Here is a 54,310-nt window from a genome sequence, read left to right on the forward strand (position 1 = left end):
GCGCAGCTCGTCCGCGATGGCGCGCACGTCGGCCTCGCCCTTCTTCACCAGGCGGGCCAGGTCCCGGACCTGTTCGGGCGAGGTGACGACCTTCAGGCCGCTGGCGACCAGGTAGCCGTAGGCGACGGCGGAGGCGAACATGGCGTTGGAGTGCTCCAACGCCGGTACGTGCAGCAGAAGCTGGAGAAGGGCGGCGGCGCGGGCGTGCGGGTCGCTGTACACGGGCACGCCGAAGATCTCGGCGTCGTGCCTGCCGACGGCGGCGACGAGCGCTCCCCAGTCGGTGACCTGGGGGTCGCCGGGCGTCTGGTGCTCGGCCACCATGAGCAGCCAGGAGAGGTCGACCGTGAGGCTCATGCGGTGCGGTCGCGCTCCGTCCCGAACTCCTCGGCGAACACGGCCTCGTACTGCTTCATGAAGTCGGCCGCCGCCTCGACGAAGGCGCGTCCCGACTCCCCCGCGTCCTGCTGGACGAGTTCCTCGATGTAGCGGTTGACGCTCATGCCGCGCTGCTGCGCCCGCCGACGCGCGGTGTCGGCGGTGTTCTCGTCCACCCGTACGTTCAGCTGAGTCTTGGCCACACGACCACGCTAGCGCCGACGCGCTAGCACCGTCCAGATGAAACCGTCCGGAGGAAGGCGCGGACCCTAGGCGCAGGAGGGGCAGAGTCCCCGGTAGGTGACGTCCGCCGCGGCCACCGCGAAGCCGAACCGCTCCCCCACCGGGAGATCGGCCAGGGGGTCCCCGGTCGGGTGGACGTCGCGGATGGTGCCGCAGCGCGAGCACACCAGGTGCTGGTGCGGATGGCGCGCGTTCGGGTCGTACCGCTTGGCACGGCCGTCGGTGGAGACCTCGGCGACCTCGCCGAGGGAGACCAGCTCGCCGAGCGTGTTGTAGACCGTCGCCCGGGAGATCTCGGGCAGCCGCTCCGCCGCGCGGACGTGCACCTCGTCGGCCGTGAGGTGCACGTGGTCACCGTCGAGGACCTCGGCGACGACGCGCCGCTGGGAGGTCATGCGCCAGCCACGTCCTCGCAGCCGCTCCAGCAGGTCGCTCATTCGGTTCACCCATTCAGCTCGGACTTCGGCGGGACACGCGACGTTCACCCAGGGGCGCCAGCATTCCGAGGGGGTAGAGGATTGGCGCGCTTCTTGACTTGGACTCTGTCTATCGTAGGATCGATTCCGGCAATAGCCAAGGCACAACATGGCTCCGGACGGGCGACACGACCGCTCCCCCGGGCCGCCCCGGCTGAGCACCGCGATCCGCCCCGTCCGGAAGGATTCCCATGTCCGAGAACCACGATGCAGTCGTCACCGACGCGAAAGCGGAGGGCGCGGGTGGCTGCCCGGTCGCGCACACCGCGCGCGCCGCGCACCCCACGCAGGGCGGCGGAAACCGCCAGTGGTGGCCGGAGCGGCTCAATCTGAAGATCCTCGCCAAGAACCCCGCCGTGGCGAACCCGCTCGGCGAGGAGTTCGACTATGCCGAGGCCTTCAAGGCCCTCGACCTGGCGGCCGTGAAGCAGGACATCGCGGAGGTGCTCACCACCTCCCAGGACTGGTGGCCGGCCGACTTCGGCCACTACGGCCCGCTCATGATCCGTATGGCCTGGCACAGCGCCGGTACGTACCGCATCAGCGACGGCCGCGGTGGCGGTGGCACCGGTCAGCAGCGCTTCGCGCCGCTCAACAGCTGGCCGGACAACGGCAACCTCGACAAGGCCCGCCGCCTGCTGTGGCCGGTCAAGCAGAAGTACGGCCAGTCCATCTCCTGGGCCGACCTCATGATCCTCACCGGCAACGTCGCCCTGGAGACGATGGGCTTCGAGACCTTCGGCTTCGCAGGCGGCCGCGCCGACGTGTGGGAGCCCGACGAGGACGTGTACTGGGGCCCCGAGACCACCTGGCTCGGCGACGAGCGCTACACCGGTGACCGCGAGCTGGAGAGCCCGCTCGGCGCGGTCCAGATGGGCCTCATCTACGTCAACCCCGAGGGCCCCAACGGCAACCCGGACCCGATCGCCGCGGCCCGTGACATCCGCGAGACGTTCCGCCGCATGGCGATGAACGACGAGGAGACCGTCGCCCTCATCGCCGGTGGCCACACCTTCGGCAAGGCCCACGGCGCCGGCCCGGCGGACAACGTCGGCGACGACCCCGAGGCCGCGCCGCTGGAGGCCCAGGGCCTCGGCTGGGCGAACACGTACGGCACCGGCAAGGGCGCCGACGCGATCACCAGTGGCCTCGAGGTCACCTGGACCACCACTCCCGCGCAGTGGGGCCACGACTTCTTCAAGCACCTCTTCGAGTACGAGTACGAGCTCTCGAAGAGCCCGGCCGGCGCTCACCAGTGGGTGGCGAAGAACGCCGAGGCGATCATCCCCGACGCCCACGACGCGTCGAAGAAGCACCTCCCGACGATGCTCACCACGGACCTGTCGCTCCGCTTCGACCCGGTCTACGAGCAGATCTCGCGGCGCTTCTACGAGAACCCGGCGGAGTTCACGGACGCCTTCGCCCGCGCCTGGTTCAAGCTGACCCACCGTGACCTGGGCCCGGTCGCACGCTACCTCGGCGCCGAGGTCCCGTCCGAGACGCTGCTCTGGCAGGACCCGCTGCCGGCGCGCGAGGGCGAGCTGATCGACGCCGCCGACATCGCCTCCCTCAAGGAGCAGGTCCTCGGCTCGGACCTCACGGTCACCCAGCTGGTCTCCGCCGCCTGGGCCGCCGCCTCCTCCTTCCGCGGCAGCGACAAGCGGGGCGGCGCCAACGGCGCCCGCATCCGTCTGGAGCCGCAGCGCAACTGGGAGGTCAACAACCCGGACGAGCTGGCGCAGGTGCTGCGCACGCTCGAGGGCATCCAGTCGTCCTTCAACTCCGCGGGTGGCAAGCAGGTCTCGCTGGCCGACCTGATCGTGCTCGCGGGCTCCGCTGCCGTCGAGAAGGCGGCCAAGGACGGCGGCTTCGACGTCGAGGTGCCGTTCACGCCGGGCCGCGTCGACGCCGTGCAGGAGCAGACGGACGTCGAGTCGTTCGCCGCGCTCGAGCCGACCGCCGACGGCTTCCGCAACTACGCCGGCAAGGGCAACCGTCTGCCGGCCGAGTACCTGCTGGTCGACAAGGCCAACCTGCTGACCCTCAGCGCGCCCGAGATGACGGTCCTCGTCGGTGGTCTGCGCGTCCTGGGCGCCAACACGGGCCAGTCCAAGCACGGTGTCCTCACCGACCGGCCGGGCACGCTCACCAACGACTTCTTCCGCAACCTGCTCGACCTGGGCACGGCGTGGAAGTCGACGTCCTCGGCGCAGGACGAGTTCGAGGGCCGCGACCTCGCCACGGGCGAGGTCAAGTGGACCGGTACCCGTGCCGACCTCGTCTTCGGCTCGAACTCCGAGCTGCGCGCGCTCGCCGAGGTCTACGCGAGCGCCGACGCCGAGGCGAAGTTCGTGAACGACTTCGTCGCGGCGTGGACCAAGGTCATGGAGCTGGACCGCTTCGACCTCGTCTGACGAGAGCCGCGGAGCCCGGCCAGGGCCCGGCGCCCCGTGACAACGGGACGCCGGGCCTGCGGCCCCCGTACCAACGTCCAGGCCTGCCCCCTCGGGCGGGCCTGGACTGCTCTGCGCCCGCGTCCCGCTCCGCGCCCGCATCGCGAAACACGGTCGACGGACGGCCGGAGCCGGTGGTGGGATGCGCACCATGACCGAACCGCACATCCGGACCGCCCTGCCGGCCGACCTGGACGCCGTCCTCGCCTTCTGGAAGATCGCCGCCGAGGGCACCAGCATCAGCGACGACCGGGACGGGATCGAGCGGCTCGTCGCCCGCGACCCCGAGGCGCTGCTCCTCGCCGAGCGGGACGGCGAGCTCGCCGGCACGGTGATCGCCGGCTTCGACGGCTGGCGCTGCCACCTCTACCGGCTCGCCGTACACCCGGACCACCGCCGCAGGGGCGTGGGCGGCGCGCTGCTCGCCGCCGCCGAGGAGCGTTTCATACGGCTGGGTGGCCGACGCGCCGACGCGATGGTGCTCGACCGCAACGAGCTCGGGCGGCACGCCTGGCGGGCGGCGGCGTACGGCCCCGAGGAGCAGTGGACCCGCTGGGTGAAGCCGCTGCCGGCCGCCCCTCCCCGGTGAAGACGGTTTTGCCCGTCCTTTACCATGGGTACCTCTCTTCCCCGCACGATCGAAAGGTGTGAGCGTCCGCCCATGGGCGAGCCTCCCAGTACCAAGCGAGCGATACCTCTGTCCGTGACTGATCATGGAACGGAGGTGAACCGATGATCGAAGTGCTTCTGCTCGTGGTGGCGCTCCTGCTCTCGCTGGCGTGCGGCGCCTTCGTGGCGGCCGAGTTCTCGCTCACCACGGTCGAACGCTCCGAGCTCGAGAAGGCCGTCGAGCGGGGGGAACGGGGTGCGTCCAGCGCCCTCAAGGCCGTCAAGTCGCTCACCTTCCAGCTCTCCGGTGCCCAGCTCGGCATCACCGTCACCAACCTGATCGTCGGCATGCTGGCCGAGCCGTCGGTCGCCAAGCTGATCCGCGGACCGGTCGAGGCCCTCGGCCTCTCCCCCTCCGTCGCCTCCTCCGTCGCCCTGGTCCTCGGCACCGCCCTGTCGACCATCGTCCTGATGGTGGTCGGCGAGCTGGTCCCCAAGAACTGGGCGATCTCGTCGCCGCTGGCGATCGCGAAGCGGGTGGCGACCCCCATGCGGGTCTTCACCGCCGCCTTCAAGCCGCTGATCAGCCATCTCAACAACACCGCGAACCGCATCCTGCGGCGGCTCGGCATGGAGCCGACCGAGGAGCTGGGCTCCGCGCGTTCACCGCAGGAGCTGGTGGCGCTGGCCCGCCACTCGGCGAAGGCGGGCGCTCTGGAGGCGGACACCGCGGAGCTGTTCGTACGGACCCTCAACCTGGCCGAACTGACCGCGGAGAACGTGATGACCCCGCGCGTGCAGGTCACGGCGCTCGAAGTACAGGCCACCGCGGAGGACGTCGCCAACGCGACCCGTGCGACAGGCCTGTCCCGTTTCCCCGTCTACCGCGGCACCCTCGACTCCGTCGTCGGCATCGCCCACATCAAGGACGTCCTGGCCATACCGGCCGACGAGCGGCGCCGCCGGCGCATCGGGGACATGCTGCGCCAGCCGCTGCTGGTCCCGGAGACGCTGACCGTCGACCGGCTCCTCGACCGGCTCTCCGGCAAGCAGACCATGGCCGTCGTCATCGACGAGTACGGCGGCACGGCCGGTGTCGCCACGCTGGAGGACATCGTCGAGGAGGTCGTCGGCGAGGTGCGCGACGAGCACGACCCGCACGAGACCCCCGACCTGGCGCGGGCCGGTGTCGACGCGGACGGGCGCGAGCTCTGGTCCGCCGACGGCGCCGCCCGTACCGACCAGCTGGAGGCGATCGGCCTGCGCGTGCCGGACGGACCGTACGAGACGCTGGCGGGCGTCATCGCCAGCGAGCTGGGCCGGATCCCGTCGGTCGGCGACCGGGTGGAGCTGGCCGGCTGGCTGCTGGACGTGGTGGACGCCTCCGGGCGCCGTGCCGCGCGGGTGCTGATGCACGTGCCGCCCCTCGAAGAGTCCGGCACGACCCGGGAGGCGGGCCGATGACCGCGATCCAGTTGCTGATCGGCGCGCTGACCCTGGTCGTGAACGCCTTCTTCGTCGGCGCGGAGTTCGCCCTGATCTCCGTACGCCGCAGCCAGATCGAGCCCGAGGCCGAGGCGGGCAACCGGCGGGCGCGCAGCGTCATCTGGGGTCTGGAGCACGTCTCGGCGCTGCTCGCCGCGGCGCAGCTCGGCATCACGCTGTGCACCCTGGTGCTCGGCATCGTCGCCGAGCCGGCCATCGCGCACCTGCTCGAACCGGTCTTCGACGCGGTCGGCGTCCCGCACGGTCTGGTGCACCCGATCTCGTTCGTGATCGCGCTCGCCGTGGCGACGTACCTGCACATGCTGCTGGGCGAGATGGTCCCCAAGAACATCGCCCTCGCCGAGCCGGCCCGCTCGGCGCTGCTGCTCGGCCCGCCGCTGGTCGCGCTCGCGCGAGCGCTGCGGCCGGTGATCTTCGCGATCAACGCCTTCGCCAACGCGCTGCTGAAGCTGCTGCGGGTGGAGGTCAAGGACGAGGTCTCGGCCACGTTCTCGGACGACGAGCTGGCGCGGATGGTGACCGACGCGGGTGTCGCCGGCCTGCTCGACGACCGCGCGGCGGAACGGCTGCACGACGCCCTGGAGCTGGGGCGCAGGCCGGTCCGGGATGTCGTCATGCCGGTGGAGAAGGTCGTGTACGCGGCGGTCGGGACGACGCCCGAGCAGCTGGAGTCCCTCTCCGCCGACTCGGGCTTCTCCCGCTTCCCGGTGGTCGACGCGGGGAAGCGGATCCTGGGCTACCTCCATGTGAAGGACGCCCTGGACGTGACGCCGAGGGATCTCCCCTTCCCGGTCTCGGCGATGCGGCCGATCGCCCGGGTCCGGGCGGCGACGCCGATGGACGACGTCCTGACGGCGATGCGCCGCAGCCGTACACACCTGGCGGCGGTCCTGGACGAGGACGGCAAGCTGGCCGGCCTGGTCACGATGGAGGACGTACTGCGGGAGCTGGTCGGCCGGCCGACGACTCCGTAGGACATCGCTCGGTAAGGACATCGGGAACAGGAGCCCCGGGGTGCGTCGCGCACCCCGGGGCTCCGTCCTACCTCCGGAGGAACGCGCGCATACCGCACGGTATGATCGCTCACGCCATGGAGATGAATGCCACCTACACAAGTCTGGTCGCTGTCGGGGACAGCTTCACCGAGGGCATGTCGGACCGACTGCCCGACGGGTCGTACCGGGGGTGGGCCGACCTCCTCGCGGCGCGCCTCGCCGCCCGCACCCCCGACTTCCGCTACGCGAACCTCGCCGTACGCGGCAAGCTCATCGGCCAGATCGTCGAGGAGCAGGTGGACCTGGCCGCCGCGATGAAGGCGGACGTGGTGACCCTCGTCGGTGGCCTGAACGACACCCTGCGGCCCAAGGTCGACATGGGGCGCGTACGGGGGCTCCTGACCGAGGCCGTGGAGAAGCTGGCGCCGTCCTGCGGGCAGCTGGTCCTGATGCGCAGCCCGGGCCGCAACGGGCCCGTGATGGAGCGTTTCCGGCCCCGAATGGAGGAGCTCTTCGGGTACGTCGACGAGCTCGCCGCCCGCCATGGCGCCCTGGTGGTCGACCTCTACGGGGCACCCGCGCTCGGCGACCCGCGCATGTGGGACGTCGACCGGCTCCATCTCACCGACGAGGGGCACCGGAGGGTGGCCGAGGCCGTGTGGCAGGCCCTCGGCCTGGCCGCCGAGGACGACTGGCGGACGCCGCTGCCGCCGACCCTGCCCCCGGGCTGGATGACCCGCCGCCTCGGGGACGCCCGCTTCGCGCGCGAATACCTCGGCCCGTGGATAGGCCGCCGTCTGACCGGCCGCTCCTCGGGCGACGGCCGCCCGGCGAAGCGGCCGGAACTGCTCCCGTACGAGTCGAACGCGGCGCCCGGGCGGAACACGACGAGCGCGGCGAGCGAGCCGGACAGGCCGCTCGGGACTCCGCAGGCCTAGGGCGTGTTGCGAAAGTAGCGCCGTCCGCCCGAAGGGCGGGCCCCGCGGCGTCTGGTGCGTGCGATCGCAAGGCGGAGGGTCGTCCTCGTACCGGGTGTACTCGGACGATCCCGACAACGCAGCGAGCGTGCGTGCCAGGCGTCGCGGGGCAGGCGGGACTTTCGCAACACGCCCTAGGGCCCGGCACCCGGCACCCGGCACCCGGCACCCGGCACCCGGCGGAAGCCGACCGGGCCCGGGTTCAGGAGCTGATGGAGACGGTGCCGAGCGGCTGGGCGGTGGGCCGGCGCGAGCCGCCGGGAGGTTCGACGGTGATGCCGACGGCCACCGCGTCGCCGACAGGTCCTTCGAGGACACGTGCCGAGCGATCGCCGACGCCTGGCAGCAGGCCGGCCGCGCGCAGATCGCCCGTCGGCTCGGCGTACCGGAGTCCGTAGACCTTGCCTCAGGTCAGCCGTTCGCGCCGGGACGCCGCCGCTCCTGGCGGGTGCGGGCGGCGAGGCCGATGACGCGCGTGCGCAGCCCGGGTGGCAGGGGGGCGGTCTCGACGGCGGCGAGCCGGGCCGTGGTCGCCTCGAACCCGGCGACGTCCCTGCGGCACTCCTCGCAGCCGGCCAGATGGTTCAGGAAGGCCGCCTCCTCCGCCGGCGTGAGCGCGTGCAGGACGTAGGCCGCGGCATCGAGGTGGGGATCTTCCTGCCGTGTCATGAGCCGGCCTCCAGACATCGGCGGAGCTGCTCGAGGCCGGTGCGCATGCGGGACTTCACCGTGCCTTCCGGCGCCGACGACGATCGGGCGACCCCGATGTACGTCAGGCCCTGGTAGTAGGCGATGGGGGTGCCGACCGGGTGAGACCGGGCGCGGCGCCCGTGGCCTCACGGTGGTGCGTCCCGCGCGGCGGCGGTGTCGGGGGCCAGGGCCAACGTGACGTGCACGGTCTTGCCGCCGAGGCGCGGCACGACCGTGATCCGGCCGCCCAGACCGCGCATGAGCTCCAGGCCGAAGCCGCCCCGGTGGTCCCCACCCTCCCGGCGGCTCAGATCCGGGATCTCCTCGCTGTGGTCGGTCACGGCGAGGTCCAGGGAGGCGCCGTGGGCCGTCAGGGTGAGCACACACGGTCCGTCGGTGTGACGGACGGCGTTGGTGACCAGCTCGGACACGATCACGATCACGTCCGGCGTACGGGCGGCGCGGCCCAGGGACTCCAGCCATCGAGCCGTGATGCGACGGGCGGCGGCCGGACTGTGCAGGTCGCGGGGGAGAGCCGCGACGTGGCGTGTCGTGGTCGGTGGTGGCGCGATGGTGGTCATGCCCGCTCACTCCCTCGGGGCGCGAGGCCTCTGCACAGGGGATTCGTAGCCGCGCCGATCGCGGATGTGCGGCGCCGCCCCGTCCCCCGGAGGTTTCTTCGTGCTGCCGTCATCCGCCGGCTTGCCGGCGCCGACGGGCCGTGCGGCGGCCCGGTCCTCACCGTGCGCGCCCGTGACGGCCGTCTCGTAGCAAGAGACGAAGACGGCGGTGGCGCTGGCCTGCAGAAACCGCCAGTAGAATCTGTCCACTGTTATACGGACAAAGAAGTTCTCGCAGGTCAGGCGGTGATTGTGAGAGACCTAGAGAGATCATCTCTCACAATCTCTCACACCAGGGCTTTCTGATCCCCGCCATGGAACACGTCCAGCGCCTCAGCGGCGGACCTCATGTCCTCCGCCTCGATGGACACGTACTTGCGCTTCGTGAAGGCCGCGTTCGTGTGGCCGGCCCACGCGGCGAGGATGACATCGGGGACCCCGGACAGGGCAAGGGCCTTCAGGACCGCATGCCGAGCGTCGTACAGCCGCACGCGCCGGAGACCCAAGGAGGCCATCAGGGTGTAGGCGTGCTCTCGCAGCTGCCGTGTGTTCTTGGGGACCCCCAGCTCGTCGACGACGACGTACCCGGAGTGCGTGTACGCCTCGCCTGCAGCCAGCTGCTCCGCTGCCTGCTGGGCACGGAGCCGGCGCAGCGCCTCCCATGGCGCGCGAGGAAGCGGGAGGGACCTCTCGCCCGAAGCCGTCTTCGTGTCCTTCTCGATGACCTGATGGTTACCCACCATCGTCCGCGTGACGGTGATGGACAGAATGCCGGCGTCAAGGTCGATGTCTGTCCAGCGCTGACCGCACACCTCGGCGGGCCGCAAGCCCATCAGGGAGAGGAGCAGCGGCGCGAAGAGTCTGTCGTCGACGATGCCGCGGATGAACGTCTGCACCTCGGTCACAGTCCACGGCTCGACCCTGGTGCGCTCCCGCTTGTCGGTCTTCCTGTCTGCCAGTGAGACCCGAACGTACTGGGCGGGGTTGACGGGGATGAGCTTGCGCACCACGGCCCGACCAAGCGCTTCCCTGAGGCGAGTCAGGATGCCCTCGACCGTCGACACGGCGAGGCGTGTGCCGGCCTCTCCGCCCCTCCTGCGTCCGGTCGTCACGACGTCGTCGATGAAGTCCTGCAGTTGCGTCTCCGTGAGTTCCTGAAGGCGCACGTGCCCGATGCGGTCGACGACATGGACCAGAGCTAGCCGGTACGTCCGGATCGTCGTCTCCTCGACGTCCCGCCGCTTGTACTCAAGCCACTGCTCCAGCCACTCCCCCAGCGTCATCTTGCTGGGGACGATCAGAGTCCCAGCCGCACGCTGGGCGAGGATCCGGTCCCGTTCGGCACCGCATTCCTTCTTCGTGTCCCGCGTGATCGTGAGCTGCAGACGCTTGCCAGTCTCGTCATAGCCCGCGTCCACCACCACCCGATAGCGCACCTTGCCGTCCCGCAGCGTGATGCGCTTCGGCTCAGCCATCGTCGCGTTCCATCAGGTGCTCGAACGCGTCCGCGTCGAGGCGCTGCAGCTCGCGGATGTCCAGGCCGTGCTCCTGGAGCAGGCTGTACGCCTTGCGGATCTCCTCGACCTGCTGCCGGCCGCGCTCGCCTCGAGGACGGAGGACGATGCCATGCTCGTCGCGACGACCAGGCGGTCGGCTGTACAGCCGGTACTCGTAGGACCTAGTGCTCGGATCTCCCTCGGCCCACTGCAGGGGGCGCTTCCCGTCCGCCCAGTCCCACGCCACGTCGGCCTGAACGACTCCGGCGCCTGTGACCTCGACGGTCTCGTCGGGGTCATCGCTCAGCGGAAGTAGCAGCGCGGACGGACTGACGCCGAACACCGCAGCAAAGGCGACGAGTTCATCAGCCGTCACGTGCCGTTCCGCCTTCTCCATCCGGGTGATGCCGGACGGGGAAATCGTCCGCCCCCTCGCCTCCAGGGCGGCGGATAGCTGGCGAGTGCTGTACGAACGGGTCTGCCTCAGGCGGACCAGGTTCTCGGCGACGACCCGCCCTGTCGGTCCTGTCTCGACGGCACGTCGGCCGTACTGCTGATCGCTCATGGGCAACAGCCTATGCAGCGGCAGGCCATTTGCGTATCGGCTCGTTTGGGTTACCATCTCGTTCATGCGGTGCATCATAGCTTCATGTGTTGCACGTAAGCAACGGATAGCGCTAAGGAGACGCAATGCCCGACAGGGAAGAACTCCTGACCTCAGCGCAGGTCTGCGAGCTGTACCCGACCCTCTTCCGAAACGCACAGACGCTGGCGGAGCTCCGCTGGCGCGGCACAGGGCCCGACTACATCAAGACCGCCAAGGGGCGCGCTGGCCGCGTCTTCTACCGGCGCAGCGACATCGAGCAGTGGCTCACCGACCACACCGTTCGGCAGGTGGCCGCATGACCACGTCCCAGCCCACCCTCGCCGAAGTCCGTAAGTGGCCAGCAACGGTCAGCGTGCCGACGGCCGCGACCGCCATCGGCTGCAGCAGGGGTCACCTGCTGCAGAGCATCAAGCGCGGCACGTCCCCCGTGAAGACGATCACGCTCGGGGCGCGCTACGTCGTCATCACCGCCGACCTCGTCCGGCTGCTGTCGGGCGAGCCGCTCGTCGACACCACGAAGACGGAGGTCGCATGAGCCAGAACGCCGAGAAGGGGCCGCTGCTGACGGCCCCTTCTCAGGAAGACTCCGCGGTGAGCGGAACGTCTGCGCCCACTGTGCCACAGGAAGCGCCGAGCTTCGACCCTGGCGACATCGTCGGCCTGTGGTCCGATGCCCGCGCCCTGTACATGGCCGGCGTCTACCCGAAGTACGCCAGCCCCGCATGGCTCGCCCTCGACCCGGACGACCCCAAGCGGTTCGCCGCCGTCCTCGACGCGGCCGAGATGTGGCGCCGGTACGGCGACGAGGAAGCGCTGCTCCAGTGGTTCCGCGACGTCTCGGCGCCCCGCCCGCCGCTGTGGGCCAGGCGCACCCAGGAAGAACTCGCCGAGATGGCCAAGCCCAAGGAACCCCACCAGCTGCAGGCCACACCCGGCTGGCCCCCCATCCGCATCCCCGGCGGCAACGGCCGCTACCTCACCTACGCCCACCTGGAGGCCGCATGAGCGAGCCCATCGTGCGGCCCGCCGAGCCGCCGAAGCTGCGCGTCGTGCCACTGCCGCGGGGAAGTCACCGCGGCCACCTACGCATGGCAGAGCGCTTCGTCGACGACCACGCCAACAGCCTGCGCCACGTCCACGGCATCGGCTGGCACCAGTGGGACGGCGCCCGCTGGAAAGACGACGAAGAGCGCGTCGACATCGAGGCCGCCATCGCCACCACCAAGAACGCACTCGCCGACTGCCTCGACATGCCCAAGAGCGAAGCCCGAGACGAGCTGTACGCCGACGTCCGCAAATCCGAAAGCGCTGCGGGCATCGAGGGAATGCTGAAGCTGGCATCCGCGCTCAAGCCCATCTCGGTCGCCTCGCGCCAGCTCGACGCCGACGCCTACCTGTTCAACACCCCCGCCGGAACCGTCGACCTGCGCGAGGGGACCATCAGCGAGAACGACCGTGCCGACCTCATCACCAAGGTGGCCGGCGGCCCGATCGGCGACGAACTGAACGCCGAGTGGGAAAAGTTCCTCGAGCGCATCCTTCCCGACCCCGAGGTCCGGGCGTTCGTACAGCGGCTCTTCGGCTACGCGATGCTCGGCAAACAGACCGAGCACGTCATGCCGATCTTCACCGGCACGGGCGCCAACGGCAAGGGCACCTTGCGCGACGCCACGATGGCCGCCTTCGGGGACTACGCCATCGAGGTCGACCCCTCGCTCCTCATGCAGTCCAAGCACGAGAAGCACGGGGCGTTCAAGATGCGCCTGCGTGGCGCCCGGCTGGCCTTCTGCTCCGAGACGGAGAAGGGGCGCAAGTTCGCGGAAGCCACCATGAAGCGGCTCGTCGGTGGCGACCCCATCGAGGCGAACTACATGCACAAGAACCCCATCACGTTCGACCCCACCCACACGCTGATCATGCTGACCAACCACCTGCCTGCGGTCAGCGGCGACGACCCGGCGGTATGGCGGCGACTCCTTGTCGTCCCGTTCGACGTCGTCATCCCCGAGAGCGAGCGGGACGGCACGCTGCCTGCTCGGCTGAAGGCGGCGGCGCCGGCCGTTCTCGCCTGGGTGTACCAGGGGTGGCTCGACTACCAGCAGCAGGGGCTCAACCCGCCTGAGGCGGTCCGGGTGCGGACCGAGGAGTACCGCGAGGAGAGCGACGCGCTCGGCCGCTTCCTGAAGGAACGGACGATCCCGGGCCCGTACAACCACGTCCGCTCTGCCGACCTCTTCGAAGCCTGGTCCGGCTGGTGCCACGACAGCGGCATCAAGGGCGAGGACGTCGGCAACACGGTCACGTTCGCGGCCTCCATGAAGACCCGCGGCTACGAGAAGAAGCCCCGCAACTTCGGAGCCGTCTGGATGGGCCTGATGTTGGCCGGGAGCGAGGAGGACGAAAGCCCCTGACCTGCGGAAGTGGTGGGTAGTGGTGGGTCTCCCGGTTTCTCTCCATATGCGCACGCGTAGCGAGTTTCGGAAAACCCACCACAACCCACCACCCACCACCCAGTCAGCAAGATCGAGAACCCCCCACTCACCCCCTTCTGCTGCTGCCTTTCGACAGCAACCACAGACCAGGAGCCACCGAATGAGCTCGCTGAACTTCACCCGGATCATCCTCCAGTGCGACGGATGCCTGAAGCGCCACGGAGACCCCCACGGCCACAACTCAGCCCAGGAGGCCCGGATCGCGGCCTACATCGACGGCTGGCGCTTCCCCTCCACCATCCGTTCCGACGGCAGCCCGGGGACCGGCGCGTCGGACGTCTGCGCGGACTGCGCCCCGACTTGGAGGCCTCAGCGCTGGGGACAGCGCCCGGCCTCCAGCGCGCGGCTGCCCGTGAGCGACGCCCCGCGGCCGGCCGATGAGGACGGTGCGTCATGAGCGAGTCCCACGTCGAGCAGCAAGTGGCTGCCCGGATAGCCGCGGCGAAGGCAAAGACGCAGCAACAGAAGGACGAGCGGGCGGTGTTCGCCGCCAACCGCACCGCCGGGCTGAAGGCCCGCTACCGCAGGAAGGCCCCCAAGGGCCGCCGGATGGGCTTCTGCGCGGCGTGCGCGGCCCCCGTCTACCGCGGCACGTACCTGCTCTGCCCCAAGGGCTGTGGCGCCCGCCTGTGCCGCTCCACACGGCGCTGCATCAACAAGCACGACCCGCACAACTGCCCCGTCTACCAGACCGCCCACGGCATCACGGAGAACTCATGAGCACCGACATCCACCCCGACGTCCGGCAAGCCCTTCCGAACGTCCTCGCGGCCGTCACGGCCTACCTCCACACCGAACACCTCGAGGACACCCCCGGAGACCCGTTCCACAGCCTCGTGGACGACGTCGTCCACGCCGCCCCCGAAGCGACCGTGCCCATCTTCGTCGGCTTCATCGGCGCGCTCGTCCAGCAGCTTGCCAGCGCCACCGGCAGCACCGTCGAGGCCGTCTGGCAGGAACACGCCCTCCGGTTCGCCGACACCTTCACAGAAGAGGAGAACGACTCATGACAGACAACTGGAACGACGAAGAGGCCGAGCGCCGCCAGCAGGAACGCCGAGACCTGCTCGCCCCGATGCAGGCCCGCGTGGACTCCCCGGTCAGCCGCTGGTTCACCCAGGCCACGACCGCGTGGATCGAAGGCCGCGAGGCTCCGAAGCCGCCGCCGCGGACCCGCGACCCGCTCGCCCCCCGCAGCGAACGCGAGCAGCGGCTCGACGCCGGATTCATCTTCTCCGACCTGGAGGACCGCCAGGCCGAGGCGAAGGCCGAGCACGCGGCCCGCAGGCGACGCGCGGAGGAAGCCCAGCAGGGCAGTGAACGGCTCTACCGCGCGCTCCGTGACCGCCACGGCAGCGACTACGCCGACGAGTGGATGAACGGCGGTGACGCGGCATGACCCTCCAGTCCACGGCCGAGCACGAGGCCGCCCACGCGGTCGCCGCACGGTACTTCCGCGTACCTGTCCGGCAGGTGTGGATCAACCCCCAGAACCTCGCCGGCCGCACCAGCTGCGACAGGACCAATCCGCAGACAACCGCCGTCATCCTGGTCGCCGGTGACCTGTGGTGCAGGGAGTTCAGCGCCGAGCCCTACGTCGACCGCGCGTGCAGCGACCTCAGGCGCTTCGAACGGGACCACGGCTTCCACCGGCTGTGGCACGCCGAGCGTGAAGCGAGGGCCATCCTCACTCAACACCGGGCGGCGGTCCTCACGTTCGCCAGCCGCCTCATGCGCGAGCACACGGTCAGCTTCGATGAGCGTGGGCAGCTGAGCGCATGACAGACCAGGCAGGGCGTCAAGCCGGCTCCAGCGGTAAGGCAGCGAGGTCGCGGCGCGTGGCCGAAGACCTGCCTGCGCCCTGCCTCCCTCTCTCTCACCCACTGTGCCCTGCTCCCGATCGCGCACAGTCACAGGCTGCGACGAGAGCGACGCGACTCAGTGTCACGCAGCGTCGCTACCCGACCGGTATGCCGGGTGCAGGGTGCCGGCCGACCTCTCGCACATCACTCAGCGCGAATCTCAGCGTCTCCGAGCAGTCAGAACAGTGCAGGTCAGGCACAGGGAGGGGGGCTCGCAGTCATCGTGCTTTTCGAGAGAGGGGGCGACCCAACCGCCCTTCTCGCCCGGTTCCGCCTCCGTGAGTGACGCTACGTAATCACGTGACGGAAGGGCTGACTTGTTACCCAGAGTTACATCACAAGGAGTAGTCATGAAGAAGCCAGACTCGGAAGCGCTCCGCGCCAGGCGGCACCGGGCTCACAGCCGGGGCGACCACTCGCTGTGCCGTGCCGGAGTGTGCGCCTACGTCGACCCCGACACTCTCCCGAAGTACGTCATGCCTGACCCGCTCTCCGGGGAAACGGTCCTGGCCTCCGTCCTCGCGTTTATCAACGGCATTCCCCCTGGTCAGGAGGGTGGGCCGCAGATCGTCATGGCCCGGTGTGCTGTGAAGCTCGCGGTTGCCATCGACGAGGACCGCCCGGGGCTCTCCGGCCACGTCGACAAGCTCATGCACCTGATGGCCGACATTGCCGACAGCCAGGACGAGGACGGCCTGGACGAGATCCGGGCCCGCGGCTGGGAGCGGATGCGGATCCTGCAGAGCGTCGCCGAGGGACCCAAGGCCGGATAACACCGCGTGACGGCCGTTTCCGCAGGTCAGAGCGTTGCGTCACGCGTCACGGTGGGCGATGTTCCGCCAACAACACACAGTCATCATCACGAAAGGTAGTCATCATGATCGTCATCTACGCCCCGGACGGTTCCCCCGCCGAGCAGTACGACGTCCGCACCCTGAAGACGTCAGAGGTCTCGATCGTCTCGCGGACCGTCGACCTGAAGTGGCCGGAGCTGAAGGCCGGTCTCCTCGTCGACGACCCGGACGCCCTGCGCGCCATCGTGTGGGTCCTCAGGAAGCGCTCTGAGCCGTCGCTGCGGTTCGGGGACTTCGACCCCCTGGTCGAGGAGCTGTCGGCCCGCTTCGACCTCAAGGAGGTCGCCGACATGTGCGAGAAGATCGCGGCGGCGGACGGCACCGACGAGGAGATCGACGGCGCCTACGCGGAGGCCGCCCACTTCGCGGCCGACTCCGACGCGGCGGCCAAGTACATCGCGGACTTCCGCGCCCAGCTGGCGGGGGGTGAGTGATGGCCGGCGAACGCCTGACGTTCACCCTCGACGGCCGTGACAACCTGTCGCGGATCCTGAACAACGCGGGCGACTCAGCGGACCGTATGGGGCAGCGCATCGACGACGCGTCCCGTACCGGCAGCGACGCTCTGACGCGCCTCACACGGGACGCCAACGGCCGCCTGAGAGACCTGAACGGCCGGTTCGTGTCCGCAGCGGACGCGGCCCGCGGGATGGGCGGCGGGATCGGCGGCCTGTCGCCCATCATGCAGGGCGCCTCAAGGAGCGCTGCAGGCCTCTCGTCCAGCCTGGGGGGTGCCGGGGCGTCAGGCGCGGGCCTGTCGGGCGCCGGAGGGGCCGTGGCGGCCGTCATAGGCCTGTCGCTGCTGCCCGCTCTGGGCGCCCTCGTACCGATGATGGCGGGCGCCGGCCTGGCCGCGGGCACACTCGCGCTCGGCTTCAAGGGTGTCGGCGAGGCGGCGGCCCTGGCGTCGACGGACAAGAAGAAGTACCGCGAGGCGCTGAAGAAACTCAGCCCCGAAGCACGGGAGTTCACGAAGGCTCTCGTCGGCGTGAAGGGCCAGTTCGCGGCCCTCGCCCCGCAGGTCCAGAAGGCGATGCTGCCGGGCTTCACGCAGGCCCTCAAGGACGCCAAGCCCGTGGTGAGCATCCTGGGCAAGGGCATGACGGAGATGGGCCGGGGCTTCGGGAACGCGGCCCGCGGCGTCGGCCGGCTGATGAAGGACTCCGGCTTTCAGCGGGACTTCACCGCCACCCTGAAGCTGGGCAACGTGTTCGTGCGGGACCTGACGTCCTCGATGGGCCCGTTCATCAAGTCGCTGATCAGCTTCGGCGCCGCGTCCGGGCCGACCCTGAAGGCGTTCTCTGACGGGATCAGCGGCCTGCTGGCCAAGGGACTGCCCGGGATGTTCGAGGGCCTGAAGACGGGCGTTAAGGGCAGCGCCGCCTTCCTCGACGGCCTGTTCGACGGGATCAACGAACTCCTGCCCGCGATCGGCCGGTTCTCCGGTGCGGTGGCCAACGCGTTCGGGTCGCTGTTCGGCGAGCTGTTCCGCTTCCAGGGGGCATTCGGCGCAGGCTTCCTCGACGGCGCGACGAAGGCTCTGACGTTCCTCCGACCGATCCTGAAGGACGTCGGGTTCGGGTTCAAGGCGATGCACCAGTTGATGGTCATCATCGGTCCGACGATCAAGGAACTGGGCAAGGCCATCTTCACCGCGCTCATCCCCGCCGGCATCGAAGTCGACAAGATGCGCGGCCCGTTCCAGCGCCTCTCGGAGGCGATCGACCGGAACAGGGGCGCGATCCAGGAGGGCGCCCGGATCTTCGCGAACGTCGTCATCGACATGGTCAGTGCGGCATTGGAGTACCTGCCGAAGATCGTCGGCATGTTCCGCGTCATGTCGACCGGTGTCCTCGTCGCGCTCGGCGTAATCATGACCGGCGCCACCAAGCTGTTCGGCTGGATCCCGGGCGTCGGAGACAAGCTGCGGGGCGCCGAGAGGGAGTTCAACAAGTTCAAGGACACCTATGTGCGCGGCCTGCAGGACGCCGAGGACAAGACCAGGGCGTTTGCTCAGGCGACGGTTCCGCGGCTGCAGCAGAACAAGCTGAAGCTGAACATCGACAACTGGACGCAGCAGATCGCGACGGCGAAAGCCAAGCTCTCCGACAAGAACCTGCCGCCGGGGAAGACGGCGAAGCTGAAGGCGGACATCAAGGATCTCGAGGCGAAGATCGCGGAGGCCAGGCGGGAGATGGAGCGTCTCGACGGGAAGACGTCCACGACCTACGTGAAGACGGTGTTCATCACGAAGCACGGCACCGTGGGGCATCCGAAGGGGTCCGGCGGCCGTGAGCGGGCCACGGGCGGCCCGATCTCCGGTCCGGGTACGTCGATGTCGGACAGCATCCCGCTCTGGGCGTCTGACGGCGAGTACATGATCCGGGCGTCGTCGGTACAGAAGTACGGCCAGCCCCTGATGGATGCCATCAACTCCGGCCGTCTCGAATCCGTGGTGCCCCGCCCCGCGATGGCCGCGGCCACACCTGGCCGTGGCGTCTCCGGCTCCACGGCCGTGCGCTCGGCGCCGACGATCGTGAACCACTTCCACATCAACAACGCGCTCGACCCGGTCCGTGTCGGCAAGGAGATCCAGAAGGTTCTTCTGCACCTGAAGCGGACGGGCGGCACCGGCCTGGACCTGTGACCGTGTCCGGGCATGCGAAAGGGCCCCCTGGCCGTGAAGCCAGGGGGCCCTGCCGTACCCCTTTACCCGCGCTACCTTGCAGGTCAGACCCCATGACCACCCCCGCTACCGGGGTAAAGGGCTCCCGCTACTTTCGGCGCCCACGCGAAAGGGGCCGGACCCGTCGATGACAGGTCCGGCCCCAGCCGGTTGGTAGAGGGGGGACCCGCTACCCGGTGAAGGGCATCGCGCCCTCGATGTCGCGCCGCTGGTATCCGGCGCCGTTCTCGCCGCTGATCTTCACCTGCTTGCTGGTGCGCTTCACGCCGGCCAGCTCGAGTTCCTTGGCCAGCTTCTCGGCGTCCCAGTCGCCGTAGGTGTCCTCGTCCATGACGACGAGCCGCTGCAGCAGGTCGCGGGTGAACATCCGCGGCGCGTGCCGCATCGCCTCGAGGACGTCGGAGATGACGGCCGGCACCCGGTAGCCGTGCTCGGCCGCCTCCGTGGCGACATCCCCGGCCGCGTCGCCGGTGAGCTGCCCCGCTTCCTTCCGCAGCGTCCGGCCCTTGGCGCACAGGGCGTTGAACTCGGCCGTCGTCAGCAGATCGTTCTTGACCGTGGCGAACGACGCCGGTCCGGTGACCAGGACCGTCACGCCCTTGTGGTCCTCCGAGAGAACCGACGCGTCGGCACCCATCGAGGCCTTCCCCTTGCCGAGCACCATGTCGGAGGACGTCTGGTCGGTGACCTGCGTGCACGCCCGGATCGTGATGATCTCCCGCAGCTTCGTCGGCACCGACTCGGCGTCGGGACGCTGGGAGGCGTAGTTGGAGATGAACCCTGCGGCCGGCCCGCGGCGGGCGATGCGGGCCATGTCGTCGATGATGGCCTTCCGCTCCTTCTCGTCCGACACGGCGATGAAGCATTCCTGCAGCTCATCGACCGTGAAGAACACGAACGGCATGTTGTAGCGGGTGACGATCTCCGGAGTCAGCTTTCCCTCCGGGCAGATCGACGGCGGGAGTTCCCGCAGGATCGCGAACCGCCGTTCCATCTCGACGAGCAGCTCGTCGAGCATGGCCTTGAACGCCTCGATCGCGTCGTCCTCCGCACCGAGGACCAGGCGGTGAGCGACCTGACGCATCTGCATCCAGTCCTGGCCGCCCTTGAAGTCGGCGACGTAGTGCCGCACGAACGGGTCGAGCAGGCCGGCAGCCGTCATGAGTCGCTGGGTGAACGTCTTGCCGCGGCGCGGAAGTCCGCCGAAGAACATCGACTGCCACACGACGGGTACGGCGATGCGGTTGCCGCGGGCGTCGTGCCCGAACGGAATCGGATCCCAGATGGAGAAGCGTTCCATCTTCGCCAGCGGCGACTGCACTGGGTCGGCGAGGTACGGGTCATCGTCCGCGACCCACATCGACACGCGGGAGGCGTTGCCGCCCTGCGCCGCGCGGACGCGGGACATGACCACCTGGATCTCGTCTACGCCGAGCTCGGCGGCGATGGTCGTGCGCTTCGCGAGAACGTCCGCAGCAGTCTTCCCGCCACCCTTCGGCAGATCGAAGATGACCGCCCAGCCGCGGCCGTCGCGTACCGGGCCCATGACGCAGGAGACGCGGGGTCCGTCGTCGTCGCCCTTGCCGCTTTTCAGGAGGCCAGAGGCACGCAGCGCGTCGTTCAACTGCTGGGCGGACATGTCCACCTTCAGCGGGGGCGCGGCCTGGTCGAGCAGCTGCGCGTTCTCCCCGCGCCCCAGGTAGGCGAGCGGTGTCATGACGGCGCCGGCGATACCGGTCTGGAGCAGCGGAGGCGCCAGGTAGATGCCGACCGCGGCGGCGGCGACACCAGCGGCGGCCGTACCGAAGCGCCAGCGCCTGGTCTGGGTGCGTGCGGCGTGCGCGGCCTGCAGGCGGGCGGCGAGCTCGACGTCCTCGGGCTTCACCTTCACCTGCGCCTTCAGAGCCTTCACCGTGGCGCTGTGGTCCTGCGCCGAGAGCGTCGGCCACAGGCCGGCCGTGGCCCGGTAGAAGCCGCGCGAGGCCAGCCACACCGTCTTCACCGCGTACTTCGGCACCCGGATGCCGTGGAACCGCGTGTGCCACCAGCACAGCCGTCCCAACGCCACCGTGTTGGCCTTCAGCAGCGCCGGCGTCCGCGCCCACACCGGCAGTACCGGCAGGTCGGGGACGGTCAGCCAGTCGGCGAGCGGGTTGCCCTCACGGTCGACCGCCTCGACGACCGGCTCTTCCGTCACGGTTTCCGTCACGGCCGGCTGCTCGGGGACGACGGTGTACTGCGGCTTGAGCAGGTTCACCTTGACGACCGCGTGGCCGTTGACGGGCCGCTCGAGGATGTCAGTCATGCTGGTATCTCCTAGCTGCTCTGTGAGCGGACTGGGGCACGGGGCGGCCGGTTCCCTCGGCAGGTGACGGCCGCCCCGTGGCGTAGCTACTGGCGCTTGAGCTTGAGCGTCACGGGTGCGGTGGGCTGGTACCCCTTGGCCTGCAGAAACTCAACGACGGCCTGACGGGCGGCTTCCTCGCTGTGGCCGTCGACGCGACCGCCGTGCTCCCAGCGGCGGCCCTTGCCGTCGGTCGTCGAGGCCCGGTACTTCCAGCTGCTCACTTGGCCCCCTCCTGGCGCTTGCGGGCCTTGTCGAGGATCCGGTCGACCTTGGCCTCGAGGTCGCTGCGGTCGACGCTCTCGCTCGCCAGGCAGCGCTTGGCCATGCGGGCCACCAGGCCGGCCACCTGGACGTGCTCGGCGACGGTCAGCTTCGGGTAGGCGCAGTCAGGCTTCGGCACAGTCACTTCTGGCTGCCCTTCTGGTAGTCGGCCCACAGGCCGCGGAGAACGAGAACGCAGATCGTCAGAGCCACGGCCGAGATGGCGAACGCCATAACGGAGATGGCCAAGGTGACGGCGAGGAACGGGGCGGCGACACCGACCGCGATCCACTTGCCGGTGTTCGGGCTGGGCGCCGGGGCCGGCGGGTGCTGGCATCCCTGGTGCTGGGTGAGCTGCTGGGCCTGCAGGATGGCCATCACCATGGCCAGCTGCTCGGTGTTGTGCGCGGCCTCGACTGCCTCGCGGGCGGCCTTCTCGATGTCGCTCACGACGCCACCTCCGTGACCACGTCGCGGCGCAGCTCCGTCGCCTCACGCCGGGACAGGCCGAACTCTTCGCGCAGCTGGTCGATGGTCACCCCGCGCCCGCCCGACTTGACCACCTGACGGTGCAGCGTGCGGGCCTTCCTGCGCAGCTCAGCCGGTGTGACGGTGATCTGCTCGGTGACCACCTGACGGTCCTGCACAGCAGGTACAGCAGCGGGCACCTTGGCGGTAGAGAAGTCGTCCCACACCGGGGACACGGGAGGCAGTTCGATGACTGGACGCGTGACCACCTCGGCGGGCGAAACCTCGTGGATAACATCCACAAGGTCGTCCCGCTCGACGCTCACCGCAGGACTCTCCACGGTGTGGAGAGTGGTCACCTCGTCCCGCTTGGCGAGGGCCTGGTGTACCTGGCGCATGAGGGCACCGAACGCCAGGAGCGCGGCCGTGGGCGGCACGGCGGCCACCACGTAGTCCAGCAGCGGCACCTCGGCAGGGTTCCGGTCACCGGTCACACCGGCCACGTTCAGGACGATGGAGCCCAGCGAACCGACCGTCGTCAGACCGATCGCCCACGGGTCGACCTTCTTCACCAGCGCGGCCCGCAGCATCAGCAGCTCACCCGCAACGATGAACAGGTCCAGCGTCGCCGGCCACGCCCACGCCCGCTCCCGCGCCGCGCCCAGGCCGTGGCCAATGGCGACCTCGGCGAGGTGCGCGTAGGACAGCCAGAACGCTGCCCCGGTCAGAGCGATGATGACCACGCCGGCCGCGATGGCCAGAGCCCGCGTCGGGTCGGTGTTCTTCACTGCTCGCCCACCTTTCCCAGAGCAGCACGCGCCGCGAGGTGCGCGCACAGGTTGACGCCGTGCCTGTCGCCCATCCGGTTGGCGGCGAGCAGGTCGGCGAGGACCAGCTGAATCGGGGGGATGACGCGCGGCGCCTGGTCCAGCACGCGCAGCACCTTGTTCTCCGTCGGCCGCGGGATCGGCCACTTGCTGCTCATTCGGCCGCCTCCAGCACCGCGAGCCGACGAGCCAGCCCCCGCAGGTAGGCCGCGTGCTCGACGATCTCGGCCGCCGCCGCGTCCAGCTGCGTGGAGTTCAGCTCGTGCCAGTCGCCGTCGAGGAACAGGGCCGCCACCACACCGGGCCGCTCCGGGCTGAACGGCCGCTGCATCAGCGACACCGTCAGAGTCGGCGCCTCGCCGTGGCACAGCGTCGGAATCAGCGCCAGACGCTGGTCTCCCTCGTGCGTGATGTCCTCGCGGTACGCCTCGAACTTGTGCGGCTCCGTGCACCACACCGGCTCGGGCATCGTCACCGCGCCGTGGTCCGCCGTGTGGACCGTTACGATGCGCCCGCTCATCCCTGCACCTGCTTGCGGTACGCAGCGCGGACGGCGACGAGCTCGGCGTGCATGGCGCGCATGACGTCCAGCTGCCGCTGCAGCGTGTTGATGACGGTCTCGAACCCGTCCGGGTCGAGGCCCTCGATCCAGGCCCCGTCGATGAGCTCGAGGTCGATGTGCGGGAGCCGCTGCGACATCCGGCGGTCGAACGGGTCGACGTTCATCGTGGCCCGCAGGACGCTCAGGTCTTCCGGCTGGCCGCTGTCGTTGATGGGGAGGCTGACAGCCTCCGAGGTGCGGTAGCACCAGACGTCGTCGGCGCCGGCCTGGCCGCTGGCCTCGGACTCGTGGTCGTCGATGCAACCCGGCATGCAGGTGAACGTCTTCCGCTGACCCGTCTCGGTGTCGGTGAACGTCCACGTCCTCGGCGGCTTCACGAGGTCGACCTGACGGGCGGACGGCTGGGCGGGGATACCCGGCAGGAACGCCGACGGCAGGCCGTTGACAGGGCGCGCTACGGTGTTGCTCATGGTTCAACTCCCTTTGCGGAGGGGTTGCGCCTAGGCCCTGGCCGGTGTTGACGCACCTGCTGGGGCCGTTCCCGTTTTCGGGGTGGCTTGGTTCTATATAACAACATGCGGTGCAAGTTAGCAACACACGCGATGGGGGGATTCCTTCGTCTGTTGCTACTACCGGCGTCTCACATCCGTCTCACAGACGTGCCCACCTAGATCAACGTGACCGCCTCATGACCTGCGGTTTCACGCGCTCCATGCACATGTGGGTACCTCTATGAACGCCAGGTATGCTCTGTCCACGTGACTGCTGTGACTGCGAAGCCCCGAATCCCCAACGTCCTGGCCGGCCGCTACGCCTCCGCGGAGCTCGCCGTCCTCTGGTCCCCCGAGCAGAAGGTGAAGCTGGAGCGCCGGCTCTGGCTCGCCGTGCTGCGTGCTCAGAAGGACCTCGGGATCGAGGTTCCGGACGCGGCCCTCGCCGACTACGAGCGCGTGCTCGACCAGGTCGACCTCGGCTCCATCGCCGAGCGCGAGAAGGTCACCCGGCACGACGTGAAGGCCCGGATCGAGGAGTTCAACGCCCTCGCCGGTCACGAGCACGTCCACAAGGGCATGACGTCGCGCGACCTCACCGAGAACGTCGAGCAGCTGCAGATCCGCCTCTCGCTGGAGCTGATGCGAGACCGCACGGTCGCCGTCCTCGCCCGGCTCGGCAAGCTCTCCGGCGAGTACGCCGAGCTCGTCATGGCCGGACGCTCCCACAACGTCGCCGCCCAGGCCACCACCCTCGGCAAGCGTTTCGCCACGGCCGCCGACGAGCTGCTCGTCGCCTTCGGCCGCCTGGAGGAGCTGATCGCCCGCTACCCGCTGCGGGGCATCAAGGGCCCGGTCGGCACCGCGCAGGACATGCTGGACCTGCTCGGCGGCGACGCGGAGAAGCTGGCCGACCTGGAGCGGCGCATCGCCGGTCACCTCGGCTTCGCGCACGCCTTCACCTCCGTCGGCCAGGTCTACCCGCGCTCGCTCGACTACGACGTCGTCACGGGCCTCGTGCAGCTGGCCGCCGCGCCGTCCTCGGTCGCCAAGACGATCCGTCTGATGGCCGGCCACGAGCTGGTGACCGAGGGCTTCAAGCCCGGCCAGGTCGGCTCGTCCGCGATGCCGCACAAGATGAACACCCGCTCCTGCGAGCGCGTCAACGGCCTCATGGTCATCCTGCGCGGGTACGCCTCGATGACCGGCGAGCTGGCGGGCGACCAGTGGAACGAGGGCGACGTGTCGTGCTCGGTGGTCCGCCGCGTCGCGCTGCCGGACGCGTTCTTCGCCCTGGACGGCCTGCTGGAGACCTTCCTGACCGTCCTCGACGAGTTCGGGGCGTTCCCCGCGGTCGTCGCGCGCGAGCTCGACCGGTACCTGCCGTTCCTGGCGACCACCAAGGTCCTCATGGGCGCCGTCCGGGCCGGCGTCGGCCGCGAGCTCGCCCACGAGGCGATCAAGGAGAACGCCGTCGCCTCCGCACTCGCCATGCGCGAGCAGGGTGCCGAGCGCAACGAGCTCCTCGACAAGCTGGCCGCCGACGAGCGGATCCCGCTGGACCGCGCGCAGCTCGACGCCCTCATGGCGGACAAGCTGTCGTTCACCGGTGCCGCCGCCGACCAGGTCGCCGCCGTGGTCTCCCGTGTCGAGGAGATCGTCAAGCAGCACCCGGAGGCCGCCGCGTACACCCCCGGGTCGATCCTCTGACCCGGTTCACCCCGCAGGAGCTCCAGGCCGCCCGCGACCGCGTCATCCCCGACGTGGTGGCGGGCGGCCTTTCGGTCCTCTTCTGCGGGATCAACCCCGGCCTGATGTCGGCGGCGACGGGCCATCACTTCGCGCGCCCGGGCAATCGCTTCTGGCCTGTGCTCGCACGGTCCGGTTTCACGCCCCGGCTGCTGAAGCCGTCGGAGCAGGAGGAACTGCTCGCCTACGGTCTCGGCATCACGAACGTGGTGGCGCGGGCGACCGCGCGGGCCGACGAGCTGAGCGCCGAGGAGTTCCGCGAGGGCGGCCGGCTGCTGACCGAGCGGGTCGAGCTCCGGCGTCCCCGCTGGCTGGCGGTGGTCGGCATCACGGCGTACCGGACGGCGTTCGGCGAGAAGCGCGCGGTCGTCGGGGAGCAGGAGCGGACGATCGGGGAGACCCGGATCTGGGTCCTGCCCAATCCGAGCGGCCTGAACGCGCACTGGACGGTGGACTCGATGGCGGAGGAGTTCGGGCGACTGCGCGAGGCGGCGGGCGTACCGGACCGGCGGCCGGACGTCACGGCGGATCCACCTCCGTGACGCAGGCGAGGAGTCCGTGGCCGTCCTCGCCCCGGCGCGTGAGTCCGAGCACGACCCAGTGGCCGTCCACCCGCCAGAGCTGGATGTCGGGCACGGAGGCGCAGATCAGCGCCCAGGGCCCGGGTATGTCCTCGCCCGCTCCGGCGCGGGCGAGCAGGGAGTGGAGGCCGACCAGCCGAGGCGGCCCCCAGCGGGTCTCCAGGAGCAGGGCGAGGGCTTCCCGTTCGGCCTCCGCCTGCTCCTCGGTCGGATCCTCGACGGCTAACTCGGTGAGGTGGTAGCCCTCTTCGGGGAACGCGCGGGCGCGCAGCAGATCGAGGGCGGCGAGATGCTGTGCGAGCGTCATGGGTCCAGTAAACCGCCCGGCTCTGACAGCCGATGATCCGTCAGGAGCCCCGTTCGCCCCAGCAGGGTGCGGGCGGACCTCGCCGCACCCCGGTCCATTGAGTAACATCCGGCAGACATGCGCACGAGCTGGGAGGACACACGGTGGGGCGGCTGACCGGCGGGGATCCGTCGCTGCTGCGGCGGATCAATTCCGCGGTGGTACTCCATGCTCTGCGGGGCGCCGACGCGCTCACGCTCACGGACCTGACACGGATCACCGGGCTGTCCCGGCCGACCGTCGAGGGCGTCGTCGAGGGGCTCATCGTCGGTGGTCTGGTCGTCGAGGCGGCGGCCGAGGAAGGCGAGGCGAGGCGGCAGGGCCGGCCCGCCCGCAGGTTCCGCTTCCGCGCCGAGGCGGGGCATCTGCTGGGCATCGAGATCGGTCCGCACCGCGTCGCCGCGCTGCTCTCGGGTCTGGACGGCCGGATCATCGGCGCGGGGTCCCGTGACGTCTCTGAGACGGCTCCCGAGGACGAGCGCCTGGAGCGGGTGCGTACGGTCGTGGCCGACGTGCTGCGCAGGGCGGGCGTCGCACGGTCGAACCTACGGGCGGTCGGCGTCGGCACGCCCGGAATCGTCGAGGCGGACGGCACGGTGCGGCTGGGTACGGCGCTGCCCGGCTGGACGGGCCTGGCGCTCGGGGAGCGGCTGCGGCGGTCGTTCAAGTGCCCGGTCCTGGTGGAGAACGACGCCAACGCGGCCGCGGTCGCGGAGCACTGGAAGGGCGCGGCGACCGACTCCGACGACATCGTCTTCGTCCTGGCCGGGCTGAGCCCGGGCGCGGGTTCGCTGATCGGCGGGCGGCTGCACCGGGGCTACGGCGGGGCGGCGGGCGAGATCGGGGCGCTGCACCTGCTGGGCCGGGGCGTCACGCCCGAGCATCTGCTCTCCACCACGGACGAGCCGCTGCATCCGCTGGACGAGCAGGCGGTGGCCGAGGTCTTCGCGCTGGCCCGCGGGGGCGACGCCCGCGCGGAAGCGGCGGTGGAGCGCTTCACCCAGCGTCTGGTGCACGACGTGGCGGCGCTGGTCCTCGCGCTCGACCCGGAGTTGGTCGTGATCGGCGGCTGGGCGGCCGGCCTGGACGGCGTCCTGCAGCCGCTGCGCGACGAGCTGGACCGCTTCTGTCTCCGCCCCCCGCGTGTGGTGCTGTCGATGCTGGGCGAGGCGGCGGTGGGCACGGGCGCGCTGCGGCTGGCTCTCGATCACGTGGAGGAGCAGCTGTTCGCGGTGGAGGGAACGGCGACGGCCCGCCGCTGAGTGCGACGGGCCGGGGCTTCAGCCGAACTCCCGGTCGGGTCGAGGGTTCGCCGACGCTTCCGGGCTCAGGCCGAGGGTCGCCGACGCTTCCGGGCTCGGGCCGACGGTTCGCCGACGCTTCCGGGCTCGGGCCGACGGTTCGCCGACGCTTCCGGGCTCGGGCCGACGGTTCTCCCGGGTCCGTGTCAGGACGCCATCACCAGGTCGCCCGTGTCGCCGAAGGTGAGGCGGCAGGTGTCGGCGCGGTAGGTGGCCACCGAGACCGCGGCCGTGCGGCCTTCGGAGAGGTAGCGGGTCGTGACGACGAGGACCGGGGCGCCGGGGAGGCGGTCCAGCTCCTTGGCGTCGTCCGCGCGGGCCGAGCCGAGCTCGACGGCACGGTCCTGTCCGTCCAGGGCGAGACGCTGGAGTTCGCGCAGGACGACACGGGCGCGGGCGGGGCCGGCCGGGGCGTCGATCGCGGTCAGGTCGGGGACCGAGGAGGACGGGACGTACAGGAGCTCGGCCGCGACGGGCTGGCCGTGCGTGACGCGCAGCCGGCGCACGACGTGCACCTGCTCGTCGGGGGCCAGGTCCAGGAGCTTGGCGACGGACGCCGGGGCGGTGTCGCGGGCGGAGTCCACGGACTGCCAGGTCTCTTCCCCGACGCCGGGCCAGACGTGCTGCGTGGTGGAGACGTCGACGCCCACGCGCGGCGGTGCGACGGTCGTCCCGACACCGCGGCGGCGCTGCAGGCGGCCCTCCAGTTCGAGCTGCTCCAGTGCCTGCCGGAGCGTGGCCCTGGCGACGCCGAAACGCGCGGCCAGTTCACGCTCGTTGGGGAGGATCTCGCCGACCGCGAAGTCGGAGTCGAGTGCCTCGCCGATCACGGTCTTGAGGTGCCAGTACTTCGGCTCCGGAGCCGATTCCAGCTGCGTGGTCCCCACCCTGATCCTCCGCAATTCGCCGTGTCCCGCGGCGGTTTTCCGCGCCCTTGTTTATTAAAGGTTCCTGCACTAACTCTGCGACCATAAGGCGGCGCACCTACTTGGTCAAGACCAATCGTGACCCGGATGCCCCCCATTGCGGCCCTCTGGCGTAGATCGTTCACAGGACGTTCGCACCGATGTGTGCCCTGCGCAGCAAAGTGCCCCGCCTCCGGGAGGAGGCGGGGCAGAGGGGGCGCACGTGGCGGGCGTCGGCGGCGCAGCAGGTCAGCCGGGGTCGACGGCGTGCAGCTTCTCGGGGTTGCGCACGATGTAGACGCACTGGATGCGCCCGTCGCGCACCTCGATCTGGAAGACCGAGTCGGGCTTGCCGTCGGCGAGGGCCAGCAGCCCGGGCGCTCCGTTGTACTCGACGAAGCGGAACTCGAAGGCGGTCTCGGCGCCCTGGGCGACGGCGATGAGGAAGCGGCCGACCTTGTCCGCGCTGTCGATGACCCGCAGGGGTGCCTTCGCCTTGCCACCGCTGTCGCCGACGAGCCGGGCGTCCGGGGCGAGCAGGGCCAGGAGCTGTTCCAGGTCGCCGCCCGCGGCCGCGGCGAGGAAGCGCTCGGTGAGGTCGCGGCGTTCGGCCGGGTCGACGTCGTAGCGGGGCCTGCCCTCGTCGACGTGGCGGCGGGCACGGCCGGCGAGCTGGCGGACGGCGGCCTCGGAGCGGTCGAGCGCGGTGGCGATCTCCCCGTACGGGAAGCCGAACGCCTCGCGGAGGACGAAGACCGCGCGCTCCAGCGGCGAGAGGGATTCGAGGACGACGAGGACGGCGAGCGAGACGGAGTCGGCGAGCATGGCGCGCTCGGCGGTGTCGGGGACGGCCGGACCGAAGTCGGTGACGACGGGTTCGGGGAGCCAGGGCCCTACGTAGGACTCGCGTCGGGACTGCACCTGGCGGAGCCGGTCGAGGGCCAGCCGGGTGGTGATCCGTACGAGATAGGCGCGCGGTTCGCGGACGTCGTCGCGGTCCGCGGAGGACCAGCGCAGCCAGGCCTCCTGGACCACGTCCTCGGCGTCGGCGGCGCGGCCGAGCATCCGGTAGGCCACCCCGATGAGGATGGGCCGGTGCTCTTGGAAGACGTCGGTCAGCGTGTCGGTCACCACTCCCCCATCCCAGCCGACGCGCCGCGCTGTGTCCAGTTCCGTCCGCGCCCTTGAACTCGTATCTACTGAACGGTAATTCTTGCTGACAGGGTGTCTAAGTCAAGGAGCAGACGTATGTCCGCACAGATCTCGTTCACGGTCCGGACCCCGGCGGGTCCCCGCACGGCCTCGGTGGCGTACGAACGCAGGGGCGCGGGCGAGCCGCTCCTGCTGCTGCACGGCATCGGCCACCACTGGCAGGCGTGGGAGCCGGTGCTCGACATCCTGGCCGCCGAGCGGGACGTCGTGGCCGTGGACCTGCCCGGTTTCGGCGCCTCCCCCGCGCTGCCCGACGGCTGCGCGTACGACCTGTCGACCGTGGTCCCGGTCCTGGGTGCCTTCTGTGAGGCGCTCGGTGTCGAGCGGCCGCACGTCGCGGGCAACTCCCTGGGCGGGCTGCTCGCTCTCGAGCTGGGCCGGGAGAAGCTCGTGCGCTCGGTCACCGCGCTCTCCCCGGCCGGGTTCTGGTCGGAGAGCGAACGGCGGTACGCCTTCGGGACGCTGCGGGCGATGCGGGCCGCCGCGCTGTCGATGCCGGTCCCGCTGATCGAGCGGCTTTCGCGCAGCGCCGCCGGGCGGACGGCCCTCACGAGCACCATCTACGCCCGCCCGGGCCGCCGTTCACCCGAGGCGGTGGTCGCCGAGACGCTCGCGCTGCGGGAGGCCACCGGGTTCCGGCAGACCCTGGAGGCCGGCCGCACGGTGATGTTCGGCGACGACGTAGCCGCGGTACCCGTGACCGTCGCCTGGGGCACCCGCGACCGGCTGCTGCTGCGTCGGCAGGGCGTCCGTGCCAAGCAGACCGTCCCCGGAGCGAGGCTCGTCAGGCTGCCCGGCTGCGGCCACGTTCCCATGAGCGACGACCCGGCTCTCGTCGCCCGGGTGATCCTCGACGGCAGCCGCTGAGCCGTTCCGGCGGCCGAGGAGCCCCGTCCCGAGGGCCGCTCCGGCACCGACGAGGAGCCCGCCGGCGGCCTGCGGAACGCCGAAACCGCCGGTCGCCACGAGCGCCGCGGTGCCGGCCGCGGCGACCGGGATGGCGCCGGTGAAGAGGGTCGCGCGCTCCATGCCGAGCCGCTGGACGCCCATGTAGAACAGGACGAACCCGACGACCGTGGCCAGGACGGCCTGCCACAGCAGAGCACCCGTCTCCACGGCCGTCGGCATCCGCAGGAACGCACCGCCGTCCACGAGCAGTCCGAGCAGCGCCGACTCCACGGCGGCGATCCCGCACACGGCTGCCGTCAGGAGCTTCGGCCCGAGCGGACGGAGCACCGGTACGGCGAGCACGGTGAACCCCACTTCGCCCGCCAGCGCTCCTACGGAGTAAGAGAGGCCTGCCAGGTCGGTACGGCCCCACCCCTGGACGACGAAGGCCCCGGCGGCCACCAGGAACGCGCCGTGGAGGACCGGCCGGCTCGGCCTGCGCCCCTCCAGGAGGGGAACGATCACGGCCACGACGATCGGGGCACACCCCACCAGGACGCCGGGGACGGCCGGTTCGGCGGTACGTTCCGCGGCGAGGACCGCGAGGTTGAAGCCGACCATGCCGACGGCGGCGAGCACCGCGAGCCGGGACCATCCACTGGCGCCGAGGCCACGCAGCGGCGCGAGCCCGCCGCGGCCGAGCAGAGGCAGCAGCAGAAGGCAGGCGGCGCCGTAACGCAGAGCCTGGCCGCCCGCGTACGGATAGTCGCCCAGAAGGCTGTTGGCGGTGAAGGAGGCACCCACGAGGGCATAGGCGACGGTCACGAGGAGGGCTCCTCGCAGGGAGTTCGCGTTCATGCCCCCGACGCTAGAAAGCGGACCGGCCCGGTTTAAGGACCACTTTCCCCTCGCCATCGGGGACCACTTCGCGTGTCGCGGTCGACGGAGGAGGCGGCGGAGGGGCCGGCGGAGGCGGAGGCGTCAGGGGAGGCGACGCCGGAGGCGGTGGCCGCGAGGCGGGTACTCTCCACCGCGTTGCGCCGCGCCGGGGTGACCACCACGGCCACGCGACCGCCGCCCAGCCACGGAGGCGGGCGGCAGGCACGGACACCGCGATCAGGGGGACTTCTCGTATGCGGCCCACACCGGCCTGGGAACTGCTGCTCCCGGCGGCCGCCGCACCGGCCAGGCGGCGCGGCCGTGCGCTTCAGGAGGCGCTGCGGGAGGCGGTCCGCACCGGGCGGCTGACGCCCGGGACCCGGCTCCCGTCGAGCCGTGAACTGGCCGCCGATCTCGGCGTCTCACGCGGCCTGGTGACGGAGGCGTACGAGCAGCTGACCGCGGAGGGATACCTGCGCAGCGACCGGGGCGCGGGCACCTGGGTCGGGGAGGCGGTGCGCGCGGCCACGGACCGGGCGGTACGGGACGCGGCGCCGCGCCCGCCGGGCCTGCGGATCGACTTCCGTCCCGGCACCCCCGACCTCGCGCTCTTCCCCCGCGCGGCCTGGGCGTCGGCCCAGCGCTCGGTGCTGTCCGCGCTGCCCCACCGGGCGCTCGGCTACCCCGACCCGCGCGGGCTGCCGGAGCTGCGGACGGCGCTCGCGGGGATGCTGGCGCGGCGGCGCGGCGCGGTGGCCGATCCGGAGCGCCTGGTGGTGTGCTCGGGTGTCGCCCAGGCGTCGACTCTGCTCGGATTCGTGCTGCGGGCACGGGGGCTGCGGACCGTCGGGATCGAGGACCCCGGCAGTCCGGAGCACGGGCGGCTGTTCGCCTCCACCGGCCTGGACACGGTGTGGCTGCCGGTGGACGACGAGGGGCTGCTGCCCGGTCCGCTCGCCGCGTCCGGGGTGCGGGCGGTGGTGGCGACGCCCTCCCACCAGTTCCCGACCGGCATCGCCTACTCGGCGGCGCGCCGTGCCGCGCTGCTCGACTGGGCGCGATCGGTGGACGGGTACGTCCTGGAGGACGACTACGACGGGGACTTCCGCTACGACCGGGCGCCGGTGGGCGCCCTCCAGGGCCTCGATCCGGAGCGGGTCGTGTACGCCGGTTCGGTGAGCAAGTCGCTGGCCCCTGGGCTGCGGCTCGGCTGGATGCTCGTACCGCGGGAACTGCTCGCCGAGGTCGTGGAGCGCAAGCGGACGATGGACCTCGGGAACCCGGCACTGGACCAGGCGCTGCTGGCCGAGTTCGTGACGCGCGGGGCGTACGACCGGCAGCTGCGCCGCTGCCAGCGGGCGTACCGGGAGCGGCGGGACGCCCTGCTGGCGGCGCTCGCGGAGTCCTTTCCCGGCACCTCGGTGAGTGGCATCGCGGCCGGTCTGCACATCATCGCGCGCGTGCCGGAGCGATACGGCCCCACGGCCCGCTTCGTGGAGCGTGCGGCGGGGGCGGGGGTGGCGCTGCGCCCCCTGGAGGAGTACGGCACGGCCCGCCCGACGGACGGCGCGGTCCGGCTGGTCCTCGGCTACGCCCATCTGACTCCGTCCGAGATCGGCCGCGGAGTGCGCCTGGCGGCGGAGGCGTGGGACGCGGGCCGCGGGGCGGCGGAGGCCGGGGCCGGCGTCCGGACCGAGGCAGGGGCCGGCCTCCGGACCGAGGCAGGGGCCGGGGGTGCTGTCCGGAGGGCCGAGGGCGCGCCTGATCCGAACGGGCCGTGACTCCGGGGTGTTCACCCCGGGTTCGTGTCCGCGCCGCCCCTGGCCGTTAGGCATGGGGAGACGCAACACATTTGCCCCGTACCGCACTTGGAGGCGCTCCGATGACCAGCTCCGTCCCCGATGGACCGTCCCCCGCCCGACGCGGCGTGCTGCGCGGCTCGCTCGCCGCGTCGGCGGCCCTCACCCTCGGCGGGGCCGTGGGCGCAGCCCCGGCACTGGCGCTCTCGGGGCGGCCGCGGGCCGCGTGGGGGGTGCAGACCGGCGATGTGACCGCCTCCTCGGGTCTGGTCTGGTCCGTTCGGACCGGCCGGCCCGGATGATCGTGGAGACGTCGTCGAGCGAGTCCTTCCGCCGTACGCACCGCCATGTCGGGCCCCTGCTGGGGACGGGCAGCGACTTCACCGGGACGACGGCGCTGCGCGGGCTGCCCGCGGGCGAGCAGATCCATTACCGGGTCAGCCTCGCGGACCCGGACGACCCGCGCCGTACCGGCGAACCGGTCGTCGGCACGTTCCGTACGGCCCCTGCGCGGCGGCGCGACGGGGTTCGTTTCCTCTGGTCGGGCGACATCGCCGGGCAGGGCTGGGGCATCAACCCGGACATCGGCGGATTCCGCGCGTACGAGGAGATGCGCCGGCTGAACCCGGACTTCTTCCTGTGCAGCGGCGACACGATCTACGCCGACGGACCCGTCCAGCCGAGCGTGACCCTGCCCGACGGCCGGATCTGGCGGAACGTCACGACGCCGGAGAAGTCGAAGGTCGCCGAGACGCTGTCCGAGTACCGCGGCAACTTCCGCTACAACCTGCTCGACCACAACGTGCGCGCGTTCAACGCGCAGGTGCCCACGGTCGTGCAGTGGGACGACCACGAGGTCCGCAACAACTGGTACCCCGGCCAGATCCTGGACGACACCCGCTACACGGAGAAGGACGTGGACGTCCTCGCGGCCCGTGCCTCACGCGCGTTCGCCGAGTACTTCCCGGTCTCCACGCTCCACGCGCGCGGCGGCGGCGTCGAGGGCCGGATGCACCGGGTGGTGCGGTACGGCCCGCTGCTCGACGTCTTCGTCCTGGACATGCGCTCCTACCGGAACGCCAACTCCCCCGGCCGGCAGGCCGACGACACGACGGGCATCCTCGGCGCGGAGCAGCTGACCTGGCTCAAGCGGGAGCTGAGCCGCTCACGGGCGGTGTGGAAGGTGCTCGCCGCCGACATGCCGCTGGGGCTCGTCGTCCCCGACGGTGCGGCGAACATCGAGGCGGTCGCCCAGGGCGATCCGGGCGCCCCGCTCGGCCGTGAGCTGCAGATCGCGGAGCTGCTCCGGTTCGTCAAGCACCGCCGGATCACCGGCACGCTGTGGCTGACAGCGGACGTGCACCACACCTCCGCGCAGCACTACGCGCCGGAGCGCGCGGCGTTCCAGGACTTCGCGCCGTTCTGGGAGTTCGTCTCCGGGCCGCTGGTCGCGGGCGGGTTCCCGGCCAACGCGCTGGACGGCACCCTCGGGCCCGAGCGGGTCTTCGTACGGGCCCCGGAGCGGGCGAACCTGTCGCCGATGGAGTCGCCGCAGTACTTCGGCGAGGTCGACATCGACGGTGGCAGCGGGGAGTTGACGGTCCGGCTCCGCGCGGAGGGCGGGACGGTCCTGTTCAGCAAGGTCCTGCAGCCGGGACGCGTCGGGCAGTAGGAGCAGGGAGGCCGGGCCGGGGGGCGCGAGCCCGAGCAGGGAGGCCCGGCCGGGGGCGCGGCTCCGGCGGGCGGCCGCGGCACGGCTCCCGGAGGCGGGCAGCGGGGCTGATTGTCAGTGGGGGGTCCTAGCGTTTTCGTCATGACGCGATCCGTACAGGCGCTCGCCTACTCATGCCCGTCCGCCCTGCGCTCCTCCGGGGACGGTCGGCGCCTCGGCCTGGAGACCTCCGGGGGCCTCACGCCCACCGGCGCCGAGGCGCATCCTCGTTTCTTCACCGGGTTCCTGACGTCCCCGCAGATCGCCGCGCGGGGTCTGCTGGCGGTGGCGGACGTGGCGGCCGCCCGCTACCACCAGCGGATACGTCCGGGGTCGCTCGACCCGGTCGTGACGGGGAACGGCGACCGTCTGCGGTTCGAGTCCTTCTCCGGCTGCGGCGGGGTGTACGCCCGGCTCGACGTGCTGAGCGAAGGGCTCGACGGCGCCACGACGGGGCACGGCACCACCAATGTGGACGTCAACAACCCACTGCGCGAGGCGCTGTCGCGGATGACGGGAAGCGATCCGCTGCATCTGCGCGTCGGCCCGGAGGAGTTGGCGGTGACGACGCTGCGGGGCGCGGTCGTGGAGAAGAAGGTTCCGCTCCCGGACCGCTGGCTGCGTGGTTTCGCGGAGGCGCAGGTGGCCTCGGCGGGTTTCGACCTGCGGGCCGAGCTGACGGGCGCGGAGGCGGTGCGGTTCCTGCGTTCGCTGCCGCGTTCGCAGGGCGCCGGGCGGCGGGGGCCGCTCTGGGTCGTCCAGGCCGGCCGGACCCTGCGGCCCACGACCCGGCCGGTCGCGGGAGCCGTCTGTCTGCCGGGGCCCGACCGGCTGGTGGCACTGGAGCGTGTACTGCGCCACGCGACGGCGCTGCGGGTGTACGGGCCGGTGCCGGACGGTGCCGCGACGGCGAGCGCCTGGGAGGTGACGTTGCCCGGGATGCGCCTGACGCTGACCCTCTCGCCCGACGCCTCGCGGGGCTTCTCCGGAGAGGGCGGGGTCCTGGAGGCCCTGGCGACGGAGGAGGCCGCGCAGGACGCCGAGCTGATCTCGGTCCTGCTCTCCTGGGAGCCGAAGATCGACCTGGCCGAGCTGGGCGACCGGTCGGGCCTTCCCGTGGACCGGGTGCGGGCCGCGCTGACCCGGCTGGGGACCGCCGGGCGGGTGGGGTACGACGTGGCCGACGCGGCCTACTTCCACCGGGAGCTGCCGTACGACGCGGACCGCGCCGAGCGGCACAATCCCCGGCTGGTGGCGGCCCGCGCCCTGGTGACGGAGGGAGCGGTCGCCCTCGACGGAGCTCTCGCGACGGTCGCCTCGGGGGAACGGCGCTACCAGGTGAGGGAGTCGGGCGGCGCGCTGACCTGCACCTGCCAGTGGTGGGCGGACTACCGGGGCCGCCGGGGGCCGTGCAAGCACGCGCTCGCGGTGCGGATGGCCCGGCGGAGCGCCGTGGCCGGGACGGCCGGTGCCGTGGCCGGGACGGCCGGTGCCGTGGCCGGGACGGCCGGTGCCGTGGCCGGGACGACCGGTGCCGTGGCCGGGACGACCGCCGGCGCGGCGGCCGGGGTCGAGTCCTTCGGCGGTGCGCGATGAGCGAGGCGTTCGACCAGACCGCGCTGAAGGCGCGGCTGACCGCGGCACGGGAGGGACGTGCGGTGAACAAGCTGCTGACCGCGGTACGGGCGGGGCGGGTCGAGGCCGTCCCCGGACTGCTGAAGGAGCTGGACCCGGGAGACCGGAGGAAGGCCCTCGCGGAGCTCAAGGCGCTGCGGACCGAGGTCCGCGGTTGGGGCTGGCGGCGGTGGAGCGAGCAGGCGCCGGTCCAGAAGGCGCTGCGGGTCGCCGGGGCCGGATGCCACACGGGCGCGGCGGCGGCCGCCGCCTGGATCGGGGGCCGGGACCTCAACGACTGGGCCCGGGGGACGAGCCGCTTCGTCCTGGACGTGCTCGCCGACCGTGATCCGGCCTGGCTTGGCGATGTCGCACAGAGGCTCGCGGAGCGGCCGGCCGTGACGGAGAGAGACTTCCCGCTCGTGCGCGAGCTGGTGGCGCGCTCGGGCTGCGCCGTGCCGACGACGGACGGCTACGTCCTCGGCTGGACGCGCTCGATCAGCGGGCCAGGGCTCCTGGAGGAGCTCCGCGCCGACGCGCACACACCGGTGCTGGTCCCCCGCGTCCTCGACCTAGCCGAGACCCCCGACCGGCTGACCTGGTCCGTGGCTCCCGACGCCCCCACGCACTGGCCGACGGCGCTCGCTCAACTCGCCGGGGAGGGTGTGCTGGACCGCGCGTCCCTGGTGGACGGCTGCGTGGCGCGGCTGCTGCGGGGCGGCCGGCCGCGGGACCTGCGCTTCCCGCTCGCCCTGCTCCGGCTCCTGGACCCGACGCCCGAGGAGCGTCTGGGACGGAAGCCGGACTGGGCGGGGATGGCCGCGGACGCGCCGTCACCGGTCGCCGCGTTCGCGCAGGAGGTCCTGGCGGGGCTCGCGGCCGGGGGCGGACTGTCGACGGCCGAGCTGGCGGAGATGTCCGGTCAGGTGCTGTTCCGCACGGAGAAGAGGCTCGTACGGGCACAACTGACGTTGCTCACGAAGGAACTGCGGAGGGACCCGGGCGCGGCGACCGCGCTGCTGCCCGTGATCGCGGAGGCGTTCGGTCACGAGGACACGGGGATCCAGGAGCGGGCGCTGAAGCTCGTGGGACGGTACCTCACCCGGGTGGACGACCAGGTGCGGGAGGAACTCGCGGACTCCGCGGCGGTGTTGAGCCCTGTGCACCGCGAGGCGGCCGAGGAGCTGTTCGGCTCCACGGGTCTCGCCGACGACCATCCGTACGAGGAGACTCTGCCGCCCGTGCCGGGGCTGCGGCTGGTGGCTGCCCCGCCGGAGACGGTCGCCGAGCTCGTCGAGGAGCTCGTGACCGTGTCCAAGGGGCGTGGCGAGGCTCCGCCCGAGGAGGGGGAGCGCGCCCTCGCCGGACTCGTCCACCATGCGCACCGTCACCGCGAGGAGCTGAAGGCGGCCCTGGCCGTGGCCTTCGCGGACGCCTGGTGGGCGGGTGAGGAGGGGCAGTCCCCGGACCAGTTCGTGTACGGGACGTACGGCGTGGCCGTGGTGATGGCCTCGCTGATGGGCCGGGTCCGCCCGTCCCGGATCCATGACGCACGGGCCGGCCGGCCTGCCTCCTCCTGCGTCCACGGGGCCCTGGACGCGGTGGTCGACGCCCGTCTGTGGGAGGCGGCCGCCCTCGTCGGCACGGACCGGCTGCCGTTCCTGCTGGCCGCGCCGACCTGGCACACGGGGGCGATCGATCCGTCCGTGCTGGTGGAGCGGTTGCGCGCCTACCGGGACGCGGGCGTGGATCCGGCTCCGGTCGACCTCGCGCAGGCCCTGCTGCGCGTCCGTAAGGCCGATCCTTCGGCCGCCGCCGCGGCCGTCGACGCCTCGGCGTTGGGCACCCGGGCCGGGGAGCGGCTCGCGGACTGGCTCCGCGCGGACGCCTCCCTCGCACCCGGTCTGCGGTTCCTCGCCCGGGAACGGGGCACGAAGGAAGGCAGCGCGCGGCTGGCCGATCGGATCGTCCTGAAGATCCGCGAGCGGCGGGCGGTGCGGGAGGAGTTCCCGCCCGTGTTCAGGTGGCTGGGCGGCGCCGACAACACGGCCCCGAAGCGCTGCTACCACTGGAGCGGGGAGCGCCGGAACTGGCCGGCCGTGGTGCCCGACGACCGGGAGACCCTGGCGTCCTGGCTGCTGCCCGTGCTCGCGGGCGGGGTCGAGTGGGACGAGCGCGGCGCCTCCTGGGGCATGACCGCCCTGGCCGAGGCCGAGGGGCCTGTCGGGGAGGCGACGCATCTCGCCCTGGCGTTCGCGCTCGGCTGCCGGCATCCGGAGGACCGGCTGAACGCGGTGGACACGCTGCTCGTGCTCGCCGCGCGCGGTGATCTGGACGCCGGCCGGCTGGGCGGGACGCTGGCCGGTCTGGTCGCCGACGGCACCGTCAAGCCCAACCGCTTGGCGGACGCGGCCCGTACGGCTGCGGCGACGGGCGCGTACGGCACGACATGGTCCGTACTGGCACCTCTGCTGCCCGCTCTGCTGACGGCCGGGAAGCCGGCGCGCGGGCTCGGCGAGCTGCTGGCCGTGGCGGCGGACTGCGTGGAGCGGTGCGGCGCGGCCGGACAGGTGGCGGGGCTGGACGCGACGGCGGACCGGCGCGCTTCGTCACAGCTTGTCGTCCAGGCGCGGCGGCTCCGGAAGGCGCTCCGCCCGGGTGCGTCGGCATCCTCCCAGCGGGCCGATCAGGAGACGACACAAGCGGCCGAAAACGACCAGTAAGCTCCCAGATCGGCGCTTAACCCGTCAGTCACAAAGCGTTCGTGATCACGCAACAACGTTGGGTCACAGTGAGGTCATGACCGATGTGACTTCTGCGAAGAGCTCCCGCCGTCCCCACCACTGGCGGCGGGACCTCATCGAACTCGCCGCCCTCTTCACCGCCGTGGTGGTGGCAGACACCATCGCCAAGACCGTCGTCCGCGGCGCCGACGGTCCGTACATGCTCGTGTTCTCGGCGATCGCGCTGATCGCCACGGCCGCGTTCCACACCTGGTGGGCACGGCGCCACAGCCATGCGCCGCCCCACGGCCATCCCGGCGGCGGCGGGCCCACCCCGCTGCCAGCGGCCACCGACGCCGCGGCGGGCGACGCCCCGTCGCTCGAGACCACGTCTCACCAGACCGGGCCCGTCGAGACGACGCTCTGGCGCATGCGGAGCACCGTCCGCGACACCCCGGGCAGCCTGGCCGCGCTCTGCACGGCACTGGCCCACCAGAGCGTGGACATCCTGACGCTCCAGACCCACCCGCTCGCCGAGGGCACCGTCGACGAGTTCCTGCTGCGCGCCCCCGCGCGCCTCCAGGCGAGCGAACTGACCCGGGAGATCGCCGCGGCCGGCGGCACCCACACCTGGATCGAACGCGCCGACGCCCACGACCTCGTGGACACCCCGACCCGACTGCTCGGACTCGCCACCCGGACCGCGCTCGACGCCGCCGAACTCCCGCTCGCCCTGCGCCAGCTCCTCGGCCGCTGCTCCATCCACTCGCTTCCCGCCGTCTCCCTCACCGGCCGGCCCACGGGCGAGACCGCGCCCGTCGAGGGACACCTGGAGGACACGGTGATGCGCCTGCGCGACCCGAACGGCGGCGTGATCACGATCGAGCGGCCCTATCTGCCGTTCACCCCGACCGAGTTCGCCCGCGCCCGGGCCCTCGTCGAACTGGATGCCCGCCTCGGTCCGCGCATCCCGCGCAGCCAGGACGTCCTCACCCTTCCCGAGGGCAACGAGATCACCGTCCGCCGCGCGGACCAGCGGGACCTGGTCGCGGCCCGTGCCATGCACGACCGCTGCTCCGCACGGACCCTCGGCCTGCGCTACCACGGCCCCGTCGGCGACGCCGACCGCTACCTCGACCACCTGCTCAGCCCCCGCTACGGCCGGACCCTCGCCGTGCAGACGGCCTCCGGCCGGCTGGTCGCCCTCGGGCATCTGCTCTGGGACGGCGACGAGACGGAGGTGGCCCTGATGGTCGAGGACGACTGGCAGCGCCGGGGCATCGGCTCCGAACTCCTCGGCCGGCTGGTCGCGATGGCCGTCGAGGCCGGCTGCGAGAGCGTCTACGCCGTGACCCAGTCCTCCAACACCGGCATGGTGGCCGCCATGCGAGCCCTGAACCTCCCCCTCGACTACCAGATCGAGGAGGGCACCCTGGTCATCACCGCCCGCCTCTCCTCGGCCTCGGCCCGGAGCCGTCTCCCGCTCGGCGAGCGCTGACGGACCGGCCACGGCCACAGGGGCCCGGGGCCCGAGCCCGTCACGCCCGGGGCATATCCGGGTGTCGGAAAAGCGCCCCATGGCCCGTGGCCGGATCTCCTCCACCGCTCCCGGCCCGAGTCGTACGTTCTGCGCCTCCGCCGGCCGACGCCCGGACCGCCCGCCCCGAGCTCGCCACCGAGGTGGGCGAGGCACCCACCGCGGCTCCGCCGGAGACTTCCGCCGACGGGATCCGGCCAAACTCGGTCGCGGGCGTGAAGCCGCCCTCCCGGCCGAACGTGTCCGTCCCGGCGCGAACTGATCGGCCCGTCCGTCGAGCGCAAGCTCGGGTGACGCGCGTCGACCCTCCGCCGGGCGCCCCTTCGGAACCGGTACGGACCACCCCCTCCGAGCGCTCATTTGTCAGCCTAGTGAGATCGATTGAGGGTGACGCGAGGACCGTGGAGGCCCCAGGATGAACCTCATGCCAGAGACTTCCAGCAGCGCTCTCCCCCGCCAGGTCGCCGACAGCTACGTCGACGCTCTCATCGAACTCGACCCGATCACCGGTACGTACCTGGGAGTCAAAGAGAGCGCCGGCCTCCTTCCCGACTTCTCGCCTGCCGGCCAGGAAGCCGTGGCCGACCTCGCCCGCGGCACCCTCGCCCGGCTCGACGAGGCCGAGCGGCTGCCGGGCGCGGACAGCGACGCCGAACGGCGCTGCGCCCGGCTTCTGCGGGAGCGTCTGACGGCCGAACTCGCCGTGCACGAAGCCGACGAGGGCCTGTGCGCGGTCAGCAACATGCGGTCCCCCGCGCACAGCGTGCGCATGGTGTTCACCGTGATGGCGACCGTGACCGAGGAGGACTGGGAGGCCGTGGCGCGGCGGCTGCGCGCGGTGCCCACGGCGCTGGAGGGTTACCGCGCCTCGCTGGAGCTCGGCCTGGAGCGCAAGCTCCTGGGCGGACCGCGGCCGACCGCCACGTTCGTCGGCCAGCTGACGGAGTGGGCGGGCGGGGAGGGCGACGGCCGTGGCTGGTTCGAGGAGTTCGCCGCCGCGGCCCCGGACTCCCTTCCCTCCGAGCTGCGTACGGAGCTGGCTTCGGCGTCCCGTGGCGCCACCGAGGCGGTCGTCGCGCTGCGGGACTGGATGCGCGACGTGTACGCCCCGGCCGTCGCCGGCGCGCCGGACACGGTGGGCCGCGAGCGGTACCAGCGGTGGTCGCGCTACTTCAACGGCACCGACCTGGACCTCGACCAGGCCTACGCGTACGGCTGGTCCGAGTACCACCGGCTCCACGCCGAGATGCGCACCGAGGCCGAGCGCATCCTGCCCGGAGCCGGTCCGTGGGAGGCGCTCGCGCACCTCGACGTCCACGGCACCCACATCGAGGGCGTCGAAGAGGTCCGGGTCTGGCTGCAGAACCTGATGGACGAGGCGATCGAGGCGCTGGACGGCACCCACTTCGAACTCGCCGAGCGGGTACGGAAGGTGGAGTCGCGCATCGCCCCGCCCGGCGGCGCCGCCGCCCCGTACTACACCGGCCCGTCGGAGGACTTCTCCCGGCCCGGCCGCACCTGGCTGCCGGTCGACGGCCAGACCCGCTTCCCGGTGTACGACCTGGTGTCGACCTGGTACCACGAGGGTGTGCCTGGGCACCACCTGCAGATCGCCCAGTGGGTGCACGTCGCCGACCAGCTCTCGCGCTACCAGGCGACGATCGGCGGCGTCAGCGCCAACGCGGAGGGCTGGGCGCTCTACGCGGAGCGCCTGATGGACGAGCTCGGGTTCCTCCCCGACGCCGAGCGGCGTCTCGGCTACCTGGACGCGCAGATGATGCGCGCCTGCCGGGTGATCGTGGACATCGGCATGCACCTGCGGCTCCGGATCCCGGCGGACTCTCCGTTCCACCCGGGCGAGGAGTGGACGCCGGAGCTGGCGCAGGAGTTCTTCCAGCGGCACAGCAGCCGTCCGCCGGCCTTCGTCGAGAGCGAGATGACCCGCTACCTCTCGATGCCGGGGCAGGCGATCGGCTACAAGCTGGGCGAGCGCGCCTGGCTGCTGGGGCGCGCCAACGCGCAGGCGGCGCACGGCGACGCGTTCGACGCGAAGGCGTGGCACATGGCGGCGCTGTCCCAGGGCCCGCTGGGCCTGGACGACCTGGTGGAGGAGATCTCGCGCCTCTGACGGGCTGCGCGCGCCGGGGCACCCTTGCGCGCACGGCGCCAGGGGTCCCCGTACAGGAGCGGACCAGGCGGGAAATCCCGCCCGGTCCGCGTCCCGAGCCGTGAGAACTCCCCGGGGTCCGGTTGATCGGCCGAGGATTCCCCTGCACCATCGCGGTCATGACCGCGATGACCGAGTACACCCCGGACGCCACCGACTGGCGCATCCTCGACGCCCTGCAGGCCCAGGGCCGCGCGAGCTTCACCGAGCTGGCCCGTGCCGTCTCCATGTCGGCCTCCGCGGTGACCGAGCGCGTGCGCAGGCTGGAGGAGGCCGGGGTGATCACCGGTTACACGGCCGTGGTCGACCAGGAACGCCTGGGGCTCCCGATCCTCGCCTTCGTCCGTCTGCGCTACCCGAACGGCAACTACAAGCCCTTCCACGACCTCCTCGCGGCCACGCCCGAGGTCCTGGAGGCGCACCATGTGACCGGCGACGACTGCTTCGTCATGAAGGTCGCCACGCGGTCCATGAAGCACCTGGAGGAGGTCTCCGGGAAGATCGGCACGCTGGGCTCGGTGACGACGAGCGTCGTCTACTCCTCCCCCCTCCCCCGTCGCGCGGTCAGCCGCTGACCACGCTCACCCGCCGGCTCCCCCTCCGGTGCGGAGCCGCACCGCCGACCCCGACCGTTCCTTGACGACCTCCAGTTGGGCCGGGATGCGGCGGCGGAGGTCGCCGACGTGGCTGACGATGCCGACGCTGCGGTCGCGCTCGCGCAGGGAGTCGAGGACGTCGAGCACCTCGTCGAGGGTCTGGTCGTCCAGGCTGCCGAAGCCCTCGTCGATGAAGAGGGTGTCGAGCCGGACGCCGCCCGCCTCGTCGGTGACGACGTCGGCGAGGCCGAGAGCGAGGGCGAGGGAGGCGAAGAAGGTCTCGCCGCCGGAGAGCGTGGCCGTGTCCCGCTCGTTGCCCGTCCAGGCGTCGACGACATGGAGGCCGAGGCCGGCGCGCCTGCCGCCGGAGCGGGCGTCGGAGTGCACGAGGGTGTAGCGGCCGGAGGACATGCGCTGGAGCCGGGCGGTGGCGGCGGCCGCGACCTGTTCCAGCCGGGCGGCCAGGACGTACGACTCCAGGCGCATCTTGCGTTCGTTCTCGGCGGAGGTGCCCGCGGTGAGGCCGGCGAGCCGGGCGACCCGGTCGTACTCCTCGCGCAGCGGTCCCAGGCGTCGGACCTCGGCCTCGGCCTGCCGGGAGAGCCGGGCGAGTTCGGCCTCGCGGTCCCGGACGGCGGCGAGGGCCGAGGCGGCGTTCCGCAGGGTGCGTTCGGCGGCGGTGTGCGCGGCCTCGGCGGCCGCCGGGTCGGCGGCCTGGCGTTCGGCGGCGGCCCGCGTCTCCGGTTCGGCGAGCCGGTCGGCGACGGCGGCCGCCTCGGCCTGCCAGGCGTCCAGGCGGTGCTGGAGGGCGCGGTGTTCTCCGTCGTCCAGGAGCGCGGCGGCGGCATCGGCAGGGGTGTCGAACCCGGCACGGAAGGCGGCGGTCGCGAGCCGGTCGTCGGCCTCCTTCAGGCGCTGGGCGCCGAGTTCCGCGGAACGTACGGTCTCGGCGGCCTCGACCAGGATGGCGATCTTCCGTTCGAGCCGTGAGGCGTGTTCGGCGACGCTCCCGGACTCGCCGCGCCCTCGGGCCACTTCGGCGTCGAGTGCCGTCTGCTCCCGGTCGAGGGCCTCCCGCTGCGAGGTCCGCGCGGCGACGCGCCGCTCGGCCTCCCGCTGCGCCCGGACCCGGCTCTCGTACTCCCGCTCCGCCCGCGCGAACGTCTCCCGAAGGCCGTGCGTCTGCGCGGCGAGGGCGTGCGCCTCGGCGTGCAGGCGGGTCAACTCGTCGACCTCGCCGAGCAGTTCGTCGACCGTCGGCTCGGGTGCGTCCGCCGCCGACACCTCCGCGCGGGCCGCCGCCCATGCCTCCGCGGTGGCGGCCGTGTCCCGCTCGGCGGCCGTGCGGGCCTCCTCCGCGCGGGTGAACGCTTCGTAGGCCGCGTCCTCGGTGGCGCGGTCGACGTGGTCGGCGCCCGTGCGGGCGGGGGCCGGATGCTCGGCCGAGCCGCAGACCTGGCAGGGCGCTCCCGGCGTGAGGGCCGCGGCCAGCTCGGCGGCGATGCCCTCGAGCCGGCGCGCCTTGATGTCGAGCCATGCCTCGTGCGCTTCGTTCCGGCGCTCGCGGGCCGCCGTGAGCCGGGAGTCGGCGGTGGCGGACTGCCCGGCGAGCGTGTCCCGGCGGCGGGCGGCGGACAGCCGGCGGCGGGCCGGTTCGAGGCGGCCGGCGAGCTGCTCGGCGCGCGCGGCGGCCTCCTGCGAGGCCTCGATCCGGGCGGCCAGCTCCGCTCTGCGGGGTTCCCAGCCGCTGAGCCAGCCGCCCGCGTCCTGGAGGATCTCCTCGTCGGCGCGGGCCTGCCTCTCCAGGTCCCTACGCTCCCCGGCGATCTCGGCGCTGCGCCGCTCCGCCCGCCGCGCGGAATCGAGGCCTCCCAGCTCCTGGCGCAGCCGCCGTTCCAGGGCGGACAACTGCTCCGCGCCGGCGTCGGCGAGGTCGGCGGGAAGCCGGTTCCGGCTGTTCTCCCGGGCCGTGTGCGCGGCCGCGTGCTCGCGCTCCGCGTCGGCGCGCAGGCCAAGGGCGGGAGCGACGAGGTCGGCCTTTCGGGACCGGTCCAGCACCGCCTGCGCGCGGTCCCGCTCGGGCCTGGCGGCCTCCAGCGCGTCCTGTCGCCGCCGCGATTCCGCGTGCCGTGCCTGACGGTCCGCGAGCTCCCGTTCCTCGTCGAGCGCCCGGCGGGCGGCGGCCTGCCGCGACTCGGCCGCCCGTACGGCCGACTCGGCGATGTCGCGGGCCTCGCGCGCCTCCGAGCGCGCCACGGCCGCCAGGCTCAGGACCGCGTGGGCGAGTCCCGGCTCCCCGGGCCGCTCGTCGACGACGGCTCCGCCGGTGACCTGCGCCATCCGGTGGGCGAGCGCGAGCAGCCGCTCGTCCCCGTCCCGTACCTGCTGCTCGGCCGCGCGCCGCAGGTCGGCGAGCCGCTCCTCCACGGCCGCGAACCGGCGGGTGTCGAAGAGCCGCCCGAGCAGTCTGCCCCGCGCCTCGGCGTCCGCCCGCAGGAAGCGCGCGAAGTCGCCCTGCGGCAGGAGCACGACCTGGCAGAACTGCTCCCTGCTCATGCCGACGAGCTGGGTGATCTCCTCGCCGATCTCCTGGTGGGAGCGGCTGAGCGCGGCCCACTCGCCGGTTCGGGAGTCGTACTCGCGCAGCCGGCTCTGGGCCTTCTCGGTGGTGAAGCCGCCGCCGCGCTTCTTCGGGCGTGGCTGGGCCGGTCGCCGGGTGATCTCCAACCGCCGCTCGCCCACGGTCAGTTCGAGGGTGACTTCGGTGTACGTGCCGGCGGGGGCGTGGTCGCTGCGCAGCGAGGTGCCGGGTGACTGGCGGGCGCCGGGCACGGCTCCGTAGAGGGCGTAGCAGACGGCGTCGAGGACGGAGGTCTTGCCCGCGCCGGTGGGGCCGTGGAGCAGGAAGAGGCCCGCGCTGGACAGCGCGTCGAAGTCGATCTCCTGCGGGGCTCCGAACGGTCCGAACGCGGTCACGGACAGGCGGTGGAGTCTCACCGGGCGCCCACCTCGCGCTCCCGCACCGCACCGTCCACCCGTACGTCGTCGAAGGCGCCGTACAGCACGGTCCGCTCGGTGTCGTCCGGACCGGCGCCGCCCCGCACATGGGCCACGAAGTCCTCCGCGATCTGCTGGTCGCTGCGGTCACGCAGCCGCTGGGCGTACGAGGCGAGCGGATCGCTCTCCGTGCGCTCGGGATCGAAGACCAGGTTGAGGGTGTGCGGGAAGCGCTCGGCGAGCCGGGCCATGGGCTCGGCCGGCCGCTCGGGGTCGGTGAGGGTCGCCTCGACCCAGGACTCCTCGTGCCGTACGAGTCCCGGGTCGGCGAGCAGGTCGTCGAGCCGGCCTCGGATCCGGGCCAGCGGCCGGGGCACGGGACAGTCGACGCGCTCGGCCGTCTCGATCGTCCCGTCGGCGCCGAGGTCGACCAGCCACATGCTCTTGCGGTGGTCGACCTCGGAGAAGGAGTACGCGAGGGGTGAGCCGGAGTAGCGGACGCGCGGGGTGACGGTCTGGCTGCCGTGCAGATGCCCCAGGGCGACGTAGTCGACCCCGTCGAAGACTCCGGCGGGGACGGCGGCGACTCCGCCGACCGTGATGTCCCGTTCGCTGTCGCTCGGCTCGCCGCCCGCGACGAAGGCGTGCGCGAGGACGACGGACCGGGTGCCGGCGGGGCGCGTGGCGAGGTCGGCGCGGACGCGGTCCATGGCGGCGGCGAGCACCGACTCGTGCCCGGCCTTGGCGGCGCCGAGCCGCTCGCGTACGAGGGCCGGTTCGAGATACGGCAGGCCGTAGAGCGCGACGGATCCATGGGCGTCGTCGAGCATGACGGGTGTCCCGACGCCGGCCGGGTCCGTACGGAGATGGATGCCGGCCCGCTCGATGAGCCCGGCGCCGACCCCCAGGCGGCGGGCCGAGTCGTGGTTGCCGGAGATCATGACGGTCGGCACTCCGGCCTCGGCGAGCCGGTGCAGGGCGGTGTCGAACAGCTCGACGGCGGTGAGCGGCGGCACGGCCCGGTCGTAGACATCCCCGGCGACCAGGACCGCGTCCACGTCACGCGCGCGCACCGTGGCCACCAGGTGGTCCAGGAACGCGGACTGGGCGTCGAGCAGGCTCACCCGGTGGAACGACCGTCCCAGGTGCCAGTCCGACGTATGCAGGAATCTCATGATCGAGGAGCGTATCGGTGGGGTCGGACAGTGGCCGGGGCTTCGGGAGATCCGGGGGCGCTCGGGACCGCGCGCGGCGAGACCGCCCGGTCCGGGTGATGGTCAGACATCGCCGTACGCCTCGCCGCCCAGCTCCACCCGCGCGGTGCCGGCCGTGACATCGGCGAGCCAGGCCGTGAAGGCCTCCACGTCGGCGTCCGGGAGCCCGATCTCGATGGCGACCGCCTCGCCGTAGCGCACGTCGCGCACGCTGCGGCCCGTCGCCCGCAGGTCGTTCTCCAGCTTGCCCGCGCGCTGGTGGTCGACGGTGACGGTGGCGAGACGGAAGCGCTGCCGGGTGAGGGTGCCGAGCGCGTCCAGGGCCTCGCCGACCACTCCGCCGTACGCCCGGATCAGACCGCCCGCGCCGAGCTTCACGCCGCCGTAGTAGCGGGTGACGACGGCGGCGACGTACCGCACCTCGCGCCGCATCAGCATCTGGAGCATGGGGACACCGGCCGTGCCGCCGGGCTCGCCGTCGTCGCTCGCCTTCTGGACGGACGCGTCGGCCCCGACGACGTACGCGAAGCAGTTGTGCGAGGCCGTCGGGTGCTCCTTGCGGATGCGTGCGACGAAGGCCTGCGCCTCCTGCTCGGTCGCCACCGGTGCCATCGCGCAGATGAAGCGCGAGCGGTTGATCTCGGTCTCGTGCACGCCCTCGCGGGCGAGCGTGCGGTACTGCTCCTGCATCCCGCCACCCTATGCGGCCGGGGAGGCGGCACCGACGCCCGGTGCCGGGCCCCCGACGGTTAGCCTGCCCCCGGGACCGTGACCGGGAGTCCGTGCCCATGCGTCCGTGCCACCGGGACGGCGTCCGACGACGAGGAGAGCGACCATGACGACCACCGCCCGCGCGACTGTGCAGCACGAGGACGAGTCGCTCCGCGTCACGCGCTGGGACTTCGATCCGGGACAGAGCACCGGCCGCCACGTCCACGAGTACGACTACGTCGTCGTCCCCGTCACCGACGGACGGACCGACGTGATCGCCGCCGACGGCACGGTCACCTCCTCGCAGCTGCGCGCGGGTGAGTCGTACGCCCGCGAGGCCGGAGCCGAACACGAGGTCGTCAACGCCGGCTCCCTGCCGCTGTCGTTCGTCGAGGTCGAGGTCAAGCGGGCGTAGTCAGCGGGGAATCACCGGTACCCGTGATCCGTTGTGTTCAGCGACGAGCCACGGGAGGCAGCAGATGAGCGTCGAGACACCCACCACCGGAACCACCGAGTCGGACGTGGTCCGGAAGATCCTGACCGCCACGGGCGACACCTGGGCGGTCGTCGGGCTGTCGTCGAACCGATCGCGCGCCGCGTACGGTGTGGCGGCGGTGCTCCAGCGCTACGGCAAGCGGATCGTGCCCGTGCACCCGAAGGCCGAGACGGTCCACGGCGAGCAGGGATACGCCTCGCTCGCCGACATCCCGTTCCCGGTGGACGTGGTGGACGTGTTCGTCAACAGCGAGCACGCGGGGCAGGTCGCCGACGAGGCGGTGGCCGTGGGCGCCAAGGCGGTCTGGTTCCAGCTGGGCGTGATCGACGAGGCGGCGTACGCGCGGACCGGTGAGGCGGGGCTCGACATGGTCATGGACCGCTGCCCCGCCATCGAGATCCCGCTGCTCGACCCGCGGCCCGACCTCGGCTGACCTCGGCTGACGTCCGCCCTCCCCTCAGCCGGCGGCGACGTCGACGCCGAGACCCTCCAGGACGACGGCGCCGGGCAGCTCGGCGAAGGCCTTGCCCGGCAGGATGAGCTTGCCGCACCGCCGTCCGCTGCCGACGAGCACCCAGTCGGTGTCGACGACGGCGGCGTCCACGAGCAGGGGCCAGTCGGCGGGGAGGCCGATGGGGGTGATGCCGCCGTACTCCATGCCGCTCTCGCCGGTCGCGACCGCCATGTCCGCGAACCGCGCCTTGCGGGCACCCAGGTGACGGCGGACGGCGCCGTTGACGTCGACCCGGGTGGCCGAGCGCACGACGCAGGCGGCCAGGGTCGTCTCCTCGCCCCGCTTTCCGGCGACGATCACGCAGTTCGCCGACCGGTGGAGGAGGTCCTGGCCGTGGTGCTCGACGAAGACGGCCGTGTCGGCGATCTCGGGGTCGGTGTCGACGTACAGGAGCTGGTCCGCCGGGACGCTGCCCTGCCACGCCCGGACGGCCGCGGCGACCGGTTCCGTGAGCTGGTCCAGGCAGTCGGGGGCCGGTACCGCGTTGTCGAAGTCTCCGATGGGTGCGCGCATACCGGCCACGCTAACAAGTGCGGCGCTCGCCCGACTTGGGCGTCTCAGCGGGCGGGCGGAATGGAGACGGCCATCGTCATCTCGGCCGTCTCGGTGCCGTCGTTGCGGTAGGCGTGCGGCACGTTGGCCTCGAAGACGGCGGAGGTGCCGGCCGGGATGCGATGCTCCTCCCCCTCCACGACGAGGGTGAGTTCCCCGGCTGTGACGTGCAGCAGCTCGGTGGTGCCGTCGGGGTGCGGGTCGGAGGCGCTGCCGTCGCCCGGCATGAGCGTCCAGGACCAGAGTTCCAGCGGGCCGCGTGCCTCGGTGCCGGCGAGGAGGGTCGTGTGGCTGCCGGTGGAGGTGGACCACATGCGCACGGCCTGGGCGGGTGGGACGAGTCGGACGTGGGGGCCCTGCTCGTAGTCGAGGAGGGTGGTGATCGAGACGCCGAGCGCGTCCGCGAGCTTCACGGTGGTGCCGACGCTGGGGTTCGTCCGGGCCTGCTCGATCTGGATGATCATGCCGCGGCTGACGCCCGCCCGAGCGGCGAGCGCGTCCAGCGTGAAACCGCGCTCGTTGCGCCACCGCTTCAGGTTCCGCGCGAGGGACTGCGTGAGCTGATCGAGGTCCGACACATTCCGTCCAATATTCTGGATGACAGAGTTCAACAGACTGAACTACGGTGTGGTCTACCGCGGTGTACTCAGCTGTCCACCGCACTGTACTGCGAGACCGCCACCCTGCGAGGATCCATGACTGCGCTGTTCGCCCTGGCCACCGCCCTGCTCTGGGGCCTGGCCGACTTCGGCGGCGGGCTGCTGACCCGGCGCATGCCGGCGCTCACGGTGCTCGTGGTCTCGCAGACGATCGCGGTCGTCGTCCTCGGGGCGATCGTGATCGCCACCGGGGCCTGGCGCGAGGTGAGTCCCGACCTCTGGTACGCCGTCGCCGCGGGCCTCGTCGGCCCGGTCGCGATGCTCGCCTTCTACAAGGCCCTGGCGCTCGGACCGATGGGTGTCGTCTCCCCGCTCGGCTCGCTGGGGGTCGTCGTCCCGGTCTCGGTCGGCCTCCTCATCGGTGACCGGCCGGGCATCCTGCAGTTCGCCGGGATCGGCGTGGCGATCGTCGGCATCGTCCTGGCCGGCGGGCCCGAGCTGCGCGGCGCTCCCGTGCAGCGCCAGGCCGTGCTCCTCACGCTGGTCGCGGCCTTCGGGTTCGGCTCGGTGATGGCCCTCATCGCGGAGGCGTCCTCGACCCTGACCGGACTGTTCCTCGCGCTGTTCGTCCAGCGGGTGACGAACGTGGCGGTGGGCGGCGGCGCGCTGTACGTCTCCGTGAAGCGCGGCGGACGGGCGCTGCCCGAGGGCGGCGGCGGGCTGAGCGTCGTCCGGGCGGCCCTGCCCGCGCTCGCCTTCGTCGGCCTCGCGGACGTCGCCGCCAACGGTACGTACTCGATCGCGGCACAGAACGGGCCTGTGACGGTCGCGGCGGTGCTGGCGAACCTCTACCCGGTGGTCACGGCGCTGGCCGCGCGCGGGGTGCTGAAGGAGAGGCTCCGCGCGGTCCAGGCGGCCGGCGCGGGCCTCGCCCTGGTCGGCACGGTCCTGCTCGCGACGGGCTGACGAGGGCACACTCCGCCGGGCGTCCGGGGCGGCCGGCGGGCGCCCCGGACGTCGCCGGATGTCCCTTCGGCGCCCGGTCCCGACCCTCGCGGGCTGCCCGCGCCGGGGACCGGACCGTGGCGCCCGCGCCGTGGTCCGGCTGAGGTCCGCGCCGTGGTCCGGCTGTGGTCCGGCTGTCGTCCGTGCCGTGGTCCGGCTGCGGTCCGTGCCGTGGTCCGGCTGTGGCCCTCGCTGCGGTCAGCCCTCCGCGAGGTCCCAGTCGGCGAGGGCGGCGAGCTGCTCGTGCGTCACTCCGTCCGGGACCGGCACCGGGGCCGGCGTGCGCAGCGGCGGCTGCCAGCCCCGCTCCGGGTCCCAGCTGCGCACCACCTTCGCCGGCGCCCCGGCCACCACCGAGTGGTCCGGCACCTCTCCCCGTACGACCGCGCCCGCCGCGACCACCACGTTCCGGCCGAGCCGGGCGCCGGGCAGGATCACGGCGCCCGTGCCCAGCCAGCAGCCGGGACCGATCTCGACCGGCTCGGAGCGCGGCCACTGCCTGCCGACGGGCTCGTCCGGATCGTCGTAACTGTGGTTGGTCGAGGTGATGTAGACGTACGGCCCGCAGTACGTGTCCGAGCCGATCGTCACCCGGGCGTCGGCGATGACATGGCTGCCGCGGCCCAGGACGACGCCGTTGCCCAGGGTCAGGACCGTGTCCGGACCGAGGTCGAGCCCCGGCAGCATGCCGGCCGTCAGCGTGACCTGCTCGGCGACGATGCAGCACTCGCCGATCTCGATCCACGGCTCGCCGAAGACCGTCCCCTGCGGGAACGCCAGCCGGGTGCCCGCGCCGAGACGCTTGAAGCGCAGCCGTCCGGGACTCTCGGCGGTGACGGCACCGGCCTCCTGCACCCAGCGCCACCCGCCCTGCAGGGCGCGGGCGAGAACGCGGCGCCGCCAGGCGGTGAGAGAGGAGAACGTGTTTCTGTTCCTGGGCACCCGCACACGGTAGTCGGCGCCGTCGTGCCTGATCGGCGGGGTGCCCTGTGATGTCCGTCATGGGCCGCGGCTAGGGTGCCGGGGAGGCGTGACGCAATCACGAGTGACCAGGAGCGAACCATGACAGAGGCGTTGATCAAGGCCGTGGGCGGCAAGGAGCCGCAGGTCGATCCGACGGCCTTCACCGCGCCGACCTCCGTCGTGCTCGGCGATGTCACGCTCGGTGCCCGCGCCAGCGTCTGGTACCACGCGGTGCTGCGGGCGGACTGCGGTCCCGTCGTCGTCGGCGAGGACTCCAACATCCAGGACAACTGCACCGTCCACGTCGACCCGGGCTTCCCGGTCACGATCGGCGACCGCGTGACGGTCGGCCACAACGCGACCGTCCACGGCTGCACCATCGAGGACGACGTCCTGGTCGGCATGGGCGCCACGGTCCTCAACGGGGCCCGCGTCGGCGCCGGTTCGCTGATCGCCGCGCAGGCGCTCGTCCCGCAGGGGATGGAGATCCCGCCGGGCTCGCTGGTGGCCGGTGTCCCGGCCAAGGTCCGGCGCCCGCTGACGGAGGAGGAGCAGGCCGGCATCCGCCTCAACGCGGAGATGTACCTCCACCTGGCCAAGGGCCACGCCGAGGCCTTCCAGGACTGAGGGCCACGGCGAAGGGCGCGGCGGCCGTGAGGCCACCGCGCCCTTGCGCGTACGTACGTGCGGAGGCGTGGAGGTGCGGACCTCCCGCTCGGTCAGTCCGCCACCGGCACGGGCGTCGGCTCGGCGGCCGGCTCGCTCTCCGTCTTCGTCCCGGACTGGGTCCCGGACTCGGCCGCGGCCTTCTTCGCACGGTTCTTCAGGACCAGCATCGAGGTCACGCCGACCAGGACGGCGAGCACCAGACCCAGCCACGAGAAGCGCTTGAGCCACGCCTCGGCGACGATGCCCACCGAGTAGATGACAGCGGTCGTGCCACCCGCCCAGAGGATGCCTCCGAAGACGTTGGCGATCAGGAACTTCCAGTACGGCATCTTCAGCACACCCGCGAGCGGTCCGGCGAAGATCCGCAGCAGGGCGACGAAACGGCCGAAGAAGACCGCCCACATGCCCCACTTCTCGAAGGACCGCTCGGCGAGCGCGATGTTGGCCTCGCTGAAGTGCTTGGGGAACTTCCCGCCCAGCCAGGCCAGCAGCGGGCGCCCGCCCCTGCGGCCGATCGCGTACCCGATCGAGTCGCCGATGATGGCCCCGGCGGTGGCGCAGGCGCCGAGGACGTACGGGTTGATGTCACCGTGCTGGGAGGCGAGCAGGGCCGAGCTGACGAGGACGATCTCGCCGGGCAACGGGATCCCCAGGCTCTCGAGCCCGATCACCACACCCACCA

58 protein-coding genes and 2 pseudogenes (2 of these 60 running past the window's edge) are annotated in these 54,310 nt (G+C 72.0%); 32 read left to right on the forward strand and 28 right to left on the reverse strand.

From position 1 onward, the window contains the following. From ACZ3IJ_RS26660 to ACZ3IJ_RS26670, 3 genes are all read right to left on the reverse strand, one after another. Positions 1-357: the 5' portion of a fic family toxin-antitoxin system, toxin component gene (locus ACZ3IJ_RS26660; RefSeq protein ID WP_383170656.1), read on the reverse strand. It extends 15 nt beyond the left edge of the window; only the first 357 of its 372 coding nucleotides appear in the window; its start codon is at positions 355-357; its stop codon lies beyond the left edge, outside the window. After that, positions 354-581 carry an antitoxin gene (locus tag ACZ3IJ_RS26665; RefSeq protein WP_361597563.1) on the reverse strand — a complete coding sequence of 76 codons (228 nt, stop codon included), beginning with the start codon at positions 579-581 and terminating at the stop codon, positions 354-356. The genes ACZ3IJ_RS26660 and ACZ3IJ_RS26665 overlap by 4 nt, the downstream gene beginning before the upstream one ends. A gap of 66 nt (positions 582-647) precedes the next feature. Further along, the gene (locus ACZ3IJ_RS26670) at positions 648-1,058 is read right to left on the reverse strand and encodes a Fur family transcriptional regulator (protein WP_467472172.1); all 411 of its coding nucleotides are present in this window, start codon (positions 1,056-1,058) and stop codon (positions 648-650) included. Between the two features lie 230 nt (positions 1,059-1,288). Here ACZ3IJ_RS26670 and katG point away from each other — a divergent pair, with 230 nt between their 5' ends. The 5 genes from katG (at position 1,289) to ACZ3IJ_RS26695 (ending at position 7,598) form a co-directional block, all read left to right on the forward strand. Beyond that, the gene (gene katG / locus ACZ3IJ_RS26675; RefSeq protein ID WP_467472174.1) at positions 1,289-3,511 is read left to right on the forward strand and encodes a catalase/peroxidase HPI; all 2,223 of its coding nucleotides are present in this window, start codon (positions 1,289-1,291) and stop codon (positions 3,509-3,511) included. Positions 3,512-3,701: 190 nt separating this feature from the next. Continuing rightward, complete coding sequence (locus ACZ3IJ_RS26680) at positions 3,702-4,139, forward strand: GNAT family N-acetyltransferase (protein WP_467472176.1); 438 nt, start codon at positions 3,702-3,704, stop codon at positions 4,137-4,139. A 143-nt stretch (positions 4,140-4,282) separates the two neighbouring features. After that, positions 4,283-5,623 carry a hemolysin family protein gene (locus ACZ3IJ_RS26685; protein ID WP_467472178.1) on the forward strand — a complete coding sequence of 447 codons (1,341 nt, stop codon included), beginning with the start codon at positions 4,283-4,285 and terminating at the stop codon, positions 5,621-5,623. Next, positions 5,620-6,639: a hemolysin family protein gene (locus tag ACZ3IJ_RS26690; RefSeq protein WP_467472180.1), complete on the forward strand. Its 1,020-nt coding sequence runs from the start codon at positions 5,620-5,622 to the stop codon at positions 6,637-6,639. The genes ACZ3IJ_RS26685 and ACZ3IJ_RS26690 overlap by 4 nt, the downstream gene beginning before the upstream one ends. A gap of 116 nt (positions 6,640-6,755) precedes the next feature. Beyond that, entirely contained in the window at positions 6,756-7,598 is an 843-nt protein-coding gene (locus ACZ3IJ_RS26695) for an SGNH/GDSL hydrolase family protein (RefSeq protein WP_467472341.1), read from the forward strand. 241 nt (positions 7,599-7,839) lie between these two features. On the opposite strand, the gene ACZ3IJ_RS26700 is transcribed toward ACZ3IJ_RS26695, so the two are convergent. The 6 genes from ACZ3IJ_RS26700 to ACZ3IJ_RS26725 form a co-directional block, all read right to left on the reverse strand. Next, on the reverse strand, positions 7,840-8,001 hold the full coding sequence (locus ACZ3IJ_RS26700) for an anti-sigma factor domain-containing protein (protein WP_467472343.1): 162 nt from the start codon (positions 7,999-8,001) through the stop codon (positions 7,840-7,842). Between the two features lie 47 nt (positions 8,002-8,048). After that, entirely contained in the window at positions 8,049-8,306 is a 258-nt protein-coding gene (locus tag ACZ3IJ_RS26705) for a zf-HC2 domain-containing protein (RefSeq protein ID WP_467472182.1), read from the reverse strand. Then, a complete protein-coding gene (locus tag ACZ3IJ_RS26710) occupies positions 8,303-8,431 on the reverse strand; it encodes a sigma factor-like helix-turn-helix DNA-binding protein (RefSeq protein ID WP_467472345.1) in 129 nt (42 codons plus the stop codon). The genes ACZ3IJ_RS26705 and ACZ3IJ_RS26710 overlap by 4 nt, the downstream gene beginning before the upstream one ends. Before the next feature lie 42 nt (positions 8,432-8,473). Further along, positions 8,474-8,908 (reverse strand): ATP-binding protein, encoded by a 435-nt coding sequence (locus ACZ3IJ_RS26715; RefSeq protein ID WP_467472184.1) that lies wholly within the window; start codon positions 8,906-8,908, stop codon positions 8,474-8,476. A gap of 326 nt (positions 8,909-9,234) precedes the next feature. Then, positions 9,235-10,422 carry a site-specific integrase gene (locus tag ACZ3IJ_RS26720; protein WP_467472185.1) on the reverse strand — a complete coding sequence of 396 codons (1,188 nt, stop codon included), beginning with the start codon at positions 10,420-10,422 and terminating at the stop codon, positions 9,235-9,237. Beyond that, on the reverse strand, positions 10,415-11,008 hold the full coding sequence (locus ACZ3IJ_RS26725; RefSeq protein WP_467472187.1) for a helix-turn-helix domain-containing protein: 594 nt from the start codon (positions 11,006-11,008) through the stop codon (positions 10,415-10,417). Before ACZ3IJ_RS26725 ends, ACZ3IJ_RS26720 begins: the two co-directional genes overlap by 8 nt. 125 nt (positions 11,009-11,133) lie before the next feature. On the opposite strand from ACZ3IJ_RS26725, the gene ACZ3IJ_RS26730 reads away from it, so the two are divergent. The 12 genes from ACZ3IJ_RS26730 (at position 11,134) to ACZ3IJ_RS26785 (ending at position 18,905) form a co-directional block, all read left to right on the forward strand. Next, the gene (locus ACZ3IJ_RS26730) at positions 11,134-11,349 is read left to right on the forward strand and encodes a DNA-binding protein (protein ID WP_467472189.1); all 216 of its coding nucleotides are present in this window, start codon (positions 11,134-11,136) and stop codon (positions 11,347-11,349) included. Beyond that, positions 11,346-11,585, forward strand: a complete 240-nt coding sequence (locus ACZ3IJ_RS26735) for a DNA-binding protein (protein ID WP_467472190.1) — start codon at positions 11,346-11,348, stop codon at positions 11,583-11,585. The genes ACZ3IJ_RS26730 and ACZ3IJ_RS26735 overlap by 4 nt, the downstream gene beginning before the upstream one ends. After that, on the forward strand, positions 11,582-12,055 hold the full coding sequence (locus tag ACZ3IJ_RS26740) for a DUF2742 domain-containing protein (protein ID WP_467472192.1): 474 nt from the start codon (positions 11,582-11,584) through the stop codon (positions 12,053-12,055). Before ACZ3IJ_RS26735 ends, ACZ3IJ_RS26740 begins: the two co-directional genes overlap by 4 nt. Beyond that, positions 12,052-13,461: a DNA primase family protein gene (locus ACZ3IJ_RS26745; protein WP_467472193.1), complete on the forward strand. Its 1,410-nt coding sequence runs from the start codon at positions 12,052-12,054 to the stop codon at positions 13,459-13,461. The genes ACZ3IJ_RS26740 and ACZ3IJ_RS26745 overlap by 4 nt, the downstream gene beginning before the upstream one ends. 181 nt (positions 13,462-13,642) lie before the next feature. After that, the gene (locus ACZ3IJ_RS26750; RefSeq protein ID WP_467472195.1) at positions 13,643-13,939 is read left to right on the forward strand and encodes a hypothetical protein; all 297 of its coding nucleotides are present in this window, start codon (positions 13,643-13,645) and stop codon (positions 13,937-13,939) included. After that, positions 13,936-14,262 carry a hypothetical protein gene (locus ACZ3IJ_RS26755; protein ID WP_467472197.1) on the forward strand — a complete coding sequence of 109 codons (327 nt, stop codon included), beginning with the start codon at positions 13,936-13,938 and terminating at the stop codon, positions 14,260-14,262. The genes ACZ3IJ_RS26750 and ACZ3IJ_RS26755 overlap by 4 nt, the downstream gene beginning before the upstream one ends. After that, positions 14,259-14,552, forward strand: coding sequence for a hypothetical protein (locus tag ACZ3IJ_RS26760; protein ID WP_467472198.1), 294 nt, complete (start codon positions 14,259-14,261; stop codon positions 14,550-14,552). Before ACZ3IJ_RS26755 ends, ACZ3IJ_RS26760 begins: the two co-directional genes overlap by 4 nt. Continuing rightward, on the forward strand, positions 14,549-14,941 hold the full coding sequence (locus ACZ3IJ_RS26765) for a hypothetical protein (RefSeq protein WP_467472200.1): 393 nt from the start codon (positions 14,549-14,551) through the stop codon (positions 14,939-14,941). The genes ACZ3IJ_RS26760 and ACZ3IJ_RS26765 overlap by 4 nt, the downstream gene beginning before the upstream one ends. Continuing rightward, entirely contained in the window at positions 14,938-15,324 is a 387-nt protein-coding gene (locus ACZ3IJ_RS26770; protein WP_467472201.1) for a hypothetical protein, read from the forward strand. The genes ACZ3IJ_RS26765 and ACZ3IJ_RS26770 overlap by 4 nt, the downstream gene beginning before the upstream one ends. A gap of 430 nt (positions 15,325-15,754) precedes the next feature. Then, positions 15,755-16,177, forward strand: a complete 423-nt coding sequence (locus tag ACZ3IJ_RS26775) for a hypothetical protein (protein WP_467472203.1) — start codon at positions 15,755-15,757, stop codon at positions 16,175-16,177. A gap of 104 nt (positions 16,178-16,281) precedes the next feature. Then, positions 16,282-16,692 carry a hypothetical protein gene (locus ACZ3IJ_RS26780; protein ID WP_467472205.1) on the forward strand — a complete coding sequence of 137 codons (411 nt, stop codon included), beginning with the start codon at positions 16,282-16,284 and terminating at the stop codon, positions 16,690-16,692. Further along, entirely contained in the window at positions 16,692-18,905 is a 2,214-nt protein-coding gene (locus ACZ3IJ_RS26785; protein WP_467472207.1) for a hypothetical protein, read from the forward strand. Before ACZ3IJ_RS26780 ends, ACZ3IJ_RS26785 begins: the two co-directional genes overlap by 1 nt. A 208-nt stretch (positions 18,906-19,113) precedes the next feature. Here the strand turns inward: ACZ3IJ_RS26785 and ACZ3IJ_RS26790 are convergent, their stop codons facing one another. The 8 genes from ACZ3IJ_RS26790 to ACZ3IJ_RS26825 form a co-directional block, all read right to left on the reverse strand. Continuing rightward, positions 19,114-21,249 (reverse strand): FtsK/SpoIIIE domain-containing protein, encoded by a 2,136-nt coding sequence (locus ACZ3IJ_RS26790; RefSeq protein ID WP_467472208.1) that lies wholly within the window; start codon positions 21,247-21,249, stop codon positions 19,114-19,116. An 86-nt stretch (positions 21,250-21,335) separates the two neighbouring features. Beyond that, positions 21,336-21,512: a hypothetical protein gene (locus ACZ3IJ_RS26795; RefSeq protein ID WP_467472210.1), complete on the reverse strand. Its 177-nt coding sequence runs from the start codon at positions 21,510-21,512 to the stop codon at positions 21,336-21,338. After that, positions 21,509-21,691 carry a DUF6257 family protein gene (locus tag ACZ3IJ_RS26800; RefSeq protein WP_467472211.1) on the reverse strand — a complete coding sequence of 61 codons (183 nt, stop codon included), beginning with the start codon at positions 21,689-21,691 and terminating at the stop codon, positions 21,509-21,511. Before ACZ3IJ_RS26800 ends, ACZ3IJ_RS26795 begins: the two co-directional genes overlap by 4 nt. A gap of 2 nt (positions 21,692-21,693) precedes the next feature. Further along, on the reverse strand, positions 21,694-22,002 hold the full coding sequence (locus ACZ3IJ_RS26805) for a hypothetical protein (RefSeq protein ID WP_467472213.1): 309 nt from the start codon (positions 22,000-22,002) through the stop codon (positions 21,694-21,696). Further along, positions 21,999-22,808, reverse strand: coding sequence for a DUF2637 domain-containing protein (locus ACZ3IJ_RS26810; protein ID WP_467472214.1), 810 nt, complete (start codon positions 22,806-22,808; stop codon positions 21,999-22,001). The genes ACZ3IJ_RS26805 and ACZ3IJ_RS26810 overlap by 4 nt, the downstream gene beginning before the upstream one ends. Continuing rightward, positions 22,805-23,005 carry a hypothetical protein gene (locus ACZ3IJ_RS26815; RefSeq protein ID WP_467472215.1) on the reverse strand — a complete coding sequence of 67 codons (201 nt, stop codon included), beginning with the start codon at positions 23,003-23,005 and terminating at the stop codon, positions 22,805-22,807. The genes ACZ3IJ_RS26810 and ACZ3IJ_RS26815 overlap by 4 nt, the downstream gene beginning before the upstream one ends. Then, positions 23,002-23,367: a DUF6907 domain-containing protein gene (locus ACZ3IJ_RS26820; RefSeq protein WP_467472217.1), complete on the reverse strand. Its 366-nt coding sequence runs from the start codon at positions 23,365-23,367 to the stop codon at positions 23,002-23,004. Before ACZ3IJ_RS26820 ends, ACZ3IJ_RS26815 begins: the two co-directional genes overlap by 4 nt. After that, positions 23,364-23,879: a DUF6907 domain-containing protein gene (locus tag ACZ3IJ_RS26825; protein ID WP_467472218.1), complete on the reverse strand. Its 516-nt coding sequence runs from the start codon at positions 23,877-23,879 to the stop codon at positions 23,364-23,366. The genes ACZ3IJ_RS26820 and ACZ3IJ_RS26825 overlap by 4 nt, the downstream gene beginning before the upstream one ends. 288 nt (positions 23,880-24,167) lie before the next feature. Between ACZ3IJ_RS26825 and purB the strand changes: the two genes are divergently transcribed. Further along, positions 24,168-25,610, forward strand: a complete 1,443-nt coding sequence (purB, locus tag ACZ3IJ_RS26830) for an adenylosuccinate lyase (RefSeq protein ID WP_467472221.1) — start codon at positions 24,168-24,170, stop codon at positions 25,608-25,610. After that, complete coding sequence (mug, locus tag ACZ3IJ_RS26835) at positions 25,607-26,191, forward strand: G/U mismatch-specific DNA glycosylase (RefSeq protein ID WP_467472346.1); 585 nt, start codon at positions 25,607-25,609, stop codon at positions 26,189-26,191. Before purB ends, mug begins: the two co-directional genes overlap by 4 nt. Here mug and ACZ3IJ_RS26840 read toward each other — a convergent pair. Further along, positions 26,169-26,537: a hypothetical protein gene (locus ACZ3IJ_RS26840; protein ID WP_467472222.1), complete on the reverse strand. Its 369-nt coding sequence runs from the start codon at positions 26,535-26,537 to the stop codon at positions 26,169-26,171. The genes mug and ACZ3IJ_RS26840 overlap by 23 nt on opposite strands. A 143-nt stretch (positions 26,538-26,680) precedes the next feature. Here ACZ3IJ_RS26840 and ACZ3IJ_RS26845 point away from each other — a divergent pair, with 143 nt between their 5' ends. Then, positions 26,681-27,838, forward strand: a complete 1,158-nt coding sequence (locus tag ACZ3IJ_RS26845) for an ROK family transcriptional regulator (protein WP_467472224.1) — start codon at positions 26,681-26,683, stop codon at positions 27,836-27,838. A 185-nt stretch (positions 27,839-28,023) separates the two neighbouring features. Here ACZ3IJ_RS26845 and ACZ3IJ_RS26850 read toward each other — a convergent pair whose 3' ends face one another. Together ACZ3IJ_RS26850 and ACZ3IJ_RS26855 are read right to left on the reverse strand one after the other, a co-directional pair. After that, a complete protein-coding gene (locus tag ACZ3IJ_RS26850) occupies positions 28,024-28,764 on the reverse strand; it encodes a GntR family transcriptional regulator (protein WP_467472226.1) in 741 nt (246 codons plus the stop codon). A gap of 267 nt (positions 28,765-29,031) precedes the next feature. Further along, positions 29,032-29,916 (reverse strand): RNA polymerase sigma-70 factor, encoded by an 885-nt coding sequence (locus tag ACZ3IJ_RS26855; protein WP_467472227.1) that lies wholly within the window; start codon positions 29,914-29,916, stop codon positions 29,032-29,034. Between the two features lie 114 nt (positions 29,917-30,030). Here ACZ3IJ_RS26855 and ACZ3IJ_RS26860 point away from each other — a divergent pair, with 114 nt between their 5' ends. Further along, a complete protein-coding gene (locus ACZ3IJ_RS26860) occupies positions 30,031-30,861 on the forward strand; it encodes an alpha/beta fold hydrolase (RefSeq protein WP_467472229.1) in 831 nt (276 codons plus the stop codon). Between the two features lie 471 nt (positions 30,862-31,332). On the opposite strand, the pseudogene ACZ3IJ_RS26865 reads toward ACZ3IJ_RS26860, so the two are convergent. Further along, positions 31,333-31,797 (reverse strand): annotated as a pseudogene (locus ACZ3IJ_RS26865) (EamA family transporter); the annotation flags it as partial. A 218-nt stretch (positions 31,798-32,015) separates the two neighbouring features. Here ACZ3IJ_RS26865 and pdxR point away from each other — a divergent pair. From pdxR to ACZ3IJ_RS26900, 7 genes and pseudogenes are all read left to right on the forward strand, one after another. Beyond that, positions 32,016-33,542: a MocR-like pyridoxine biosynthesis transcription factor PdxR gene (gene pdxR / locus ACZ3IJ_RS26870; RefSeq protein ID WP_467472231.1), complete on the forward strand. Its 1,527-nt coding sequence runs from the start codon at positions 32,016-32,018 to the stop codon at positions 33,540-33,542. A gap of 101 nt (positions 33,543-33,643) precedes the next feature. Beyond that, positions 33,644-35,232 (forward strand): annotated as a pseudogene (locus ACZ3IJ_RS26875) (alkaline phosphatase D family protein). A gap of 141 nt (positions 35,233-35,373) precedes the next feature. Next, positions 35,374-36,867, forward strand: a complete 1,494-nt coding sequence (locus ACZ3IJ_RS26880) for an SWIM zinc finger family protein (protein ID WP_467472232.1) — start codon at positions 35,374-35,376, stop codon at positions 36,865-36,867. Further along, positions 36,864-39,608 carry a DUF7824 domain-containing protein gene (locus tag ACZ3IJ_RS26885; RefSeq protein ID WP_467472234.1) on the forward strand — a complete coding sequence of 915 codons (2,745 nt, stop codon included), beginning with the start codon at positions 36,864-36,866 and terminating at the stop codon, positions 39,606-39,608. The genes ACZ3IJ_RS26880 and ACZ3IJ_RS26885 overlap by 4 nt, the downstream gene beginning before the upstream one ends. Positions 39,609-39,684: 76 nt before the next feature. Beyond that, positions 39,685-41,106, forward strand: coding sequence for a GNAT family N-acetyltransferase (locus ACZ3IJ_RS26890; protein ID WP_467472235.1), 1,422 nt, complete (start codon positions 39,685-39,687; stop codon positions 41,104-41,106). A gap of 463 nt (positions 41,107-41,569) precedes the next feature. Beyond that, positions 41,570-43,273, forward strand: coding sequence for a DUF885 domain-containing protein (locus tag ACZ3IJ_RS26895; protein WP_467472237.1), 1,704 nt, complete (start codon positions 41,570-41,572; stop codon positions 43,271-43,273). A gap of 167 nt (positions 43,274-43,440) precedes the next feature. Then, positions 43,441-43,887, forward strand: coding sequence for an Lrp/AsnC family transcriptional regulator (locus ACZ3IJ_RS26900; protein WP_467472348.1), 447 nt, complete (start codon positions 43,441-43,443; stop codon positions 43,885-43,887). Between the two features lie 6 nt (positions 43,888-43,893). On the opposite strand, the gene ACZ3IJ_RS26905 is transcribed toward ACZ3IJ_RS26900, so the two are convergent. The 3 genes from ACZ3IJ_RS26905 to ACZ3IJ_RS26915 form a co-directional block, all read right to left on the reverse strand. Then, on the reverse strand, positions 43,894-46,905 hold the full coding sequence (locus ACZ3IJ_RS26905) for an AAA family ATPase (protein ID WP_467472238.1): 3,012 nt from the start codon (positions 46,903-46,905) through the stop codon (positions 43,894-43,896). After that, positions 46,902-48,080, reverse strand: coding sequence for an exonuclease SbcCD subunit D (locus ACZ3IJ_RS26910; RefSeq protein ID WP_467472240.1), 1,179 nt, complete (start codon positions 48,078-48,080; stop codon positions 46,902-46,904). The genes ACZ3IJ_RS26905 and ACZ3IJ_RS26910 overlap by 4 nt, the downstream gene beginning before the upstream one ends. 102 nt (positions 48,081-48,182) lie before the next feature. Then, the gene (locus tag ACZ3IJ_RS26915; RefSeq protein WP_467472241.1) at positions 48,183-48,809 is read right to left on the reverse strand and encodes a YigZ family protein; all 627 of its coding nucleotides are present in this window, start codon (positions 48,807-48,809) and stop codon (positions 48,183-48,185) included. A gap of 145 nt (positions 48,810-48,954) precedes the next feature. Here ACZ3IJ_RS26915 and ACZ3IJ_RS26920 point away from each other — a divergent pair, with 145 nt between their 5' ends. Together ACZ3IJ_RS26920 and ACZ3IJ_RS26925 are read left to right on the forward strand one after the other, a co-directional pair. Beyond that, positions 48,955-49,245: a cupin domain-containing protein gene (locus ACZ3IJ_RS26920; protein ID WP_467472242.1), complete on the forward strand. Its 291-nt coding sequence runs from the start codon at positions 48,955-48,957 to the stop codon at positions 49,243-49,245. Between the two features lie 64 nt (positions 49,246-49,309). Further along, entirely contained in the window at positions 49,310-49,759 is a 450-nt protein-coding gene (locus ACZ3IJ_RS26925; RefSeq protein WP_467472243.1) for a CoA-binding protein, read from the forward strand. A 24-nt stretch (positions 49,760-49,783) separates the two neighbouring features. On the opposite strand, the gene ACZ3IJ_RS26930 is transcribed toward ACZ3IJ_RS26925, so the two are convergent. Then, complete coding sequence (locus ACZ3IJ_RS26930) at positions 49,784-50,353, reverse strand: YbaK/EbsC family protein (RefSeq protein ID WP_467472245.1); 570 nt, start codon at positions 50,351-50,353, stop codon at positions 49,784-49,786. A 44-nt stretch (positions 50,354-50,397) separates the two neighbouring features. Next, positions 50,398-50,970, reverse strand: a complete 573-nt coding sequence (locus ACZ3IJ_RS26935; RefSeq protein WP_352189478.1) for a helix-turn-helix domain-containing protein — start codon at positions 50,968-50,970, stop codon at positions 50,398-50,400. A 117-nt stretch (positions 50,971-51,087) separates the two neighbouring features. Here ACZ3IJ_RS26935 and ACZ3IJ_RS26940 point away from each other — a divergent pair, with 117 nt between their 5' ends. Beyond that, entirely contained in the window at positions 51,088-51,957 is an 870-nt protein-coding gene (locus tag ACZ3IJ_RS26940; protein ID WP_467472247.1) for an EamA family transporter, read from the forward strand. Between the two features lie 237 nt (positions 51,958-52,194). Here the strand turns inward: ACZ3IJ_RS26940 and ACZ3IJ_RS26945 are convergent, their stop codons facing one another. Continuing rightward, a complete protein-coding gene (locus ACZ3IJ_RS26945) occupies positions 52,195-52,938 on the reverse strand; it encodes an acyltransferase (RefSeq protein ID WP_467472249.1) in 744 nt (247 codons plus the stop codon). A 120-nt stretch (positions 52,939-53,058) separates the two neighbouring features. On the opposite strand from ACZ3IJ_RS26945, the gene ACZ3IJ_RS26950 reads away from it, so the two are divergent. After that, complete coding sequence (locus ACZ3IJ_RS26950; protein ID WP_391800589.1) at positions 53,059-53,586, forward strand: gamma carbonic anhydrase family protein; 528 nt, start codon at positions 53,059-53,061, stop codon at positions 53,584-53,586. A gap of 92 nt (positions 53,587-53,678) precedes the next feature. Here ACZ3IJ_RS26950 and ACZ3IJ_RS26955 read toward each other — a convergent pair whose 3' ends face one another. Further along, positions 53,679-54,310: the 3' portion of a DedA family protein gene (locus ACZ3IJ_RS26955; protein ID WP_467472251.1), read on the reverse strand. Its footprint extends 52 nt past the window's final position; the window shows 632 of its 684 coding nt (coding positions 53-684); its start codon lies off the right edge, out of view; it ends in the stop codon at positions 53,679-53,681.

Source organism: Streptomyces sp. NPDC013317, from assembly GCF_055563155.1.

Coding starts and splice junctions, on each gene's coding strand:
- ACZ3IJ_RS26750 (WP_467472195.1), top strand. CDS start 13,643: ATGAGCTCGCTGAACTTCACCCGGATCATCCTCCAGTGCGACGGATGC.
- ACZ3IJ_RS26760 (WP_467472198.1), top strand. CDS start 14,259: ATGAGCACCGACATCCACCCCGACGTCCGGCAAGCCCTTCCGAACGTC.
- ACZ3IJ_RS26925 (WP_467472243.1), top strand. CDS start 49,310: ATGAGCGTCGAGACACCCACCACCGGAACCACCGAGTCGGACGTGGTC.
- ACZ3IJ_RS26715 (WP_467472184.1), bottom strand. CDS start 8,908: ATGACCACCATCGCGCCACCACCGACCACGACACGCCACGTCGCGGCT.
- ACZ3IJ_RS26825 (WP_467472218.1), bottom strand. CDS start 23,879: ATGAGCAACACCGTAGCGCGCCCTGTCAACGGCCTGCCGTCGGCGTTC.
- ACZ3IJ_RS26775 (WP_467472203.1), top strand. CDS start 15,755: ATGAAGAAGCCAGACTCGGAAGCGCTCCGCGCCAGGCGGCACCGGGCT.
- pdxR (WP_467472231.1), top strand. CDS start 32,016: ATGCGGCCCACACCGGCCTGGGAACTGCTGCTCCCGGCGGCCGCCGCA.
- ACZ3IJ_RS26765 (WP_467472200.1), top strand. CDS start 14,549: ATGACAGACAACTGGAACGACGAAGAGGCCGAGCGCCGCCAGCAGGAA.
- ACZ3IJ_RS26930 (WP_467472245.1), bottom strand. CDS start 50,353: ATGCGCGCACCCATCGGAGACTTCGACAACGCGGTACCGGCCCCCGAC.
- ACZ3IJ_RS26915 (WP_467472241.1), bottom strand. CDS start 48,809: ATGCAGGAGCAGTACCGCACGCTCGCCCGCGAGGGCGTGCACGAGACC.
- ACZ3IJ_RS26820 (WP_467472217.1), bottom strand. CDS start 23,367: ATGAGCGGGCGCATCGTAACGGTCCACACGGCGGACCACGGCGCGGTG.
- ACZ3IJ_RS26740 (WP_467472192.1), top strand. CDS start 11,582: ATGAGCCAGAACGCCGAGAAGGGGCCGCTGCTGACGGCCCCTTCTCAG.
- ACZ3IJ_RS26815 (WP_467472215.1), bottom strand. CDS start 23,005: ATGAGCAGCAAGTGGCCGATCCCGCGGCCGACGGAGAACAAGGTGCTG.
- ACZ3IJ_RS26725 (WP_467472187.1), bottom strand. CDS start 11,008: ATGAGCGATCAGCAGTACGGCCGACGTGCCGTCGAGACAGGACCGACA.
- ACZ3IJ_RS26950 (WP_391800589.1), top strand. CDS start 53,059: ATGACAGAGGCGTTGATCAAGGCCGTGGGCGGCAAGGAGCCGCAGGTC.
- ACZ3IJ_RS26690 (WP_467472180.1), top strand. CDS start 5,620: ATGACCGCGATCCAGTTGCTGATCGGCGCGCTGACCCTGGTCGTGAAC.
- ACZ3IJ_RS26840 (WP_467472222.1), bottom strand. CDS start 26,537: ATGACGCTCGCACAGCATCTCGCCGCCCTCGATCTGCTGCGCGCCCGC.
- ACZ3IJ_RS26940 (WP_467472247.1), top strand. CDS start 51,088: ATGACTGCGCTGTTCGCCCTGGCCACCGCCCTGCTCTGGGGCCTGGCC.
- ACZ3IJ_RS26695 (WP_467472341.1), top strand. CDS start 6,756: ATGGAGATGAATGCCACCTACACAAGTCTGGTCGCTGTCGGGGACAGC.
- ACZ3IJ_RS26755 (WP_467472197.1), top strand. CDS start 13,936: ATGAGCGAGTCCCACGTCGAGCAGCAAGTGGCTGCCCGGATAGCCGCG.
- ACZ3IJ_RS26860 (WP_467472229.1), top strand. CDS start 30,031: ATGTCCGCACAGATCTCGTTCACGGTCCGGACCCCGGCGGGTCCCCGC.
- ACZ3IJ_RS26735 (WP_467472190.1), top strand. CDS start 11,346: ATGACCACGTCCCAGCCCACCCTCGCCGAAGTCCGTAAGTGGCCAGCA.
- ACZ3IJ_RS26670 (WP_467472172.1), bottom strand. CDS start 1,058: ATGAGCGACCTGCTGGAGCGGCTGCGAGGACGTGGCTGGCGCATGACC.
- ACZ3IJ_RS26900 (WP_467472348.1), top strand. CDS start 43,441: ATGACCGAGTACACCCCGGACGCCACCGACTGGCGCATCCTCGACGCC.
- katG (WP_467472174.1), top strand. CDS start 1,289: ATGTCCGAGAACCACGATGCAGTCGTCACCGACGCGAAAGCGGAGGGC.
- ACZ3IJ_RS26685 (WP_467472178.1), top strand. CDS start 4,283: ATGATCGAAGTGCTTCTGCTCGTGGTGGCGCTCCTGCTCTCGCTGGCG.
- ACZ3IJ_RS26780 (WP_467472205.1), top strand. CDS start 16,282: ATGATCGTCATCTACGCCCCGGACGGTTCCCCCGCCGAGCAGTACGAC.
- ACZ3IJ_RS26705 (WP_467472182.1), bottom strand. CDS start 8,306: ATGACACGGCAGGAAGATCCCCACCTCGATGCCGCGGCCTACGTCCTG.
- ACZ3IJ_RS26790 (WP_467472208.1), bottom strand. CDS start 21,249: ATGACTGACATCCTCGAGCGGCCCGTCAACGGCCACGCGGTCGTCAAG.
- ACZ3IJ_RS26890 (WP_467472235.1), top strand. CDS start 39,685: ATGACCGATGTGACTTCTGCGAAGAGCTCCCGCCGTCCCCACCACTGG.
- ACZ3IJ_RS26680 (WP_467472176.1), top strand. CDS start 3,702: ATGACCGAACCGCACATCCGGACCGCCCTGCCGGCCGACCTGGACGCC.
- ACZ3IJ_RS26910 (WP_467472240.1), bottom strand. CDS start 48,080: ATGAGATTCCTGCATACGTCGGACTGGCACCTGGGACGGTCGTTCCAC.
- ACZ3IJ_RS26895 (WP_467472237.1), top strand. CDS start 41,570: ATGCCAGAGACTTCCAGCAGCGCTCTCCCCCGCCAGGTCGCCGACAGC.
- ACZ3IJ_RS26770 (WP_467472201.1), top strand. CDS start 14,938: ATGACCCTCCAGTCCACGGCCGAGCACGAGGCCGCCCACGCGGTCGCC.
- ACZ3IJ_RS26745 (WP_467472193.1), top strand. CDS start 12,052: ATGAGCGAGCCCATCGTGCGGCCCGCCGAGCCGCCGAAGCTGCGCGTC.
- ACZ3IJ_RS26785 (WP_467472207.1), top strand. CDS start 16,692: ATGGCCGGCGAACGCCTGACGTTCACCCTCGACGGCCGTGACAACCTG.
- ACZ3IJ_RS26885 (WP_467472234.1), top strand. CDS start 36,864: ATGAGCGAGGCGTTCGACCAGACCGCGCTGAAGGCGCGGCTGACCGCG.
- ACZ3IJ_RS26880 (WP_467472232.1), top strand. CDS start 35,374: ATGACGCGATCCGTACAGGCGCTCGCCTACTCATGCCCGTCCGCCCTG.
- ACZ3IJ_RS26720 (WP_467472185.1), bottom strand. CDS start 10,422: ATGGCTGAGCCGAAGCGCATCACGCTGCGGGACGGCAAGGTGCGCTAT.
- ACZ3IJ_RS26730 (WP_467472189.1), top strand. CDS start 11,134: ATGCCCGACAGGGAAGAACTCCTGACCTCAGCGCAGGTCTGCGAGCTG.
- ACZ3IJ_RS26920 (WP_467472242.1), top strand. CDS start 48,955: ATGACGACCACCGCCCGCGCGACTGTGCAGCACGAGGACGAGTCGCTC.